Genomic DNA, 57,671 nt, shown 5'->3' on the forward strand with positions numbered 1-57,671 from the left:
AACTCATTTAACGCACTCAGTGACATTTTGTGGCCTCTTTGCCTGATAAAATGCAAAAAAAAAGAGAAAAGCAAGCTCCTCCGTTTATTCGGAGAAGTTACTTTTCTCTTGGTCTCGAGTAACTGGTAAAAACGCTAACATAGCCGGAACAAAACAAAAAGTGACTTACATCACAAAAAATAACTTATTTACGCTTATGGCGATCTGATTATTCCGGATAAAAAAGCACGTAAACTTCACCCGGTGAAAAATAAACCAAAATCAAAAAAAGATCCAAAAATCCAGAGAAATAAGCCTAAGAATAATCTCTTATTTTCACCACCTGCAATTTGTGACTTTATTCACAGAAGCTGATGGGCTGCTCATGTTATTTGTGTAATCCGTTACTGATTGAGACGAAGAGAAAAGTAACTTTCCGCACTGCGGAGAGCTTGCTTTTCTCTTTTTTTATTGTTTGTAAATCAAAAAATGCGTGTATCTTATGATAAAAAAACCGTGGCACCGTTGGATAACCCTCGCCGTCATCAGTATTAGCGGCGGCATTAGCTTCGATCTGGCTTATCTACGCTATATCTACCAGATTCCAATGGCGAAATTTATGGGGTTTAGTAACACCGAAATTGGTCTCATCATGAGCACTTTTGGTATTGCGGCCATCGTTTTATATGCTCCCAGCGGTATTATTGCCGACAAGTTTTCACATCGTAAAACCATGACGTTTGCCATGATAGCGACCGGTTTGCTGGGGTTAGTAATGACCACCTATCCTCCGTTATGGGTCATGTTAACTATCCAAATCGCCTTTGCAGTCACTACCATTTTGCTGCTGTGGTCCGTGTCGATCAAAGCCGCCTCATTACTCGGCGATCATGATGAACAGGGTAAAATAATGGGATGGATGGAAGGGCTACGCGGCGTGGGCGTTATGCTGCTAGCGGTATTTACGATGTGGGTATTTTCACTTTTCGCGCCAGACAACGCCAACAGTCTAAAAGCGGTGATCCTGATTTATAGCGGGGTCTATATCTTGCTCGGCATCTTATGCTGGTTCCTCATCAGCGACCAGGTAGCCACAACCGAATCCGGTCAGCAATCCCCGACCAAACGCTTCTCGCTTAACGATATTCTGTCAGTATTGAAACTTAGCACCACTTGGTATTGCAGTATGATTATCTGCGGCGTCTACACCATCTACGCCATCCTGAGTTATTCAACTAACTATCTGGCAGAAATCTATGGCATGACATTGGTCGCCGCCAGTTATATGGGCATTGTTATCAATAAGATTTTCCGCGCCGCCTGCGGCCCACTCGGAGGGTTGTTCACCGTCTACAGCCGCTGGCGCTCCCCTACACGCGTGATTCAACTCCTCTCGGTCATTGCCATCGTCACGCTAGCGCTACTGCTGGTGGTTACTCATCGCCCTCTTTCCCTTGCGTTAGCCATGGGGTTGATTTTGCTGTTGGCTTTCACCTGCTATGCCTCGCGCGGGCTTTATTTCGCTTGCATTGGCGAGGCCCGCACACCAACACACATCATGGGTACCACCGTCGGCGTCTGCTCGGTAATCGGCTTTTTGCCAGATGTTTTTGTCTATCCACTGGTTGGTCATTGGCAAGACACGTTACCGGCGGCGGAAGCCTATCGCAATATGTGGATCATGGGCTTGATTGCCATCGGTGCCGTGATTCTGTTTACCGCTTTACTGTGCAACAACATGAAAAAGATGCGTTATCACAGTGCGACAGCGCATTAATTCAGGGAGAGAAGCCATGAAAGACAATTATTTAATCGGGCTGGATATCGGCACCCAAAGTGCCAAGGTGGTGATCTTCCACGTGGATGGTCATATCGTTTGTCAGGGCCACCAGCCGCTGCGCCCGCTTTCTATTCCGGCGCCTCAACTCGCAGAACATCCGGATGACGATCTGTGGGATGCGCTGCAACTGGCCTGCCGCCAGGCAATGGATCGTTTTCAAACCCTTGGACATGATCCACACCGCATTCAGGCGATGGGGATCTGTGTGATTCGCTGCTGTCGCGTGTTACTTAAGGAAGATGGTTCACTCGCCTGGCCGGTAATTAACTGGATGGACAAGCGCCTGAATCACCCGTGGAAACCAGAGCCAGCCTACGAGGATGTTCGTTATGTCACCACCACCTCCGGCTATATTACTCACCGCCTTACCGGCGAGTTTAAAGATACCTGCGCCAATTATATTGGCTGGTGGCCAATGGATAACGATCGAAGTGAATGGAGCAACGATCCGGCTCTTTGGCAACAGTGCAATCTGCGCCGCGAGCAAGTGTTAGACGTGGTTAAGCCCGGTGAAATTCTGGGGCAAGTCACGCCGGAAGCCGCACGGAAAACCGGCCTACCGGTCGGGCTGCCGGTAGTAGCAACCGCGCATGACAAGGCGGTTGAAGCGCTCGGCGCAGGTACTCTTGCGCCTGGCGTGGCGCTGATTTCGTTAGGCACCTATATCGGCGCAATGGTTCACGGCAGTGAAAATCGTCAGGATGCAAAACACTTCTGGCCCTTCCTCGCCTCGGTTCCCGATAGCTATCTGTATGAATGCATGGGAGTACGCCGCGGTATGTGGACCATTAGCTGGTTCCGCGACCAGTTTGGCGCGGCGGCACAGGCCGATGCACACCAGCAAGGGTTGAGTATTGAAGAGTTACTCAACCAAGAAAGCGCAGCGGTTCCCGCCGGAAGCGACGGATTAATCACGGTACATGACTGGGCGGCGCCCGCTGAAGCCGAGTACCGTAAAGGCGCCATGATTGGCTTTGACGGGCGACATACGCGCGCGCACATGTACCGTTCATTGCTGGAAGGCATTGTGCTAACCATGAAAAATCATATGGATGCGATGGCGCAAGAGTTGGGCATACCGTTCACCCGGTTGGTCATTTCCGGCGGTGGCGCCAATAGTGACGTCTTTATGCAAATCTTTGCGGATGTTTTCGGCATCCCCACACAACGTAATCAGATGCGTGGCTCAGCGGCAATTGGTTGCGCGATTAATGCCGGTATCGCCGTTGGTTGCTACCGCCGTTACGATCAAGCGGTGGAGAAACTGGTTAAGCCGGCAGAAACTTTCCAGCCCAACCCCGATAACCATGCACTCTATCAACAGCTTAATCAGCAGGTTTATCAGCGGGTGCATCAGTATCTCGACCCGCTATTACAACCGTTAAGCGCACTGGTGGATTAACGTAGCAGCGGCGCTGATCTTTACTCAGTTCCGCTGCCTAATTTTAAATGCCAAACGGCATGATTAGTGGTTGAAACGGCAATGGCTCCGGCAGCCAACGCCAGGCGGGCGTCTTCCTCATCGCATACCAGCCCGCCGGCGATAATGGGTTGTTCGATTTTATCTGCTACCCATCCCAATACTTTCGGCATACACCCCGGCAAAATCTCCACCAAATCCGGCATCGACTGTGCTACCTGCTTACCGATGTTATTGAATGAAATGGAGTCGAGCACAAACAGGCGGTGAATAGCGTAGAAGCCATGCTGGCGTGCAGCCTTCACCATCGCGGTTTTGGTGCTGATGATGCCATCGGCCTGGGTCACGATTTTTAGAAAGTTAACCACAATTTCCTGGTTGGAGCTGCCTTCCAGCAGATCGACATGAACAAAGGCGAATTTTCCCGCCTGCTTTATCTGCTGCACGATGCGGCCAATGTTACAAATATTGCCATACAACACGGAAATAACCTGACAGTCAGATTGCACCGCAAGCGCCAGGCTTTGCGGATCTTTCACTGCGGCCACCACCGGATTCCTCTTTAACAATTCGCTCAATATCACACTAGCCTCGGCGCTTTGCAGGTTCTTATTTCTATGCTGCCTGACATCCCGGCTAAACGCCAGCCTCGCTCACAGGAATCGCCTCTTCGCCGGTAAAACCACGCATCTCTTCAATTAACCAGTCGCGAAAGTGGCTCACACGCGGTAAGCCGCGTTTACCCGGCGGAATTTCTAACCAATAACCGTTGGCGCTTTGTAGCAATAGCGGAGAGAGTTGAATTAACAGCCCGCTACGTAACTCATTGCGAATCATACTACGATCAAGTACCGCATAACCGGCACCGGTAATACAGGCGTTAATCACTTGATCTTGGGTACTGAACTCCAAACCGCTCTCCTCGGGAAAAACCACTTCGCCCGCAGCTTCGCACCAACGTAACCAGTTATCCAAACGTAGATCGCCATTTAAAACGTGCAGCGGCGTGCGGCTATTCAAAGGCGGAAATTGCCCATCGATCAGTAACAACGGGCTGCCCACCAGTACCAGCGTTTCATGGCACAACCACTCGCCGTTCTCACCAATCTGCGCCGGATTGCCAAAGCGGATCGCGCAATCAAAATCACTGTATTTCTGCCGCGCCTCGCTAATTAACGCCACCTGCAACTGACTATTGCGCGCGCGTAATGTCACCAGACGCGGTGCCAGCCAGCGGGTAGCAAAAGTCGGCGCGACCTGCAGACGTAAATGCTGGAGCGGGTTGCGTAATTGCACATGACGCACGCCCTCTTCGAGAATATCGAGCGACTGTCGCACCACCGGCAGCAGCAATATCGCTTCTTGCGTCAACGTCAAACCACTGTGATTACGAATAAACAGATCTTTCCCAAGGAACATCTCCAGTTGGCGAAGCTGGCGGCTGGCGGCGCTCTGCGTGATAAACAACGCTTCTGCCGCCTTGCTGAGGCTCAGTGTGCGGCAGGTTTCCTCAAACAGACGCAGCATGCTTAGTGAAGGGAGTTTTCGCACGATATTTCCATCCTGACGCGGCTTGGTAATGTTACTGAATTGTTATCATTTTGCGCTTTTCTGGTCGCGCCGGATAGCAAGGAGGTCATGAAAAGTCGAGGCAAATCACATGGTTTTTACGCATAGGGGTATGACTAAATTGCACTGGTCTCCCCCACTCGCAAATGCCAGGTTAATAAGGCATTTGACCACACAACAACCCTACAACGACCACTCCCCAAAGGAGGAAGGGACAATGCAAAAAGTAGTTCAACTGGATGATGTTTCATTCAATCGCTTTCATTTCAAAATCGCCGGGTTAACCTTTGGCGCACATCTTACCGATGGTTATGTGCTGGGTGTCATCGGTTTCGCGTTGGCACAAATTAAACCACAAATGGGCCTCACGCCTTTTTGGGAAGGGATGCTGGGGAGTTCTGCGCTGATCGGTTTGTTTATCGGTAGCCTGGCGCTCGGCTGGGTTGCCGATTATCTGGGGCGACAGAAAATCTTTTGCTTTAGTTTTTTGGTGATCTCCGTAGCATCGGCACTGCAATTTTTCGCCCATACGCCGGAACAACTCTTCCTGTTACGGGTGGTTATTGGTATCGGCCTGGGCGGTGATTTTTCCGTTGGGCATACCATGCTGGCCGAGTTCTCTCCGCGCAAACATCGCGGTGTTATTCTGGGCTCGTTTAGCGTGCTGTGGACGATAGGCTATGTCGCCGCCAGTTTCGCCGGCCACTTTATGACCGCGCTTGGGCCGGAAGGCTGGCGTTGGCTACTGGCCTCTTCGGCACTGCCAGCCGTCATTATTCTACTACTGCGCATTGGCACGCCGGAGTCTCCACGTTGGCTAATGCGTAAAGGCCGTAGCGTGCAGGCACTGGCGATTGTGCATCGCTATTTTGGTCCGCATGTCACCTTGCAGGCGGAAATGCCCTCCGCACGCCAACACTCGCTATTAACCCTTTTCACCCCGCGTTACCGCAAGCGTACCGCGTTTAATAGCCTGTTTTTTGTCTGCCTGGTCATCCCCTGGTTCGCCATTTACACCTTTCTTCCTTCGATTTTGCAGAGCATGGGGCTGGATAAAAATTTCGCCACTGACCTACTGCTCAGCGCGCTACTGATTGTCGGCGCCTTACTTGGCATCGTCCTGACGGTTTTTTGCTCACGGCGCGGTTTCCTGATCGGATCTTTTTTGTTTCTCGCCGCTTGCCTGGTGGCTTTGAGCCTGCTGCCCACCAGCATGGCACTCTGGCAAATCGTCTGTTTTGCCGCCTTTACGCTAATCATGTCAGCGGTTAGCAATCTGGTTGGCGTCTTCCCGGCCGAGAGCTTTCCCACCGAGGTTCGCTCAATGGGCGTTGGCTTTGCCACCTCCATGAGTCGGCTCGGTTCAGCGATTGGCACGCTGTTATTACCGCTCGCCATCATGCATTACGGTACCGCCACCACGATGGGTTTACTGGCGGTCATTCTGATTATCGGTGCGCTGGTCTCCCTTGCCTGGGCGCCGGAAACCAAGGGCCTGACGTTGGTTGACGCTAGCGATACGGCCACTAATCCACGCAAAAAGCCTGTCCATCAGGCGACATCATCTTTTTAACTGCAGGAGGAAAGCATGGAAATGTATATCGGTGAAGGGTTTGCAGGCGATGGCGTTAACGCCTCCCACATTAATATCATGCTCGGGCCGCGAAATGGCGTGGTCGGTCAGGCGTTCGCCAACAGCCTGGCTTCTCCCTCACAGGGGCACAGCCCCTTTATGGTGGTCATCAAACCCAATGTGCCGGCGAAACCCATGACCTTGTATGTCAACAAGGCTGAAATCAAGGGCGAGCTACACGGTAACGCGACATGGGGCGCCTCTCAGGCCGCCATTGCCAGTGCCGTTACCGCAGCGCAACTGGCAGGCATCTTGCCGGAAGAAGCGGAAGATGAATGGTGCATTATCACCGCTAACTGGGTAAACCCTGCCTGTACCGATTTGGATGAGGTTTATCGCAATAACTATCGCGCTTGTCACGACGCCATTCAGGCTGCGATGGAAAAACAACCCGGTCGATCACAACTGCAACAGGCGCTGAAACAGCCTGGCAACCCTTTCTATACGCCAAAGGTTTGAGGAGTCATGCATGGAATACATCAATCTGGGCCATAGCGGACTGAAAGTTTCCCGGCTCTGCCTCGGTACTATGAATATGGGCAGTAAAGCCTGGAAGCCATGGATTTTTGACGAAGCCCAAAGTGAACCGCTGATTCGTCATGCGCTGGATAAAGGGATTAATTTCATCGATCTGGCTGACTTTTACTCCAGCGGCGTAGGCGAAGAAGTGGTTGGGCGGATTGTCAAACGTGTGCTGCCGCGCGAAGAGTTGGTACTCACCACCAAAGTAGGCTACCCGCTGGGTAACGGACAAAACAATCAAGGGCATTCGCGTAAGCATATTATGCAGAGCATTGATAACAGCCTGAAGCGCCTCGGCACCGACTACGTTGATATCTATATGCTGCATTTTTTTGATATCCACACCCCGGTAGAAGAGACATGGGCGGCAATGAATGACATTGTGCGCGCCGGAAAAGCACGCTATGTCGGCGTCTCTACCATGTATAGCTGGCAACTGGCGAAGATTTTATGGTGCTGTGAGCGCAACGGTTTCGCAAAACCGATCAACATGCAGCTCCAGCTCAATTGTGCCTACCGTGAAGAAGAGCGGGAAATGCTGCCATTCTGCCGTGATCAGGGGCTGGGCGTCTCGGTCTTTAGCCCGCTGGCGCGTGGTTTGCTGACCGGCGATCTAAATTCAGTACGCAATAAGACCGACTTTTTCACCCAAGAGATGTACGCCGACGCCACTTCACTCAACGTCGCCGAATCTGTCTGTCGGGTCGCGCAGTGGCGCGGTGTCCCGGCGGCGCAGATCGCCCAAGCTTGGGTGCTGAACCATCCGGCGGTGGAGTGTATGTTGGTGGGCGCCGATTCGCCGCGGCAAATTGATACCGCACTTCAAGCGCTTAACACGCAGCTTGATGATGAAGAACGTTATGAACTCGAACGCAATTACACCCCGTGTGATGTGATTAATGACTATACCGCTGGTCGACGCATTACGCGTGAAAGCCGTATGGCGCGCAGCGTAATGACCGCAAGCAACCTTGAAACAAGGAGTATCGCATGAGCTCCTGGTCCTCCCTACTCCGCACCGGTTGGTACTGTGCCGGGCAGTGGCTAACCGGCGATAAACACTACCCGGTCACTAACCCGGCGGATGGCTCGCTGGTGGCGAACGTCGCCGAGGTGGGCGCAAGAGAAACCGAAGCCGCGATTGAGGCCGCCGCCCATGCTTTACCGGCCTGGCAAGCGCTACCCGCCAAAGCGCGCGCGCAAATCCTCCAGAAATGGTTTGGTTTAATTATGCAAAACCAAACGGTATTAGCCGAGTTGATGGTTGCCGAACAGGGAAAAGTGCTGGCCGAAGCCACCGGCGAGGTCGCCTACGCCGCCAGTTTTATTGAGTGGTTTGCCGAAGAAGCGAAACGCGCCTACGGGAAAACCATTCCTGCCGCCAGCGCTAATAATCAGATTCTGACCTATAAGCAACCGGTCGGGGTGGTTGCCGCCATTACACCGTGGAACTTTCCGTTGGCCATGCTGACACGCAAATTGGGCCCGGCGCTGGCGGCAGGCTGTACGGTGGTTATTAAACCAGCCAATGAAACCCCGCTATCGGCTTTCGCCTTAATTGCATTAGCTGAGCAAGCCGGCGTGCCTGCTGGTGTGATTAATGCTGTCAGCGGCGATACGGTAGCCATTGGCGCAGCGCTTACCCGCAGCCCGCACGTACGCAAAATCTCTTTTACCGGTTCGACGCCGGTCGGCAAACTGTTAATGCGTCAGGCTGCGGATACGGTAAAAAAAGTGTCGCTAGAGTTAGGCGGCAATGCGCCGTTTATTGTGTTTGACGATGCCGACCTTGAGCAAGCAATAAAGGGCGCCCTTGCCGCCAAGTTCCGCAATAGTGGGCAGACCTGTGTCTGTGTTAATCGCTTTTATATCCAAAGCGGCATTTACCCGCGCTTTGTTGCACGGTTGAGTGAAGCAACGCGTGCGCTAAAAGTTGCGCCGGGCATGACGCCGGGGGCGCAACAAGGCCCATTAATTCATCAACGCGCGGTCGAAAAAGTGGAAGCGCATATTGCCGATGCCGTGCAGTTAGGCGCCCAATTGGAGTGTGGCGGCGAACGTCATGCGCTGGGGCAGAGTTTCTTTCAACCAACGGTACTCAGCGAAGTCACCGAAACCATGCGCATCGCTCATGAAGAAACCTTCGGCCCGGTCGCGGCCTGCTTTCGTTTTACAGATGAGCAAGAGGTTATTCAGCGCGCAAATGCCACACCGTTTGGTTTGGCTGCTTACCTATTTACGCAGGATCTGTCGCGTGCATTACGTGTTTCCCGGCAGTTGGAAAGCGGCATGGTGGGCATTAATGAGGGGATTATTTCTACCGAAGTTGCGCCTTTCGGCGGTATCAAAGAGTCGGGCCTTGGCCGAGAGGGCTCTGACTTAGGGCTTGATGAGTATCTGGAAGTGAAATATATCAATATCGGCGCGCTGAACTAACCATCTGCCGGGTGAGATCTTCGCCCGGCGTTAAATGATAACAACATGGTTAAACTGCGTGTTTTAACAAAAGAGAGGTTAATTAACTATCCAATAAAAAACCAGATACCTAACAGCTTTTAAAATAATTACACCTTGGTCGGCGCACACAGAAATGCTGGCTGAGTATTCATATAGATCAAAAGGTTATTCTTTTTGGCTCGCTCGATCCTAATCACTGTTTCGGCCTGCTCTTGAAGGATAAAGGGGGGATAATGAGCCCGCATCCTCTCCTCGGTGACATTTTCACTTGGCGCTCGATGAATTTTTTTAGTGGTAATGTGATAATAGCGTTCATCACTACTTTTATAAGAAAATGTGACTTCCCGGTTTATCATCTGCTTAATACCGTTATCATTGAAAGTTCCATTTATTTTTAAGCTCCCGCCGTGTTGACTAATCAACCAATGATAACGCGCAGTAATGATGTGATTATCATGATAGAGATGATGTTCACTAATGCAATCAGCCTTCGTTGCTTGTTGAGCCTTCCACTCTTTTAAAAACACCCCACCTAAAACCAAAAAAAACACTGCTATAGTAATGATTTTTTTCATTACATCACTTCCATATATTTAGAGGAGATAACAGACTGGTTTTTATTATTATATTCAAATAATGAAACCCCTTTAATATTTATTGAGTGGGATAGGTAGATCTCTTTATCTCGCTCACATGCAATATGGTGTTTATCCATGAAGGCAGAAATATGTTCAGTGGTCAGATAAGGTGAATTAGCATAAACGCGACATGGCCCGTTAGTTACTACCCGCTCAAACCCTGGCAATAGCGGTTGAGCTTGCTGCCACCCAACTATAATCGCACCAATACCTATCATCATTAACAGCCCGGCGCCTAAAGTATAATATTTTCTCTTATAACAGAGACTGAATAGCGCAGCGGTAAAACCAGAGATGGGCTGGTTATTTTTTTCCGGCATTACTGACAGTGGCGCAACGTCATTTTGACTCCCCTCCTCATTATGTTTATCAACCGCCAGGACGGCCTTTTCGTCATCCACTGGCTCAGAGTCCGGTTGGTTTCTCTTCTCCAGGAGAGTGTTATTTTCATTCAGCATGGTCGTTATTGCGCATTCGCTGAGCAACACAATCCCTTTACGTGGGATAGTACGAATGACATCAACGGTTCCTAACTCTTTTAGACTTTTGCGCAAGTTAACCATACATTGATAATAGGCAGGTGAAGAGACGCCTTTTGCCCTGTTTTCCCACCCATACTCGATAATCTCTTGCTGCGGGACGATATTGCCATGCTCTTTAATCAGAAGTTCTAAGCAACGAGATGATGTGTAATGAAGTTTAATTTTTCGTTTAGTGCTACAGGAGGTGATCTCCTGTAAGTCCGGGTTGAATATTATATTATTATCAATAATATAATTCATTATGCCTTATACTCCTGTTGCTTCTTCTTGGTTGGCGGTCAAACTTAATAACACACACCTAATCAAAACAAAATAAAAAAAACCAAAATCAATGGTTAAATTTTATTTAAGTTAATTTATTTTTGATTAAAGTTTAATCATTGTTATCTTTGTTTTTATTATTAATTGATTACTTAGCTGTTATTTAACATTATCATCCACCCTGCGTTACAGAATCTAAACCGGAATATAATTTATCTTCATCAAGTTAGAAGATAACTAACACTTACTGTTTCATCGCAAAAACCGCCTCAAATAAAATACATTCGGTAAGAGGATTGGGCAACAATCGGGCAGGATTAGGCTGACCGATTAAATTCTTATGCGATAGAGTCTAATTGCGCATGTTACTTAGACGGAGAATATGATGAAAACGATTGGTTATGCGGCATTACAGTCTGATACGCCTCTGGTGCCTTTTTCTTTTGAGCGCCGACCACTACGCGATAATGATGTTTCTATCGAAATACTTTACTCAGGTGTTTGTCACAGCGACTTGCATCAAACCAGAAATGACTGGCAAGAATGGGGAGCGACAGTTTATCCGTGTATTCCCGGCCACGAAATTATTGGACGCGTAACAGAAATCGGCCCCAATGTACGTCACATAAATATCGGTCAAATGGTGGCGGTCGGGACTATTATTGATAGCTGCCAAGAATGTGATCAATGTCGTCGGCACGAAGAGCAAATGTGCCGAGAGTTTCCAACCGTAACTTATAATGGTCGCGACCGTATTTCCGGTGAAATTACCTATGGCGGCTACTCAAAACATATTGTGGTACGTGAAGAGTTTGTATTAAACCTTCCTGCCGGATTGGATCCTGCGCGTGCTGCCCCATTATTATGTGCTGGTATCACAGTCTATTCTCCACTACGCACCTGGAATGTCGGGCCGGGTTCACGGGTTGGCGTAATCGGAATTGGTGGCCTTGGTCACTTGGCAGTGCGTCTGGCGGCGGGTTTAGGTGCCGAGGTGACGGTCATTACCCGTAGTGAGGATAAAGCAGCAGAGGCGCATAAATTAGGGGCGGAGCACGTCTTATTATCCAGTTCTTCGCAGGCGATGAAGGCGGCCGCCTCATCATTTGATGTGATTATTGACACGATTCCTTCGCCGCATGATGCTTCTCCCTACGTTGAATTACTGGACGTTGAGGGGGCGCTGGTCATTGTCGGTAACCTCGGGAAAATGGCGGAATTTAGCACGTTGCCGCTTATCCTTGGGCGACGACGCATTACCGGCTCGCCTTCCGGCGGTATTGCGGAAACGCAGGAGATGCTCGATTTTTGCGGCAGAAAAGGCATTCTTCCCGAGTGTGAAATTATTCCTATGCAGCAAATAAACCACGCCTTCGAACGGATGGAGCGTGGCGATGTGAAATACCGTTTCGTGATTGATATGTCTTCCCTCGCGCTGAGTGAAACACCGTCGTAAAAGCCGTTCAACGGGCGGCATTATCCTCGCCGCCCGTATGGTATTCATTCACCGTGCCCGAATAAGGGTAGATCGTAACTGCTCGCGATCCCGAATCGGCGGTACGCCAAACATCCGGCGATACTCCCGGTTAAATTGTGTCGCACTTTCATAACCCACCCGCATTGCCACCGTTGCCGCATCCAGATCCTCGCTCAACAGTAAACGCCGGGCCTCATGCAACCTAAGCTGTTTTTGGTACTGCAATGGGCTCATGGCGGTCATACGACGAAAATGATGATGGAGCGTGGAAACGCCCATCCCGGCCATTTTTGCCAGTTCATCCATTTTTAACGGCGCGACAAAATTTTCGCGTATCCAGTTAATTGCAATCGCGGTGCGCTGACTGCGCGTTCCTGATAGTACCGTTTCACAAAACAGAGCGCCGGTTGGCCCCGTCAAAATACGGTACAAGATCTCTTGCTGAATCAACTTCCCCAAATGAGGAATATCAGCGGGCTTATCCAATAAGTCGACCAGGCGCGCCATGGCACCGAGTAAATCTTGAGTGGCTGGGCCCGTTGCCAGCCCGGGTCCCTGCTCGTGAGCCACCGTTCCCTGAAGCTTGAGTTCCGCAATCAATTGGCGCGCTAACGATAAATCAAAGCGTAATAGCAGCGAAGTAAAAGGCTGCTGCCGACTAGCCTGAAGTACCTCGGTCATCATCGGCAAATTAACTGCGGTGAGCAAAAAGCGAGATTCGTTGTAGATATAGGTAGATTCGCCCAGCGCCACTCGCTTCGCCCCCTGAACAATCAGTGAAATGCTGGGTTCATACAGCCAACTCATTGGCGGAAGCGGTTCATATAAGTGCGCCAGACTTAGCCCGGCGATGGAGGTGACAACCTGCTGATTATCACCAACAAGGGTACCGATACGCTGTGCCAGTTGCGCACGCAGGTCCGCCGTTTCCAGGCGCCGTGTCTCGTCATGATGGTCAGAGGTATAAATCATCAAGGTTTCATCGCCCGTAACGAAAATGAAAATTCGGTGATTATTTTACCCGCTAATCAACACAGGATACATGCTGTTCAGGCGAACTGACCGGCAAATCGACGCAAATAGCACTACCCGCGAAGTCGCTTTAGTGCCACCAATGCCCCACAAGGCGCCATTAGGTAGCGTTGCCGCCGGATTAACCTGTCAGGACATAATTAATCCGCCATCTACATTGATGGTTTGGCCGGTAATATAGCGAGCGTCGTCCGACGCAAGAAACGCGACCAGGCCTGCGACATCCTCGGGTTGACCGGCCCGTTTCAACGGAATATTTTCTACCCACTCCGCCATCAACTCGCCTTTACCGTAACGTTTTTCCTCGCTACTGAGGATTTCCCCCCAGACACGATCGTTGTAATCCCACATCTCGCTTTCAATGATTCCCGGGCAAAACGCATTCACCGTAATGTGCCAAGGCGCCAATTCTTGCGCCAGACTCTGCGTAATCCCAATTACGCCCATTTTACTGGCGGCATAGTGCGGGGTATAAATAAAACCCTGTCGTCCCTGCCCGGAAGAGGTATTAATTAAGCTTCCACGCTGCTGTTTCACCATATATTTCGCCGCCTCGCGGCAACATAGCCACACGCCGGTGGTATTTACCGCGAGAATTTTCTCGAAATCCTGCTTCGGCATTTTGTCAAAGTAATCAATAGTAATCACGCCTGCGTTTTGAATAGAAACATCAATACGCCCAAAACGCTCAAACGCCTGCTGATATAGCGCTTGTACCTGCTCCTCATCGGTCACATCTACCTGACGCGCCAGAATCTCTACGCCATAGCGCGCGCGGAGTTGCTCTGCCGTGGTGAAAACTCGCTCGGCGTTAGAGACCATCACCAGGTTAGCGCCATCGCGCGCAAAACGCTCGGCAATCCCGGCGCCAATGCCGCGACAAGCCCCGGTGATCACCACGGTTTGCTGTTGAAAATCACGTTTCATTCACTCTCTCCCATTCTGTCGAGGACGCCGGTCAGCGTCAGAAATTTTTATACGCCGTGCGGTTGCCATAACGTGCGTTGCACCGCGTCGCGCCACCCCGCCAGGCTTTGTTGATACAGCACATGCCGCCGCTCATCCGGCTGCCATAAATCGTGCTCGGGTAGCAACGGCAACAGTTGTGAATCGTTAAGCTGCCCCAGCGCCCGGCGCGCCAGTAGCCCCGCGCCCAACGCCGACAACTCCGGCGTGTCGCTACGCGCCACCGGGCAACCGAGCAAATCCGCCTGAAACTGCATCAGCCAGGCATTTTGCGTCGGACCGCCGTCAACCATGAGGGTATGAAGATGAAAATCGGGATGTTGGCGCATGGCGTCAATCACGTCTGCAATTTGGTACGCTATCGCCTCAATCGCGGCGCGAATCAGGTGCGCCCGGCTGGTTCCCCGGCTCAGGCCGCTCACCGTGCCTCGCGCGCGGTCATCCCACCAGGGCGCGCCATAACCGGTCAACGCCGGAACAAAATAGACCCCGCCGGTGGAGGCGACGCTGGCGGGCAGATCGTGCAATGCCTGGCTTAGCACTTGCCCTTTGCCGTCCGTCAGTCCGGTCATTTGCGCCATCCATGCCACGCCATCGCCGGTATGGGGAATATTCCCCTCCAGCCCATACACGTATCGCTCGCCATCGTGCCAGGCGATAGTGGTCGCCAATTGGGTTATGGCGGTATCCGCCACCGGCAACGGCGCCATCACCGACGACCCGGTTCCATAAGTGGCCTTAACCCCTCCGGCTTTACCGAGACCGTGTCCATACAGCGCCGCGTGTGAATCGCCAATCATGGCGAGGATCGGTAAACCTGCCGGTATTCCGTCCACGCCTGCGGTAACGCCAAACGCACCGCTGGAAGGGCGCACTTCAGGCAATGCCGCGACGGGAATACCAAACAATGCCAGCATCTCAGCATCCCATTCGCCGCGTTGCAGATTAAATAATTGCGTGCGCGCGGCATTTGAAACATCGCAACGAAACTGTGCGCCGCCGGTTAAACGCCAGAGTAGCCAGGCATCAATAGTTCCCAGACAGATCTCGCCGCTGGCGGCGCGCATATCGCCCTCGTCTAAGCTGTCCAGCAACCAGCGCATTTTCGAGGCGGAGAATAACGGCGCAATCGGCAAACCGGTCACCGACCTGATGCGGGCTTCCTGTTTATCACGCCGTAGCTGTTCACAAAATGCCGCCGACCGGGAACACTGCCAGGTCAACGCCGGTGCCAGCGGCAACGATGTCGCGCGCTCCCAGCCAATCACCGTTTCACGTTGGTTGCTAATGGCCAACGCCGCAATCCGCGTTTCGCCTACCCGCGCGATCGCCTCACGTAATACGGTTAATGAACCGGCGACCAGTTCCTCGCCATCCTGCTCGACCCAGCCTGGTTGCGGCGTCAGAACGCTGAGCGGACGCGCAACTTTCGCCACCACCCGGCCTGCCGGATCAATGGCTACCGCCTTAACATTACTGGTCCCTTCATCCAGCGCAATAATGATGTCTCTAGCCATGGCTGACCTCAGAGAGCGGTGCGGCGGCCTGCTTTTTTTCATGGCGGCGTAGCAATGTCACCTTGCTCTGTAGGCGTTGCTGGAACTGGTCGATAACCACGGCGGTAACAATGACCACGCCCTTGATGACCATTTGCCAGAAGTCGCTCACCCCCATCATCACCATGCCATCAGCGAGGAACACAATCACAAACGCGCCGATAATCGAACCTGAAACGCGCCCGCGTCCGCCCGCCAACGCGGTTCCGCCCAGTACCGTGGCGCCTATCGCGTCCATCTCAAACATGTTGCCGGTCATCGGGTGTGCGGTTTGTAATTGTGATGCGACAATCAGCCCCACTAATGCGGCGCACAAGCCGGAAAAAGCATACACAAAGACTTTTACTTTCACGATCGGCACCCCGGCTAGCCGGGCGGCGGACTCATTACCGCCAGCGGCGTAGATATAACGCCCTAACGGGGTTTTGCGCGTCAGCCACAACCCCAGCAGCAGAAACCCAATCATCAGCCAGATAGGAATGTACACCCCAAGAACCGTCCCCGAACCCAGCAGCGCAAAGCCGGTATTACCCAACTCCGGCATACCCACCAGGTTGGCGTAAGTACCGCCGTCGTTGTACAGCAGAGCCGCGCCGCGCGCGACATACATCATGCCGAGCGTACAAATAAATGGCGCAACGCCGAGCCGGGTGATCACCGCGCCATTCACCAAGCCGATTAACACCCCAAAAACCGCCACCGTTAGAATCACTTCCGGCACATTAAGAAACAGGATTTGATGGTCCCATAGCGGAATACCGTTAGTCAGCAACGCCCCGGCGACCATGCCGCAAATACCGGCCACCGCGCCCACCGAAAGGTCAATACCGCCGGTCAGAATGACTAGCGTCATACCAATCGCCAGCAGGCCGGTGATCGCCACATGTTGCGTCATAATTAACAGATTCGAGGTGGTCAAAAAGTTCGGCACCATTACGCTAAAAAAGCCAATCACAATTAACAACGCAATAAAGGTGCGCGCCTTTAACAGATACATATACAGCAAGTATTTCTGGTTCATTTTGTTCTCCAAACCGACTGCAGGCGGGCTATGGCTCGCGCATTCAGGGCGACTATTGCCTGGCGTTATTCATGTGGCGTTGAGGCGCGAATCAGTTTTTCTCGCGTTACCTCGGCCCGCGGTAAATCCGCAGTGATACCGCCGTCAGCCATCACCAACACGCGATCGGCTAACGCCATCACTTCATCCAACTCCGAAGAGGAGAACATCACCGCTAACCCCTGTTGCGCCATGCGACCAATCAAGTGATAAACATCGGTTTTCGCGCCAACATCAATCCCACGCGTTGGCTCATCCAACAGCACCACCTCCGGCTCAGTGAGTAGCGCTTTGCCTAACACCACTTTTTGCTGGTTACCGCCGCTCAGCGAGGTGATGGGTAAGTCACTGTCGCTCACTTTAATGGCCAGTTGCTGGATCATGCGCTCAACATCGCTCTGCTCTTTAGCCGGACTAAGCCGGTTAAACGCCCAACGAAACCCGCGCAGGCTAAGGGCACTGAGCGTCATATTGGTTTTGATCGACATTAACTGCACCATGCCTTCCGCCTGCCGATCTTCCGGTACCAGCGCAATGCCTTTTTTCAGACGCTGTTGAAAGTTGTGCCGATCGAGACATTCACCGTTCAGCGTTACCGATCCCTGCTGGCAACCCATTAAACCGATCAACCCTTTAAACAACTCGGTTCGCCCGGCGCCTAACAGACCATAAATACCCACCACCTCGCCTTTGCGTAGGTTGAAGGTCACATCCTTCAAGCGATAACCGCCGTTTTGGCGCAGCGCGGTGAGGCCGCTAACTTCCAGCACGGTTTCGCCCTGCGGCGCCGGTTGATAATCAAAATGTTTTTTCTTATCGCCCACCATCTGTTCAATAATCCACGGCACGCTGGCTTCACTGACTTCGCGTGCGCTAATAAAGCGCCCATCGCGAAAAATGGTGATGTGATCGCCAATCTCCATTAACTCTTCTAGCCGATGCGAAATGTAGATGATGGTGACGCCACGGCGCTTGAGCTGCTCAATCACGTTAAACAGGACTTTGACTTCCGACTGGCTTAACGCCGAGGTCGGTTCATCCATAATCAGCACCCGGGTATCTTTTGATAACGCGCGAGCAATCTCGACCAGTTGCTGATGGCCAATACCCAATTCGTTCAATTGGGTATACGGGTCCACATCCAGCTCCAGCCGCTCCAGTAGCGCTTTCGCCAACTGATATTGATACTTTTCGTTGATCCGCCCGCGCTGGAAAAATTCGTTGGCGATAAAGATGTTGTCCATCACGTTCATATTGGGAAAGAGGTTCAACTCTTGAAAAATAATGCTGATCCCATGTTTTTCTGCCTGATGCGTGGAGGTAAGACTGACTGGCTTACCGTCCAGTAATATCTCTCCGCCGGAGGGTGTTTCTACTCCGGCTAACATTTTCATCATGGTTGACTTACCGGCGCCATTTTCCCCAATCAGAACATTCACCTTGTTACGCCAGACCCGGTAATTAACCTGATCTAACGCGGTAACACCGGGATAGACCCGCGACAGGTTGCGCGTTTCAATAATGACATCGGATGGAGCCGTCACCGCTTCGCGTTCAGTCTGCATTTCCGCCATGCCGCCTACTCCTCTACTGACGTGTCACGCGCGCCGGGGTAATCTCCGGTGCCGTTTCAGGAATGTCCCAGCTACTGAAGACGCCAATCACCGCCAGCCGGTCGCCGGTTTTCGGTTTCACCGCTTGCATCATGGCCGTGGCCTGGTTGTTAATGGCGCGCCCATAATCGCCAAACAACACCTGATCGTTAAAGTCCTGATAACTCGTCCCTTTATAGGCATCGCGTAGCGCAGTGCCGCGAATAATCGGCCCCAGTTGCACCACGGCAGCCTGCCCATCCGCCTGCGTTAACGTCATTTTGCCGCTGCGCGAGGTGGTATTTAGCGCTGTCACACTGCCGCTCAGGCTCACCGCGAATACGCAGGGGTTTTCCTCCTGGCTGCGATAGCCCAACGTCTTACAGGCGGTATCAAAATCTTTTGCGGCGTGCAGCGCTTTCAACAGTTCATCCAGCGGTTTGGCATCCGCCGCAATTTGCGGCACGATTTTCTGCTGCCAGGTTTGCGTGATATTCGCCATATGCGGATTCGGCGGATTTTTAAGGTCTGCCAGCTCCTGCTGCGAGACGATGCGGCATCCACCCAACATCAGCGCGGCAATAGCCAGCCAGGTTCCTCTCGACATCTTTACTCTCCTCTGCGCCCGCTGAACGGGCGCGACCACAGCTTAACTACGACTTAAAGTTGAAATCATGGACTTTATCGGCGTTGCCTTGGTTGATCAGAATGCCGCGGAACATCACCCGTTGTTTGGCGGGCTTAGTGCCATGTTGAATAAAGTTATCGAGGTCGCTGACGCCCTGAGCGGCAATCGCCTGCGCCTGCAACATTACCGTAGCTTTCAGCGTGCCGGCTTTAACCGCATCACGTTCGTCGTTACTGCCATCAATCCCCACCACCGTGACATCACTACGACCGGCCGCTTTTAATGCCGCAATCACGCCCAGCGCAACCGGTCCATTGCCGCAGATGACGCCTTTTACATCGGGGTGCGCCTGCAAGATGCTATCCATAATGCGTTTGCCATCAATCAAGGTGCCTTTCGCATCTTGTTTGGCGACGCTTTGCATATCAGGATATTGGTCAATAACCTGATGGAAAGATTTGGAGCGGGTCACACAGTTATTATCCGCAAGGTTGCACGTCAGTTCGGCGTACTTTCCTTTCTCTCCCATCTTCTCGACAAATACGTTAGCCACGTCGGAACCGGCCTGGAAGTTATTGTGGGTAATTTGTTCCAGCGCCACGTCATCAACCGGGATTTCGCGGTTGATGAGCACCACCGGGATCCCGGCATCTTTGGCTTTTTTAATCGCCGCCACGCTGGCGGTGGAGTCTGCATTATCGAGGATGATGCCCTGCACTTTTTTCCCAATTGCCGCATCGATCAACTCGCTCTGCTTTTTCACATCTTCGCCGTGCGACAAGACCGAGGTCTTATAACCCAGCGCCTGCGCTTTTAGGTTGGCGCCTTTCGCTTCCGACGCGTAGTAAGGGTTATCCAGTGAGTTAACCAGGATCATAATGGTGCCTTTCTCTGCGGCGAAAGCGGTATGGGAGAAAGCACAGGCGGTTGCGAGGCTTAATAACATTAAACGCGTTTTCATGGTGATGTTCTCTCAGTTGTATTGTTATGTGTAGGTACAACGAAACAGCGTATAACGGGTCTTGCTATGGCCCTGGTGCAGGCCTACCAAATGGTGAAACCACCGTCGATCAGCAGATCGGCGCCGGTTATCATGTCGCTGCCGTTACCGGCAAAAAACAGTACCGCAGCGGCAATTTCATCCGTATAGGCAAAACGCCCGAGCGGAATCAATTTTTTCATTGCCTCGCCCTTCTCACCGCGCCAGGCTTTTTCGCCCATTGGGGTGAGCACCACAGTGGGTGAGAGGGTGTTAACCGTAATCTTGTAAGGCGCTAACTCTTTCGCCATCACTTTGGTCATGCCAATTAACCCGGCTTTCGCCGAGGTGTAAGCCACATGGCAATCAATAGCGATGGTGGCGGCCTGTGAGGCGATATTGATAATTTTCCCGCCGTTGCCGGCCTTAACCATGCGCCGCGCCGCCGCCTGCGAGCACAGGAAAGGCCCAGTCAGGTTAACCGCCAGTTGTTTTTCCCATTCGCCGAATTCCGTCTCCAGCACCGGTTGCAACATCACATAACCGGCGCAATTCAACAAAATATCGAGTTGCCCATAGTGCTGGTCGACAGTGCTAAACGCCTGTTCCACCGAGTCGGCATTCGTGACATCACATTCGATAAAACAGACCTGTTGCGCATCCAATCCTGCGGCAATATCAGCCACTTTATCCGCCTCAAACGCCGGATAGAGCAGTGCGAGACGCGCGCCCTTGTCCAACAGCATTCGATTGCTGGCCATCGCGATACCGCCTAATCCACCGGTCACCACCGCGACTTTTCCTGCCAGGCTCCCGCTGGTATCCACGCCGTAGCGTAGGTTGACATCATATTCACTGGTCATGGATTCGCTCCTTAGGAAACCGCATGTAATTCGGCGCGTTGTAGTGTCTGCCTCAACCCTTCGGCATCAATACTGAACTGGCGGCGTAACGCGGCGCGGCTGCTGCTATGGGTAAATTCATACGGCGGGAGACCTAAGGTGATCAAACGTTGCCGCATGCCATGCTGGTGCAGTAGCTCGCCAATAATGCTGCCAAGGCCGCCGCTTAATACATGCTCTTCCATGGTGATCACACGTTGATGGGCCGCAATCAGTTTTCGTACCGCCTGCGTATCCAGCGGGTGCAGCGAAGGCAGAGACACAATCGTGATGTTCTGTTGGTTCGCCGCCAATGCTTCATGCGCCAGGGTACCGAGACAAAACACCACCGTCTCTTGCCCGTGCTGCAACACCTCGGGTTTACCGGGCACGAACTGATAATGCTCATCATGCAGGAGCGGTACTTTGTCACTGTCCATACGGATATACACCGGGCCGGGGTGTGCAATCGCATAGCGCGTAATCGCACTGGCCTGAATGGCATCCGCCGGGGCGAAAATTTGCAAATTCCCCAGCGAGCGGGCAATGGCAATATCATTCATGCAGTGGTGCGTCGCACCGAGCGGCCCATAAGCGAATCCGGCATTCAGACCCAGCATTTTCACATTGGTGTTGGAGTAACAAATGTCATTTTTCATTTGCTCATTGGAGCGTGCGAATAAGAAAGGCGCCGCATTGGCGGTGAACACCGTTCGGCCACTGAGCGCAACGCCAGCCGCCATGCCGACCATATTCTGTTCGGCAATCCCTACGTTAATTACCCGCTCAGGAAACGCGCTTTCAAAAGGCGCAATTTTCGAGGTGGAGGTTGAATCCGCCACCATCACACTTAAATCCGCCCCTTGCTGCTGCGCGGTTACCAGAGTGGCGATCACCGCATCACGTAAATCTTGCATCATCTACTCCTCCAGCTCCGCCAGCCCTTGCGCCAGTTGCTCATCATTAGGTACTGCATGATGCCAGGCAGGGACATTGGCCATAAATGAAATACCGTGTCCCTTTTCAGTATTTGCCAGCACCACGCGCGGCTTACCGAGCGAAGGGCGATTGACCGCCTCAATAATCGCGTGCGGATCGTGTCCATCACACTCCAGCACTTCAAAACCAAAAGCGCGCCATTTATCGGCTAAGGGTTCCAGCGGCATAATGTCTTCCGTCTTACCGGCCAGTTGTAAGCGGTTGCGATCGACAATCGCTATCAGGTTATCGAGCCGGAATTTGCTGGCAGACATTGCCGCTTCCCAGTTGGAGCCTTCCGCTAACTCGCCATCGCCCAGCAAGACAAATGCGCGACGATGCCCACGTCCGGCCAGTTTATTGCCCAACGCCAGCCCCACGCCTATCGATAAGCCATGCCCCAGTCCGCCGGAATTAATCTCGACCAAGTCGGGTAACTTATAGTTAATCGGGTGTCCGGCCAGCAGGGTGTCATCGCCCATAAACTGATCAAGGATCGCCGGGTCGATCAGCCCCATCGCGGCGGCGCTACAGTACAAACCGCCCGCGCCATGCCCTTTAGAAAGGATGAAACGATCTTGGTCGGGGCGCTCGCCACGGCGATCCATCACCGCCATATATAAAGTACAGATAATATCCACCTCAGAGAGGTCGGCGCCGGTATGCCCTTTCCCTGCCCGATGATTCATCTGCAACACGTAGCGCCGGGCCTGGCGCGCGGTCTGTTTAATTGTCTGAACGTCCACCCTTACCTCCTCATAGCTGTTGTTATAGATGATTCGAATGCCAACCACCTACAATCAACTTTCGAATGAAAGTATACGGTAGCACTTTATCGAATATTGTGCAGATGATCAAATTTCAAACAAAAGCGGAAATATTTTATAACTCGTTGATAATCATAATTAACTGGAGATTTAATCGATAAATCGGATTATAGTGTGGTTAAAAAAGGGCTATCAGTCAGGAAAATTAAGGCTATTTATTTTCGAACGAAAATTCAAATCGTCGCGGCGAAATTCGCATTCGGCGTAGCGGCGCAGTAAACTTGTCGCCATTAGCGGCGTTTCGCCTACGGTATCGGCCCATCAGGAAAACGGAGCATTTCGATTGAAAAACAAAAATGAGCAACTGGCGGATATGCAACAACGTCGGGAAAAGATCCTTGAAATGATCCGCGAAGATGGCACGGTGACGGTAAAGCAATTAACCAGCGCCTTTGGTTTAACCGAAGCCACGATTCGCACCGACCTACGTATGCTGCAAAAAGAGGGTTATGTTCAACGCTATCACGGCGGCGCAACCTTAATGACCGGCAAGCAAAACACCGGCGCGTTATTGCTGGAGCGCCAAACGCAGATGGATGAGAAGAGCGCCATTGGGCGACTTGCCGCACAACATATTGAAAATGGCGATACCATCATTCTTGACTCGGGCAGCACCACTACCGCGATTGCCGATCACCTGCACCATATTCGGCGGCTGTCAGTGATTACTACCGCCGTTAACATCGCGCTCAAACTGGGCGGTGAGCCGGGAATTAATATTTTACTCACCGGCGGCACGTTCAAATTTCCCACCCTCTCCACTTCAGGCGAGAAAGCGGCCGGTTTCTTCGAAAATGTTCTCGCCGAGAAGCTGTTTCTGGCAACCGCCGGTATTTCACCACGCCTGGGTCTGAGCTTCCCCAGCGAGACCGATATTAAAGTGAAAAGCGCCATGATGAAGTCAGCCAGCACCATCTATGTGGTCGCCGACTCCAGTAAAATAGGGAAAGTGTCGATGTTTGCTCTGCCGTGCCAATGGAGTGATATTCACTATTTGATTACCGACAGCGGTATTTCGGCGGAAAATATTGTGGCTTTTGAGGCGCTGGGCGTAAAAGTGCTGGTGGCAGAATAAAAGTGGCCGGTTATTTCCGGCCATTGGCGGCTTAATCCCCAGCCAACTGAACAGCACGCCATTATTGAGATAAGCAAAGTTAAAAAACGCATTTCATTTCTTACGGTTTCAATGCTGTGATGATAGCCATCAACGCCCCACCGTAGCCGGTTATTAGCACGGGTTGGCGCTGATGAGATTTATTAATGATTAAAAAATAATAAATGACGCTTCGCACCATTAAACCAGGAAACCCCCATGCCAGCTAAATCTACGCGGTTTGCTGCGCTTATCAGCGCCGCACTATTTTCATCATTAACCTTCTCGTTTTCCGCCACGGCGGCCAGTTTGTTAGATAAAGGCGCACAGCATCAAACGGTGATTGCCGGTATCGCTAACGAGCAACCTTATGGCTATATTGGGGAAGACGGAAAAGCCACTGGCGCGAATGTCGAAGTGCTACGCGCCATTCTCAAACCGTTAGGCATTACGCGCATTGATACACCGGTAGTCGATTTTGGCGCACTGGTACCCGGCCTTGCTGCAGGGCGCTTTGATATTATCGGTGCCGGTTTATTTATTAATCCGGCGCGCTGCCAGGCGATCGGTTTCTCTAATCCGGTCACCCGTTCCGGCGGGGCTTTTATTGTCAAAAAAGGCAACCCACTTAAGTTGCACAGTCTAAAAGACGTGGCGGCAAACCCGTCTGCACGGCTCGGCACGCAAAATGGCACTAACCAAATTCAGGAAGCCAAATCCAGCGGTGTCGCTAACCAGAATATTGTGCTGTTTGATAAAGATACCGAAGCGCTGGCAGCCTTAGACGCCAACCGGGTAGATGCGATCTATTTTCCCGACGCCGAGATTATTAGTTTGCTAAAACGGTCGGATGATAAAAGCGTCGAGCGCGCGCTACCGTTTAACCAAATTCCCGATGCGCAGGGTAAACCAGGTTATAACTATCACGCCTTTGGATTACCGAAAAACGACCCAGCCTTTATTAACGCCTTTAATGCGCAGTTAGCCAAACTCAGGAAATCGGGTGAGCTGTTAAAAATCCTCGAAAAATATGGCTATACCGCAAATGAACTGCCGCCCGAGAATGTCCAGGCCAGCCAACTGTGCGCAAGTAAATAACACGTTGAGGACGTCTACGGGAGACAGAACCATGATTGCTAAACATCAGATCGGTGAAAGCGGCTTATTGCGTTGGGGAAACTTAACCTTTCCCCATCCCGCCTTACGTGATTTAACGCTGCCGTGGTTTACCATTGAGGCGGACCAACCGGGGCCGAAACTGGCGATTGTCGCCGGTATGCATCCCAACGAAGTTTCCTCAATGGAAGCGGCGCTGCGCCTGAAAGACTATTTTGCCGGGCAATTAGTGCGCGGTTCGGTAACGATTCTGCCGATTTTAAATATGCCGGGGCTTTACTCACATGCCGAGTTCGTCTGCCCGCCGGATAATAAAAACCTAAACTTTCTTTCTCCGGGTTCGCTGGAGGGCAGTTTTAGTGAGGTGTTAATCCACCAGGTGCTGCACCTATGGGCGCAAGACGCCGATGTGTTTATTGATTTACACGGCGGTGACTTACGGGAAGAGGTGGCGAAGTTTGTGATGTGCCAGCTAACCGGTAATGCGGAGTTTGATCGAACGACGCGTCAGTTAGCGCATCAGTTCGATGCCGATGCCATTGTGGAGTTCGCCGCCGAACAAACCAATAATCGCGGGCGCGCCACCAATGAATTGCCGTGGCTTGGTCGCCATGCGGTGATGTCGGAAGGCGGAGCAAACGGGATTCTTGATGAAGAGAGCGTACTGTTTCACGTTAATGGCGTCGCCAATCTCACCCGTCACCTCGGCTTAACCGTCGATGCTGCCGTGGCGCGTAAACGGGAAAATGTGGTGGTACACAATTTTGATAAGATTGAAGCGCCGCATAGCGGACGGCTCTACCTTGAAGTGAAAACCGGCGAGCGGGTCGTCGCCGGTCAGCGGCTGGGGTGGATGACAAACCTCTTTGGCGAATGGCAAGCCGATTTAATCGCGCCGTTTACCGGGCTGGTACTGATGGTGGTGAACCACAATATTACCAGCCAGGGCGAGTGGTTGATAAGCCTCGCGCCGCTGGAGGATGAAGCCGCCTGAAAAGCGGGTTCATAAACGCGTTATGGATTCACATCGTCTGTTATTTATTGTGCGCGAATTGTTGCACGGCATTGGCGTGACGCTGGAAGTCACGCTGTTCGCCGCCTTACTGGCGCTGATTTTATCCTTTGTACTGGCCTTCCTCCGCCTGGCGCGTTGGCGTGCGGTGCGTTTCATCGCTTCGGCGTGGATTGAGTTTTTTCGCGGCACTTCGGCGCTGGTACAGCTATTTTACCTGTTTTTTATTTTGCCCCTGTTGGGAGTTAATATCAGCCCGCTGCTCACGGCAGTCATCGGATTAGGGGTAAACTTTTCCGCGTTTGGCGCTGAGATCGTACGCAGTGCGCTGGTCAACGTAAGTCGCGATCAATACGATGCCGCACGGGCGCTGGATTTTTCTACCGTCGCCGCTTTTCGGCGGATTATTTTCCCGCAGTCACTGCCCTTAATGCTCCCGCCGCTCGGCAACCTGCTGATTGAGCTATTGAAATCCACGTCATTGGTGTCGTTAATTACCCTGAGCGATTTAACCTTCGCCGGTTCGACGTTAATTACCAGTATCGGCCAGCAAACGCTTATCTGGAGCATGGTGCTGTTGTGCTATTTCCTGCTGACCTGGCCGTTGAGCCGTCTGGTTCGGCATTATGAAAATCGGCACGCTCACTATCTCTCCGCCGGGAGTCCCCAATGAACTTTGACTATGCTTTCGCCTGGTCGATTTTACCCGATCTGCTACCTGGTCTTTGGGTCACCTTCAAGGTGGTTCTGTGCGGCTTTCTCTGCGCGTTAGCACTCGGCATTGCCCTCGCCCTGTTACAACGGATTCCCTTTACGCCGCTGACTAAGCTTTGCCATGCCTGGCTGGCGTTTTTTCGTAACACGCCGCTGCTGGTACAGCTCTATTTTCTCTTTTTCGCCCTGCCGCTTACCGGCATCACTTTTCCGGCGATTTTTACCGGCGTCCTCGGTTTAGGGCTCTATTACAGTGCCTATATTGCCGATGCGTTACGCGGCGCCATCAATAAAGTCGATCGCGGTCAGTGGGAAGCGGCACAAGCGCTGGATCTCTCCCACTACCACATCTGGCGGGATATTATTTTGCCGCAAGCGTTGAAGCCCTTGCTACCGGTGCTGGGCAATTACCTTATCGGCATGTTCAAAGAAACGCCCTTGTTGGCGATCATTACTATCCCGGAACTGTTTCAGGCAGCGCGCCAGGTGGCCGGGCTGACCTATCGTTACACCGAGCCTTATACGCTGATGGCACTGTTATTCTTGGGGATCAGCCTACCGGTGTCCCTGTTGTTTAAATTCCTGGAAAGACGCGGTTCGCATGACAACGCCCAATAATCTCTCTGATCCGGCCCTGATTACGCTCTCCGGCATTGTGAAACAGTATGGCAACACGCGGATACTGGATGGTTTGGATCTGACCATTCCTGCCGGCCAAAAAGTCGCGCTGATTGGCCCAAGCGGCTCCGGTAAATCCACCGTGTTGCGCTTAATTAAAGGCCTGGAGTCTTTTTCTGCCGGCACACTCACCATTGATGGCGTTTCGCTCGATCCTGGCGCTAAGCGGCGGACATTTTTTCCGCCGCGCCAAGCGATCAAACCAGTAACCGGAATGGTGTTTCAACACTTCAATCTGTTCCCGCATCTGACCGTGGAGCAGAACATTACCGAAGCGCCGCAACGTGTGCTGAAAATCCCGGCGGCAGAGGCGAAAGCGCGCGCCAGACATTACCTTGAGTTGGTTGGCATGGCGCATAAAGCGCAGGCGTGGCCCGCCACGCTTTCCGGTGGACAAAAACAACGGGTCGCTATTGCTCGCGCGCTGGCAATGCAACCACGCATTATGTTGTTCGATGAGGTCACCTCGGCACTCGATCCTGAATTGGTCGGCGAGGTGCTTAACGTGATTCGTGAACTCGCCCACCAGCAGAAAATGACCCTGCTACTGGTAACTCATGAGATGAATTTTGCCCGTGACGTTGCGGACCGGGTCATTTTTATGGAGCAGGGAAAAATTATCGACGATGGCACACCGCACGCGTTATTGATCGCGCCACGGCATCCGCGCACACAACAATTCCTCAATCTGGTACGCAATCATTAAGTGTCGGGCAGTGGAAACCACAGCGCCGCGCCCAATTTGATACCGTTGTGAATGGTCAGTTTCATTACCAATACCTCGTTCAGTCTGGTGAGTATGAATTGCTGTGACTCAGCTTAACGAGGCAGCTCTGACGAGGTGGTGAGGAAGTTATGACAAAAAAATGACAACCGGCAGGAGTTACATCCCAATAAATTATCGATAACCAACAGCTTATTAACCTGAATAAAAAATATTTATCTCGTTACCATTTAAACTGTACATAATTATTTTCCCAGTAAAAGTTTCATCCCTACAAAATAAAAAAATAACTTAAGATTATTCTTATAAAATAGCTTAAACGATGAACCTGCTATCAAACTTACCCTTTGAAAATAAGCCATAAATTACCCTTCTCTTTTTACCTCTCATCACAAATAAATTATTATTTATGATATTAAACAATAACATGTGAAATAATCCCCTACTAAAAACTAAGCCTCGTTATCATTTTCACGCCTTGCTAAATAATCAAAAGCTTCTACCATTACTTATTCACGGTGTAGCAAGGCACGGGTTTATTTTGGCCTTGCCGCATAGGTTAATAACACGACATGAAAGAGGAATATTTTATGACTCAGCATCGTGGTGGTTCAGGTAACTTTGCAGAAAATCGTGAAAAAGCTTCTGACGCCGGTAAAAAAGGCGGACAACATAGCGGCGGGAATTTTAAAAATGACCGCGAACGCGCTTCTGAAGCGGGGAAAAAAGGTGGTCAGCATAGCCACGGTGGAGGACGCTCTTCATCATGATGGATAATTAACGATTATGGTTAACGGATTAACGTCGCTCCGGTATCCGCGCCCCAAACGATGCCGGAGCGTAACCTTATGATGAATAAACCTATTTTATTGCATATCATACTTAATCCGCTGCTTCTGTTCTTCCCGATGAAATAAATATAACTACCGATACAGTCATTTTTGAGGTCAGTATGGCAACGGCGATTTTTATGATTTTGATGGTATGTGGATACTGGTATACCAACCGTGACTTAACCACACGCTATAAATTTAATCGCTCTTCCGGCTGGGACGTTTACTTCCTGATTGCACTGTATGGTTGCATCTTTATTTTACAGGGAATGGTGATGACCTTTTTGCTTTGGCTATGCCTGTTCGGCATCTCTCTGGCGATGAACTACAGCGGCATCGCTGATGCTGGCCACCAGCAATTACAGTGGGATTTTCTGTCATGGCAACTATTAGGTCTACAAGCGCCGGTAATGTGTATGCTGGCCTTCGCGGTGCTGTTTTGCCTTTACCGATCAAACTGGGCGCACAGCGCGAACCTGAATACCGACGACCGGCGAAAATTGTACAAACATCTCACGCAATCCAATGGCGTGGAAGGCCTCCTGTTTCAATGTATGGAAGAGGGAGAACTGGCATGGATAACGTTAAAATCGCGCCGTATATACATCGGTATGATCCATACCGCCTCGTTTGAAAACGCGTCAATGGCGAATATTGTGTTGATTCCGATGCTGAGCGGATACCGGGATGGCAAAACATTGAGTTTATGCGTAGAGCACAACTACAGCGCCTGGTACGCAAAACACAGTATTGGTCTAAAATCCGGCGACAAATCCGCGTTAAATTTTCGCAAAGTGATCATGCTGGATCAGGTAGAGAGCTTATCACTGTTCGACGCCTCAAGCGCCAGCGCACTGGCCTTATAAAGGAGCGCAACCGCCGCGTTTAGCGCGCTCCGCTTTCCTCTTGGTCGTTTTTCTGCGTGTCACGTAACGCCGCTACATGCCGTGCAAAATCTTCCTGCGCCTCTTGCGAATCGGTATTGACCGAGACGTTGCCATCCTCATCAATCAGGATCCGCTGCCCTTCCTGACGCGCCTCCATCCGCTCATGACGTGAACAGACGGCAAGCAGTTGTTCCGGACTGGCAAATAAATTCCGTAGAAATTGCCGCATGGTTACCTCTTGGCGGTGAAAGGGTTGCTCCAATAAGTAAACAATGCAATCCACGAAACCGCCATAAGAACTCTCCTGACAGTGCTTGCCCGCGTGCCGCCATCCCTATTTTTTATGTGACGGTTTTAGCCCACGATAGAGATCCTGAATACGCTTCATGGTTTTCACCGTACGCGCGGAAGTCGCCGAGGCAACCGAGAGGATCAGCATTTCCAGACAGACCAGCACCGTGCCATGTAGCGGCATACGGCCATTCTCCCCGCCGCGCGGCACGTTGATAACCACCTCCGCTTCTTTCGCAAAAAAGGAGTCAGTCGCGTGGGTCAGTAAAATAACCGGGATACCAAGACGTTTCGCTTCACGTAGCGTGGTGGTCCCTTCACGGTGCGCCGATTTTTGCGCCATCATAATCAGCACATCGCCACGCTGTAGCGCAAGCAGTTGCTCGGCGAGCGCTACGCCAGAGCGATTAAGCGAACAGGCCGGAATACCGATGCGGGTAAACAAGCGGGCGCTGTAATCGGCCAAAATACCGGATGCATTAATGCCAAATAACGCAACCTGGCGGGCGGCAATCAACAACACCACCGCTTCGGCAATAGCCTGACGATTATGAGGTTCGGAGAGCGCATCGCAGGCCAGTTTATGCCCGCCTAAGACAAAATCGATCCCGGAATGGATATCGCAGGACAATTCGTTGACGGTTGCGACCATTTTTTCCTCCGAGTTCATGCCCGGACCAAACCAAGCCTCCAGCGTTTTTTTCAAATCGCGTAAACCGGCAAACCCCAATGCCTGCACGCTACGCACCACGGTAGCGTCTGACGTTTCGGTCGCCGCCGCAATCTCCATCGCGGTCGACTCCAGTACCCTTTCTCGATGCTCGTGGATATAGCGCGCCACAGACTGTAAACGCGGCGACAACGATGAAGCGCGAGCCCGGTAACGCTCCCCCAAAACATCTACACGATTTTTTATCTTATTACCTGCCATTGTACTTACCCGCTCCGCAGACCTGAGACACGCTGATTGACAGGTTATCCATTCCTGACACCGACCATCATTCTGTAGTAACCAATAACCATACAAACCACTCTCATTACATAACAGCAGAAAAAACCGCGCCGTAAATAAGGTAAACAATATAAATAATAGTCAATAAATACAATTAATTAACCAAAAAATAATAACTAAACATCTCAAAATTCTGTCTCTATATCACTGTAATAAATGGCGAAATTTTTACATTTACTACTACATTAGTTCATGTTTGAATGATTCTCAATTACATTTTAGTTAAGGCGATAGTTCCTTAACATTAAAGAAAAAATTCTCGCCAGCTAATTAGCACCAGGTTAAATAAGATGAATAATAATCAGTCAGTTGCTTGTAAAGGGAGGCGCCAGTCAACCCTGTTTGCCGCAATCTACGGCGTGGCATTTTTTACGCCGATTGCCGGTTTTTCCACGGAGGATACCCCTACTCTCATCGTTTCTGCGCCAGAGGATAATCAGCAGGGCTACAGCGCCGCCAATAGTTCGATTGCCAGTAAAACCGCCACCTCAAGGCTGGATGAATCACAATCGGTCAGCGTGGTGACCCAACAACAATTGGATGATTACCAAGCCGCCAGCCTGGCCGATGCCATGCATTTTGTTAGCGGCGTCACCGAAGGCAATACGCTCGCCGGTACCGAAGATGGCTTTGTACGCCGAGGTTTCGGCACCAACTCAGATGGCTCGGTCTACCGCGACGGCGTACGCAGCAGCCAGGGGTTAAATTTCGATGCTACCACCGAGCGGGTTGACGTTCTGAAGGGATCGGCTTCGCTGCTGTACGGCATCCAAAATCCCGGCGGCGTCATCAATGTGGTAAGCAAAAAACCCCAGTACCAGTGGCAGACCAAGGTTAGCGGGCGCTATGCCAGCGAAGGTGGCGGCGCAGGCACGGTTGATGTGACCGGGCCGCTGGGTAACGGTTTTGCTTTCCGTTTAATTGCCGAGAAACAGGACCAGGATTACTGGCGGAATTTCGGCAGTGACAAACACACGCTGCTCGCCCCTTCTCTGCAATGGTATGGCGAAAAAGCCAGTTTCCTGATCGGCTATGAAGATTATCGCTACGATATTCCCTACGATCGCGGCACTGCTTTTATCAACGGTAAACCGGTGGACATTGGCTATAAGAAACGCCTGGACGATAGAGCAAATACCGCTCGCGGCCACAACCAGACTCTCAATGCTCACTACGATTGGCAATTCAATGATGACTGGAGCACCCGCCTAACGCTGGGCTGGAACCAGCGTCGCTATGATAATGATGAGGTGCGCGTCACCGCCATTAATCCCAGCACCGGCGTAGTCACGCGGCGAGCGGATGCTAACCGTGGCTTTAACCATAAAACCAAATATCTCTCCTGGGATCTGCTCGGTTCACAAGAAATCTTCGGGATGACGCACGCGCTGGTGGTGGGCACCGATTACGAGATGAACCAGACCTATCGCCAGCACCAATATCAGGGTAAGGCGGATAAGCAGTTCAATCTGTACGACCCGCAATATGGCATGTTATCGCCAGTGATTGATGACAGTACCGAAAACACCGCCAACGCCAATAACCTGAATCGTATTCATAGCCGCTCGGTGTATGCCAAAGACAGTATTTCACTGACTCCAAGTTGGATTGCCGTACTGGGCGGCCGCTATCAGCATTATGAGCAGCGCGCCTCCAAAGGATTTGATCCAGTGGTAACCACACTGAATGATCAAGGCAATAAATTCCTGCCGCAAGCCGGGTTGATTTATAAACTCACGCCCGATTTTTCGCTGTATGGTAGCGTCAGTAAATCGTTTACCCCCTCCACGGATGTTGACGATGACGGTAATGTGGGTAAGCCGGAACAGGGCACGTCCTGGGAAGTGGGCAGTAAGTGGCAGCTCTCCCCGCGTCTCTTCACCAGCGTGGCGCTGTATCGTATTGATGAGCGCGATATGTCACTCAGTATTAATGGCGACACGCACCCGATTAATAAAGCCCGCTCCAGCGGTGCCGAATTTGAGCTTAACGGTGAAGTGTTACCGGGCTGGAACCTCAGCGCCAATTACAGTTATGACCAAGCCGAAATCGTTGATGATGGCGAGAACGCAGCCAATAACGGCAACCGGCTGCAAAATGCGCCACGTCACTCCGGCGCGCTGTATGTCAGCCATAACCTGGCCCTCGGCGCGCTGCCGGGCGATTTTCGTATTGGCGGCGGCGCACGCTATGTTGGCGCACGGGCAGGCGACCCGGAAAACAGCTTCACTCTACCGGATTATGTGGTCGCCGACAGCTTCATTGCCTGGAGTAACCGCCTGTTCGGTGAAAAAACCCAATTGCGGCTCAATCTGAATAATCTGTTTAATAAGCACTATTACACTTCCAGCGGCGGCAACCTGCGTGTACGCGAAGGCGAAACCCGTAATCTAATGGTACAGGCCAGTGTTGAATTTTAATCCGCGTATCCTAACCGGCGCCCGGCGCACCATCGCTCGCTTCCATTTAATCGTGGTCGCGCTTGCGCTCCTCTCCGCCTTTAGCCCCACCGCGTTCGCGCGCACAGTGACCGATATTGATGGCAATCAGGTGGCGATACCCGACCATCCGCAACGAATTGTGCTGGGCGAGAGCCGTATGCTCTATACCCTGGCGATGTTGGAACCTAATGATCCGTTTCAACATATCGTCGCGTGGCCGCTGGATTTAAAGAAATATGACCGGCAAACATGGGACATTTTTGCGCAACGCTTCCCGAAAATGCTGAACATTCCGGCGTTAGGCCAGAACAGCGCCACCGGTCTGTCACCGGAAAAAATCCTGGCGCTAAAGCCGGATGTGGTGATTTTGCCGAGCCTGGCCCGCTATGACGATGCCACATTACAGTTGAACCACATACTGAAAGCCGCGCACATTCCAGTGGTAAAGATTGACCTACGTGTGCACCTGTTAAAAAACACCACCCGGAGTGTACAAATCCTGGGCGAAGTGCTGAACCAAAACGCCCGCGCGCAGGCTTTTACGCGTTTTTATGATGCGCATATGCAACGGATTCAGCAGCGGTTGGCCTCCTCGAAACGGCCCAAACCCACGGTGTTGCTACAATTGCACCTTGGGCGGCGCAACGAGTGCTGTGTCACCGCGGTGCAAGGCAGTCTCGGCGAGTTGCTGGCCTTCGCTGGCGGCGAGAATATTGGCGGCAAAACGATTAACGGCGTGTTTGGCCGCCTCAGCGAGGAAACCGTTATTGCTTCACAGCCAGAGTTCTATATCGCGACCGGTGCGGGCGGCTTGCAGGATCAAGATGATTTAAAACTGGGCCCCACCATTCCACCGGAGATGGTTCAAAATAGTCTGACGGCGTTAACCGCGAAGCAAAACGGCTTACGCGAGCTGAAAGCTTTACATAACGGCCACACAGCGGCGGTTTGGCAAAATTTCTATCTTAGCCCCTGGCATGTCGCGGCCACCGAGTTTATCGCCAAGACGTTGTATCCGGACCTGTTTGCCGATGTCGACCCGCAACAAACGCTGCAGCAGATCTTTCACGATTATTTGCCCATTCCCTACAGCGGCACCTTTTTCGCCCAACTGGCGACCAGATAAACCGAGGCTATCCTTTACTTAGGCTAGCGGTTTGCGGGCGATAATTCGGCAATAGCTGTACACGCTAATCCCACCGGCAATCGCCACCACGCCCAGCACCGTGAAACCCGGCACGTAGGAACCGCTATAACTGTGTAGATATTCCACGACAAAACCCGCCGTAGTACCGCCGAGCCCGGCGCCAATGCCATTGATCACGCCCGCCGCCGGGCCAACCGCCTGTTTACTGACGCTGGCGGTAATAATCGACCAGATATTGGTGGTGTAACAACTGGTGAACCAGGCGATAGCCAGGGTGATCAAACACAGTTTTCCTGGCGCGCTATCGATAAACGGCAGAATAATCAGAAAAATACCGGCAGAGCCAAGGCCAAAAGCGGCGATTGGCCCACGCTGCTGCGTTTTATCGCTGAAACGGGAGATCGGAATCGCCAACAGAATCGCCAGAAAGTAAGGCAGGCCACTGGCGAAGCCTTGGGCAATACCGTGAAACCCCAACGAGGTCACCACCAGCGGGATAAACAGCGTAATGCCCCAGAACAGCATGCCATTGGCGAAATAGCTGAAAATGAGTAACAGAAATGGCGCGCCGCCCAGATCGCTGAAACGAATTTTTGCGGTTTGCACCGCTGGCTCCGGCGAGACGGTTTGCTGGCGGTTATCCGGTGCATTTTTTAGAAACACCCACAGCATCGGCACCACGATAAAAACGCCCATGCCGCCGGTAATATAGAACACCCACTGCCAACCCATTAGGTTAAAAATCGGCGTTAGGATCAGAAATCCGAGCGCTAAGGCGAGAAATTGACCGTAAAACTGAATCAGGTTGGTGCCACGGGTAATTTCATCCTTATTAAACCAGGCACGGGCAAGACGGAATTGCTGCGGCCAATAAATGCCTTCCGCTACGCCTAAAATAATGCGGAACACAATCAATACCGCTGCTGAATTCACCCAGCCGGTCATAATCTGTACCAACGACCAGAGCAGTACCATACCGATCATGGTTAGCCGGGGATCGAGTTTATTAGTCAGGAAACCGCCAAAAAAGTTAGCCAGCGCGTAGCCAATCAAAAAGCCGGTTAGCGCCAGACTTTTGGTTGCCGCGCCATCAATCCCTAACGCTTTTTCCATGCCTGGCAACGCAATGGAGAGATTAGAACGATCGAGATAGGCGACGAACAGCGACACCATTAACGTAAAACCGATCCTGAACCATTTTGATTGCAACATAATATTCCTGCTCGGGTGGCGAGCCGTATTACACGGCGTAATGGCGAATCATCTCCCGATCAACCTCAATGCCCAGCCCGGGTCGGTTCGGGACGTGCATCAAGGGGCTAATCGAGAGATCGGTTAATTGTTCACGGAAAATATTCGGCGCGCGGTCAAGCTCCAGCAGCGCGGGCTGTTTTGCCATACGCGGCACCGCCACCGGAATCGCCGACATCAGGTGTAACGTCGCCGCCAGCGAAATGCCCGATCCCCACTGATGGGGATAGCATTCCACGCCCCAGGCACTTGCCAGCGCGGCAATATTCAGCGCTTCACTGATTCCGCCGCAGGCGGCCACATCGGGCTGCACAATATCCACGCAATCGGCATTCAGAAAGGCGCGGAAACCAAAACGCGTATATTCAGATTCACCGCCCGCAATCTTCATAGGGATCCGGCTTCTTAACGCGGCATAGGCGGCATAGTCATCCGGTAAAACCGGCTCTTCAAACCACGCGATCTGCTCATCGGCAATTGACTGGGCAAAGGCGGTGGCTTCCTGCAGGGTATAGGCCCGGTTGGCATCGACCGCCAGCGCAGCCTGTGGGCCAATCCATTCCCGTACCCGCGCAACACGCTGCCGATCGGCGGCAAGGCTTAAGCCGCCCACTTTCATTTTGAACGCCTCAAACCCTTCCGCTAATGCGCTTTCCGCATCCCGCTCTATCTGCGCCATATCATCGTGCGGCGAGTAGTAAAAACTCGACGCGTAAGCGCCGATAGGCTGTGCCAAGTCGCCGCCCAGCAGTTCAGCGATCGGTTTATTCGCCTCTTTACCAAAAATATCCCACAGCGCGATATCAATGCCGGACAGCGCCGAAATCGCAATGCCCTTACGACCAAATTCGCGGCTACGGTTATACATCATCTCCCACAAGGCGCGACGCTGTAGCGGGTTCTGACCAGTTAACAACGGCGCATACAGTTCTTTAATCAATGCCGCGTTGGCCTGCGCCGGGCCGAAGCACTCACCCCACCCGCTGATGCCTTGGTCGGTAAGCACTTCCACAATGCAATTAGCGCGCTTATCCCAGAACCATTGCGACATGCCAAATTTCTCCGACAGCGTATCGGTTACTACCCAGGTTTTTATCTCGGTAATTTTCATCTTAATCTCGCCGGTAATTAGGTGGTTTCTCGGGCAATCAGGGAGAGCGGTAACAGCGTGGTCGCCGTTTCCTTACGCGTTTTCTGACCATCCAGCATTAAAATCAGCTTACGCGCGGCGGTCAGCCCGATCTCATAGGTGGGTTGTGCAATCACCGTCAACGGCTGGCGAATCAGCGGCGCCCAGTCGGTATCATCAAACCCAACCAGCAAGACATCGTGCGGTGGCGTGAGATGTAAAGCATTCAAGGCGGCAATGACGTGGAGCGTTAATTTGCCATTGGCGGTGATCAGCGCCTGTCTTTCCTGCGGGCGGGTATCAAGCTGCCGCCGTAGCCTATCCTGTAGCGCATTACTTTCCAGCGCAGCCATTTCAAGGCAGTGACAGGTAATCTCTCTAAACGCCTCGCTGGCCGCTATCTGATTAAAGGTGGCGATGCGCTCAATACGGGGTGAAATATTCCCCGGTGCAGGTGTTAAAAAAGTAATCGCGCGGCATCCTTTTTGTTGCAGATGCTTCATTGCCAGGTCTATACCCTGCTGATTATCCACCGCCACGGTATTAATCGCGGCGCCGTTTATTTTTCTGCCAATCAACACCACCGGATAATCCAGCGATAATCCTTTGATAAAATTGTTGTTCTCTCCGGTGGTGTTAATGATGAAACCATCCACGCCTTTGGCAGTCATCTCCTCAATCAGATTGCGCTCGCGCTGTGCCGAATCTTTCGCATCGCAAATAAAAATAGTGTAGCCATGCTCGGAACACTGCTGCTCAATGCCGCGCAGAACATCCATCGAATAAGGATTAAAAATATCGGCCATTAATACCGCAATGGTTTTGCTTTTAGTACTGCGTAACGAACGCGCAATATTACTGGGTTGATAGCCCATCCGCTCAATCGCTGCGGCAATTCGCTGGCGAGTTTCCTCGCTCATAGATTGATATTTCCCATTCAGGTAGCGAGAAATAGTCGCAGTAGATACGCCCACCATATTGGCAATATCTTTTATCGATGGCTTACTTTTCATTATTTATCATATTTAGGTAATCGATTACCTAAATACTAACCTAAAGGCTAAAGGACGATCCGTGATCGCGCACACATTACTGCTCAGCCTCGTAGGCTAACGCTGAGATCATCAGGAGGGGAAAAAGGAAGTTACTGGTAGCGAATCTCGCCGAAATACTCGGACAGCACGCAGTAGCGGCAATATTCAAACGGTTCGTTGGTATTGCTCAAGAAGGTTTGCCGGGCGACCGATAACAACGGCGTTTGCGACGGCAGGTGCAACAGGTCACACAGCTCTGGCGAAGGCAGAATCGCCTCGATTTTCTCAACGGCTGAACCAATCGCGATCGCGTAATCGGCCTTCAACCGCTCATACAACGATTGGTTTTCCAGATCCTGCGGTTTGAGTTTCAAACCGGGGAAAAACGACAGGTTAAGATAAATTTTTTCGTGGTTGAACGGTTTCCCTTCGGCAAAGCGCACGCGTGAGATAAACAAGTACTTATTTTTAGCAGGCAGGTTTAATCCATCCAACAACGCATCACGCGCGCCGCGCGTCTCCATCTCCAGAATATGGTTTTCAATCCGTATGTGCGAAAAGCTCAGGTCGGAAGTGATACCACGAAAGGTGTGACCATAATTCACCCCTTCGGGTAAAGCGTTTACCACCGATCCGGTGCCGCGTTGTGAAGCGATAATCCCACTGTCAACCAACTCATTCCACGCCTGCTTTACCACAATTAGCGAGACATCAAACTGGCGCGCAATCTCTTTTTGCGTCGGTAAACGGTCGCCAATGCGCCAGGTGCCAGACAAAATCTGGTGACAAATAATCGAATAGAGTTGTTTGTATAACGGCGTATAGCTCGCTTTATCAACGACCAACCTGATACCTCGTTTATCCATCCCTGCGGGGAGGAAGCCCCTCCCCTACACGCTCGACTACGCCGTAATGGAACGCGCCAGCGTCTCAAGAGAGAAATGATTCATCCGATCTAAGGTTGCCAGATAGTCGGCGGGGAAAGCCGCCGCGCCGTGGTATGCCCCGGCAATAGCGCCCACCATGGTGGCAACCGTATCGGTATCATTACCAATGTTTACCGCGGAAATAATAGCATCAACCGGTTGGCTCGGACAGCAGGCAAACAGGCCAAATGCAACCGGAACGGCTTCACTCACATGCAGCCCGGTGCCGATAATATCGTTCAACTCAACAATCGCGGTTTCCCAATGACGGTGGCGGCGACCAATGGCGACCGCCAGTTCAATACGGCGTCCAACCGACGGGCCGGCTATCTCCGCGGCTCCCTGCTGCTCCGCCAGCATCAGCCCTTTATCCGCGCCATAGATCCCGGCGGCAATAATGGACTCCGCGCTAGCCGATGCCGAAAGCGCTTCGCTAACCGCTGCCGCCATCGCGGCCGCACCAGACATCGCCAGCCAATTCGGATGGGTAAAACGCGCAATATCCAGCGCACACTGAATGGCTGCCTCAATATTGTCCGGATGGAGCACCGCAGCCGGCCAGATTTTCATCGCCGAGCCATTGGTGGCCGCCGCATTGCCGCCATTGATAATCTGTACTGATTGTTTCTCTCCTTCCAGCTCGCCCTGTAATGACGCGCGATTATCATTGAAGATAGCCTTCATCGCCGCCCGGGTGGTCGGGCCGGTAAAGTTGGCGTAAAAGGGGTAGTCGATCCAACGCTGAAAGGCCGCTTTCATCGCTTCAGCGCTGGCTTTTTTGTCGTGCGCCAGCATCGCTTCCAGAATGTAACGCGCCTGGATAAAATCGTCGGTACACATCCCCGCCTCATTACAGCGCCCAAAGGTATCCGCTGGCGGCTTTTGGAAAGTGGTTACCCAACCGCCGAATAACTGTTTAATTTGCCGCTGAGTACGCACCTCGGTTGCGGCGCCCATTGCATCTCCGGCGGCGGCGCCGATCAAGCAGCCCAACGTTTTTTCATAGTTCGCGTTCATTAATGATCTCCCTGGTGTGGTATGACGGCAGACGCCAACGTCTGCGTAGAGTAAAAAGCGGCCAGCTCCGCCGCATTAGGCAAGGCGGTCATCGCGCCCTTACGCGTGACCGCTGCCGAGCCACAGAAATTCGCGGTGTGTATCGCCCGCTCAAGTGAGTGATGGCGCCAGTCTGTGAGATGTGAGAGTTCGCTGAGCAAACCGCCAACAAAGGCATCTCCCGCTCCGGTGGTATCAATCACCGCTGCCGGTACTGCCGGAAAATGGTGTTCTTCACCGCGATGGATAAGCCACGCGCCTGCTTCACCCAGTGAAATAATGGTGGTTTCACAGCCGAGGTCGCGGGCAAAGTAACGTGCCTCACGCCACGTTTTGTGGCCGGTGAGCCGACAGAGTTCGTCATCGGATACTTTGCAAATATCCGCCCGCGCCAGCGCAGACTCAATTTGTGGCAGAATATCTTGCGTCTCCTCCCACATCGCCTCGCGCAGGTTGACATCAAACAGCACATATCCTCCGGCGCGCCGAATACGCTCCGCCCCGTGCAGACAAGCGTCGCGCGACGGCTGGCGCGCCAGGCCGATGGAGTTGAAGTAGAACCACTCCTCTGCCTGGAAAACCGGGAGATCGGCGTCACAGACAAAGCTATCGGCACTGGGCGTGACCAAATAGCTAAACGAGCGTTCACCATTCTCCGCGAGGTCAACAATCAGGACGGCGGTTTTTAACTGTGGGTCCAGATATAACTGCTCAATTGCTACGCCTTCGCGACGCAGGGTTTGCGCCAGAAAGTGACCGACCGGATCCAGCCCCAAACGCCCGATAAACCCGCAGCGCGCGCCGAGACGCGCCACGCACACCGCCACATTGGCCGCCGCGCCGCCAGGACATTTCAAATAATGTTGCTCATCATCAGGCACCAAATCGACCGACGCGTCGCCGATAACCCAAATTTTGCTGCCGTTATGCATCTTAACCTCGCTTCGCCAATGCGATTTTTAAGTCCGCATAATAGTGATTATTAATCAAATAGCGTTTCATGATTAAACCAATAATGAGATGAAAGACGGCCGGAATAAGCGTCATCATTAGTGCAATACCGGTTAATGAACTGGCGGTTTGCTGCGCATCAGGCTGATAACCAAAATGGTTTAATAAGAAACCTAACACGCCGCCAGCGATACCCATGCCAAATTTCTGGAAAAACAAAATCCCGCCGAAAGCCAGACCAGAAACACGTTTACCGGTTTTATTCTCACCATAATCGACGGCCTCGGCGATCGATGACCAAAATATTGGCATTTGCATATCGCAGAAGTAATTAATCAGGAAGTAAAAAATAAATGCCAGCCAGAGATTGTTTTGCCCAACGACGAAATACATGCCAAGGCTTAATGCAAAGGTAATTAATTGCGTATAACGGAATAGTTTAATTTTGTCGTAGTGGCGGGTAATCCAGGTAGTTGATATCATCGCCAAAATCGAGGCCACCACGCCCGCCGTCAGGAACGGCGAAATCAGTGCGTCGCCGCCGTGGAGGTAATATTTGGCATAGTAGGCCGCCACCGAACCACGGATCACATATCCGCACATTAGCAGCATAATCACCACACCGAGGAGTAACCACTGGTCGTTGCGTAGCAGCAGCTTAAACTGCTCGGCAGGCCGCATCGTTGGGATCTCCGGGCGGCTGCGCTCCCGGGTAGTCAGGAAGCAGAAAATAAATAACAGCGCGCCCAGCAGCCCCATGATCCCCATAGAGATTTGATAACCGTGCGCTTTACTGCCTTGCCCTAACCAGACCGCCATCATCGGGACGACAATCGTGACCAAAAACGCGGCGATTTTAGTCATCACAAACCGATAACCATTGGCGCTAAGACGCTCCTGCGGATCGTCGGTAATCACCCCAATTAACGAAATATAAGGAATGGTGATCGCAGTATAAATCACCGTCATCAGGATATAAGTAAAATACGCCCACGCCAGTTTGAGCGTGTAATCGACATCCGGTGTAATGAACATTAAGTAAATAGCAAAACCAAACGGAATCGCGAACCATAATAAATAAGGGCGATAACGTCCCCAGCGCGTATTCACTTTGTCAGTATAGATCCCCATTAGCGGGTCGATAATTGCGTCAATAGAGCGAACTACAACAAATAAAATCCCGACATCGGATGCATGTAAACCATAAATATCCGTGTAGAACCAGGCAAGAATGAGTTGCATGGCGACAATAATAATATTGACCGCCATATCACCCGCGCCAAACCCCACCTTTTCAATGACCGATAATTTCATGTGCATACCTTTATAAGATAAATCGTTAACGGCAGCGCCGATCTAAGCAGAAGGCATTTTTGTTTGCAGCGAAAGCATTCCCTGTAATGTTGGTACGCTTCTACTATAGGACTCCGTTAAAAAATATAAAGGTATACTATTATACTTTTTGATCGCCATCACATAAATGCCTACCCTGTCCTGACGCGCGCAGCAGAGGTTGAGGAGGTTACGTTCCGATGGTGGCGACGGATTGATTGGAGAGAATGACGCACAGATAACCTCGCGCCCATTCGGTGCGGAACGAGCGCGAGGTGAGTAAGGTTAGCCTGATGAACGCCTGGGACGCAGGTTTAGTCACGCCGCAGGTTTTTTATCGCTGAATAATCCATATTTTTGAGATCTTCAAGCAACCCTGGCCCGCCTGGCGTCCAGCCCAATTGCTGACGCGTCCATGTCGCAGAGGCCGGTAAATCTTTATCGGCAAATAATGCCAGCCAACCAAAATGCTGTGACGCCTGTTGCGCTGACAATGAAACCAGCGGCAAATCAAGGCCCGCGCCAATCACCTGCGCGATGTCCTTCACCGCCACGCCCTCCTCGGCAACCGCGTTGTAGCGCGCGCCCGTGCGCCCATGATCCAGCGCCAGACGATACAGCGCCGCCACATCCAGGACATGGGCAGCCGGCCAGCGATTACGCCCTTCATTGACCCACGCAACCTGCCCTTTCTGCCATGAAATTTCGATAAACGGCGAGACAAGCCCCTGCTTCACGGTGTTGTGTACCTGCGGGAGCCGTATGACACGCACATCGATCCCCTGCTGTAAGGCAATGTTCCCTTCCAGCTCAGACGCAATACGCGGGTTCGGGTGATTAACGTCAAAGAGATCCTCGCGCGCCGGTTGCCCATTACCGGCATCGCCAATACCGGTTCCTGAAGTAATCAGCAAAGGCCGCGCGGAACCTTTAAGCTCAGCCGCTAGCGCTTTAATTACTCGTCTGTCTTTTTCGCAGTTGGCGACAAAATTCGAAAAGTCGTGATCAAAAGCGGTGTGAATGACTGCGTCAGCCTTTGCGGCGCCAGCGCTCAACCCAGACGGATCTTCAAGCGTACCGCGATGTACTTCAACACCCACGCGTTTCAGCGCCTCGGCGCTCGCCTCCGATCTTGCCAGCCCGATGACCTGATGCCCGGCAGCAATCAGTTCGGGTACGATGTGAGAACCAATAAATCCACTGGCACCTGTCAAAAATACTCGCATTCAAGACCTCCTACGTTGGATTAGTGATGCGCTCGAATGCAGTATAACCACCTGATATAATTATATAAGTAGTGTAATTATCCTGGTATAAGCTTTAACAGGCAACGCGCGTTTCTGCTGCATAAACGACAAAATACAAATGATAATTAATATCATTAATGTTTACATCCTGACATATTTTTGTACAATCCTTTCCGTTTCATCTTCCATCAAGGTGCTTGTTTTGCAGGACAGCAGGATGGACTCACCGACCGATCAAATGGAATGGATTGACTATGACGTCGAAAAAAACCCACTCAGCACTACTCATTGCAGCCATAACGCCTCTGGTAATCCACGCGGCCGATGGCGACTCGATGGTCGTCACCGCGACCGGTTTTGAACAAAAAATTCAGGATGCGCCCGCCTCTATTTCCGTCATCACCCAACAACAAATCGCCGATAAAGCCTGGCGTGATGTTACCGATGCGCTAAAAGACGTGCCGGGCGTGGTGGTTACCGGCGGCGCCAGCAGCAGCGACATCAGTATTCGCGGGATGGCATCGCAATATACCTTGTTCCTGGTTGACGGTAAGCGTATCAGCACGCGTGAAACGCGCCCGAATAGCGATAATGCCGGAATCGAACAGGGTTGGTTGCCGCCGTTGAACTCAATTGAGCGTATTGAAGTGATACGCGGCCCGATGTCATCGCTGTATGGTTCTGACGCAATGGGCGGCGTGATTAACATCATCACCAAAAAAATCTCTAATACCAAAGGCTGGAGTGGTTCGCTTCAGGGCGATGCCACCTTGCAGGAAAACCGTGACTCCGGCGATTTATATCAAACCAACCTTTATGCCTCCGGCCCCTTGATCCCCGGCTTGTTAGGCGCCAAAGTTTCCGGGCTGTTATCGCATCGCCAACAAGACCGGATTGTGAACGGGTATAACGAACAGCGCATGCGTAACGGCGCGGTCACCTTTAACCTGACGCCCGATGAAAACAATGATTTTGACCTCGAAATTGCACGTGAGTTACAGGATCGTAATAGCACTCCTGGCATGTCGCGCGAGCGTGAAATCTGTCGCGGAAATATCTGTACTCCGAATACCAAAAGCAATACGCGTTACGAGCACACCACCTACTCTCTGACGCATAATGGCTATTACGAGGCGTTTAATACCACCAGCTATATCCTGCATGAAGAGACTCATAATCCGTCACGCGATATGCGTTCGTGGAACACCCTGTTCAATAATCAGAACCAACTTTTTCTTGGCGATCATACTCTGACCGTTGGCGGAGAGTATCGTTATGAAAAATTACGCGATGCGGGGAATCAGCTTGAGGCTGCGGCAGGCCTGAATACCTTAACCCGTTGGAACTGGGCGCTGTTCGGCGAAGATGCGTGGGCAATGACCGAGCGCTTCACCTTTACCAGCGGCTTACGCATGGAGAAGAATGAAAACTACGGCACCAACTGGACGCCGCGCGGTTATGGCGTCTGGCACCTTAGCCCACACTGGACGCTGAAAGGCGGTGTGTCAGCCGGCTATCGTGCGCCTAACTTACGGCAATCATCCGCACGTTGGGGGCAAGTAACCGGCGGCGGTCGCCTCGATGGCATTATTGTCGGGAACCCGGATCTGAAGCCGGAAAAAAGCCTGAGCGAAGAGATCGCCTTGCTGTGGGATAATAACGCTGACCTTAACGCTGGCGTGACGCTATTTAATACCGATTTCAAACATAAAATTACCGAAGTTCGGCGCTGTAATAGCAGCGCGGATCCTGCCTGCCAGATCGGTAATCACCGCTATGATTTTGTCAGCGACCGTGAAAATGTCGATAAAGCCAGTATGCGAGGCGTGGAATCCAGCTTTGGTTGGAAAATTACCGAACAGCTAAACTGGACCGCTAACTATACGTTTACCGAATCCGAACAGAAAAGCGGGCTATTCTCCGGCCAACCGCTGAATAAAATGCCGAAGCATATGTTTAACACCACGCTGGATTGGGAAGCGACGCAAGATATAAAACTCTGGAGCCGGGTCAACTTGCGCGGCAAAAGCAGCGAGTATTTAAGCCGAACGTCCATGGCGCAAGGCACTCCTTCTTACACGCTGGTGGATGCAGGGTTACGCTATTATGCCTGGAAAAATATGATGTTGACGGCGGGTGTTTATAACCTGTTTGATAAACAAATCGATTATGACACCTATGATACGGTGCTCGACGGACGCCGTTACACCTTTGGTTTAACCTACACGTTTTAATCCGCTCTCTCCTCCCCCGGCGCTCAGTTCGTTCGGGGGACACTGCTTGCGTCCTCACTATCTTCAACTACGCTGAATGTTTACCGTAAAACTTTAACGAGGGAAAATATAATGTTGAAAACTACCGCCTCAGTTTTATTAATTGCCATTGTCGGCATGCTTGCCGGTTGCCAAAGTGACAGCAGTGGCGTCGGTAATGATGGACGACCGCACGCACCGAGCGCGCAACCTGCGCCTGGTGCAACGCCCGGTGCAAGCCCGACCGGCGCGCCTGAGTCTTAATAGCGCGGCGTGGCAACCGTAAAGAGTGTGTGGTTGGATAATGTTATGCAGCAATTTGGCCAGGCAGCGACGCTTGGCCAAACCAAGATTTAGCTCAGTAGGCGGCCATAACCGCTGTGCGAATGTTGCACGCCAGCAACGCGTAAGGCGTTCCACATCATCGCGGAGGCGGCGGAAATCACCGGTTTGCCGAGGTCGTTTTCCAGCACCTGTAACGCATCCAGCGTTGGCATACCGACCCCACTGAGAAACACGGCGTCGGCATCCGGGCGATCTACCGCCCGTGCGATGGCGTAGGCACGTTCATCGTTTTCTTCATAAATATTACGCACATTAGCGAGCTGACCATAACTCACCACTTCAATCCCCTGCTCTTCCAGATGCCGCTTGCCCTGTAGCGTGGTCACCTCATTGTAGGGTGTGGCATAGGCGATGCGCCGCACGTTGAGATGTTCAAGTGCCGCCAATACGCTACCGAAGGCGGTAATGAACCGCGTGCCGCTAAGCTGTTCAATGCGCGCAACCAACGCGGCCTCTGCGGCGCTTCCCAATGTATAACTGGTGGCGGTGTGTGCCATCACGATGACCTGCGGCGATACCATTGCCAGCAATGCGCTGCACGACTCTATGCTGTCGATCTGGCTGCGGTTGCGCTCCTCTTGCCCTTCATGGGTACCGGCCGGGCCGCTGGCGGTCATACGGGTAAAGTGGAGCGAAACGCCCTGCGGCGCGAGCGCTTGCATTTCCGGCTCAACAGTCGGATTGCCGGGGGGAACCAAGAAGCCCAATCGTGCTCTCCAGCCTTTCATAATGCGTACTCCGTCGATGTGATGAAAAAATAGGTTCGGTATAGGGCTTAGCCACGCAGCAACGCGGTCAGTTCGCGCAGATCTCCCAGCGCGGGTAGATTAAGTACCCGTTGTTCAACCGCGGCGGCATTGGCACCCAGCACCGGCTCGACCAGACGACGATATTTAGCCACCACCTTATCGCGGTCGGGTTTAAGCGTCGCGCCTTCTGAGCCTTCAATCACCAGCCGTTCACTGCCATGCTCAATCTCGATCTTCACTGTGTCGTCACGCGCCGGATCTCGCACCAAGTCGATACGTTCACCCAGCGCCAGTACCTCGGCGTCGGCATAATTTTCGTAAAAACTGAATTCATTAATCGGACGACCCAGTAATGCTGCGGCAATGCAGAACCGCGCGCTAACCCGGGCCTTAAGCGAGCTTGCATAGGGCGGCAGGTTGGTGAATCCGGGGTTGGTGTAGGTTAGATCGCTGACCGTTACCGTGATGCGCCCTATCTTATGCGGCTCAATACGGTGCTCGCTGGCGAGCATCAGCGTCAGCGCGACTGGCGTCTGGATAAAGATGCAAATCGGGAACTCCTTGTAAATAGTCTCTTCAATCAGATAGTGCTCCCCCAGCCCCTCGGTCGCCGCGTCTACCTGTTCAGTGGAACCGGCAAAAGCATGATAAAAACCGGCCTCGCCTTCGAAAGCCAGCGGGCTTGCCGTTGCCCCTGCGCGAGCCAACAGCGCAGCGGTCACGCCATTGCGACAGGCCATACCGACGTTGAGCTTCACTTCCATGGTGCCGGTCAGAAACCCCGCGCCGAAACCTGAAGCAAACACGGCGGCGCAACCGAGCGCGTTAACGATCTGCGTCTCATCGAGCCGGAGCATTCTTGCTGCCGTGGCGGCGGCGGCGAGGGTTCCCGCCACGCCAGTGGCACGGAATTTGGGTAGCATGCCGGGGCCGCCGAGGTAGATGCGACCGACCACTTCATAGCCCACTGCAATGGCAGCGATCAGGTCTTTTCCCGAGCCGCCGAATTCATCGGCAATCGCAAGCGCAGCAGGCAGCGTCACCGCGCCAGGATGTGATTTGCAAAGAAAATCATCCTGCGTACGGCCATTGACCAGTAACGCGTTGATAAATGCCGCATCCACCGTGGGTACCGTCGTTCTGCGACCAATGATGGTTGCCGGGCCAGCCGTGTTCCCGATCAACTGGCTTGCCAGTGAAGGCACCGGTAAGCCGCTAGCCGCGATAGCCGTCGAGAGCGTATCAAGGATGCGTTCCTGGGCGAATGCCGCGACAGGTTCAGGCACACTCTCGGTTAGCGTTGCGCCGATAAAGCGGGCAAAACGCTGGCTAACCGTCGGCCTAGATACAGATTCAGACATTTGAATTTCTCCTGGAGCGTGAGACAAAAAATCATCAGTGCTGAGTTTGCGGCTGCGCGGCGGCACGCCGTTGCGACTGGCGATAAGCGAAGATCAAACTGGCGGCCAGACCGCAGACCGCGCCTACACTCATCCACAAACCGGGCGCCGCGCGATTGTCCAACACACTAACCAGCCAGGTCGCGATAGCCGGTGTAAAGCCACCGAAAATCGTCGCGCTGACGCCAAATGCCAGCGAAAAGGCTGCCGTGCGGATCTCCGGCGGCATAACTTCAGCAAGAGCGATATACATTGCGCCGTTATACCCGGCATACAGAAACGACAGCCACAGCGATACCAGCAACAGATGGGTTAAATCCGGCGAGTGAACCACCCACAGCATGGCGGGATAAGCGGTCACGATTGCCAGCATTGAGAAGCCGATCAATACCGGCCAGCGCCCAACACGGTCAGACAATGCCCCCATGATCGGCAACCAGAATGCATTCGAGATCCCCACCCCCAGCGCGGCCAGTAGGCTATCTGTGGTGGTCAGGTGCAGCACCTTATCGCCGAAGGTCGGCGTGTAGACCGCCAGTAAATAGAAGGAGACGTTGGTCATCGACACCAGCAGAATGCCGGTTAAGACCGTGCCGAAGTGCGTCCCTAACTGCGTGAAAATTTCGCGCGTCGCGGGGCGTTTCTTACGCGCCAGAAACTCGCCGGACTCCTCCAGTGAGCGCCGGATGATGAACAGGAAAGGCACCATCAAACAACCAATGATAAACGGAATGCGCCAGCCCCAGGCCGAGAGCACATCCGGCGCCATCCAAACGTTGAGCGCATAACCGAGCAGCGCGGCGAGGATCACACCAACTTGCTGCGCGACAGATTGCCAGGCGACATAGAACCCACGGTGTCCCGGCGTGGACATCTCCGTCAGATAAACCGCCACCCCGCCCAATTCGGCGCCAGCCGAGAACCCTTGTAATAGTCGTGCAACCAGGACCAACAGCGGAGCCAGTAAACCGATGGTGGCATAATCGGGCGTTAAGCCGGTGATAAGCGTCGCGACCGCCATCATTGCCAACGTCACGATCAGCCCTTTGCGCCGTCCGACACGGTCAATATAGGCGCCGAGGATAATCCCTCCTAATGGTCGCATTAAGAAACCGGCGCCAAAAGTGGCGAAGGTCAACATCAGCGACGCGAAGTCATCGCTGGCCGGGAAAAAGGCTCTGGCGATGTGCGGCGCATAAAAGCCGAACAGGATGAAGTCGAACATTTCAAGAAAATGGCCGCTGGTGACGCGCAGTACCATTTTGATCTGCCGTAGCCGGGTGGTGTGGCGTTGTGGGTTCATACTCATGTCTTCTCCTGATGGTTGTTGTGCGCTGATCCGGTTCGGCGGGCAGCCCCCGTAATACGCTCAATAAAAGCAGCGGTTACTTGCGCGCAGGCATCGGGATGGGTGGCGGTGATGTGAAAGCTGTTGGCGGCAATAAGCTCGAGTGAAGCATTTGGAACGCGTTGTTGCAGGCGTTCAAGATCTGCTGGCGCCGGTCGCTGGCTATAACGGCTGTCTGGTTGGGCGGAGGCCGCGTCATCGCCCGCCACGATAAACAATGTTGGGCAGCATACGGATTCAGGTGCGCGAGGGCCGTGTAATTGTGACAATAGACGTAAGCAAGCCGTTACCGTGCCTGCAGGCGCGGCGCTCATTAAATCAATCCACCAGGCAAGCGCGGCGGGCGAGAGCGCATCAGCCATCCGGCCTGGCATCGTCGCGCGTACCCAGGCTTCAACGCCATGCAGCTCAACCAGCGCGATCCACTCATCTAACCACGGCCCCAGCGCCGCACTTGGCACCGGCAGCATACCCGCCAGAGTCATTGATGCGATGCGTGGATTGCCTCGTTGAGCCAGTTCGAACGCGATCTGCGCGCCGAGCTTGGTCGCCACCAGATGCACATGCTGGCTGTTCACCGAATCGAGCAACGTCTCCAGATCGTCTGCCCACTCTTCGATCGAAAAGTCGGTTGTCTGCGCCAGCGCTGATGATTGACCATAGCCGCGTAAGTCCGGGCGCAGTACGCGGAACCGGCGGGCAAAGTACGGCACCCACGGTGCCCAAATGCGACCATCCTCGGCAATGCCGTGAATCATCAGCACATCATCCGTTGTGCTCCACGGATCGGTGTAAGCATCGTCGATGTAGCAATATAACGATGACTGGTCGCGGGAGACGCAGCGACAGGCGCAAGCTGAGGTGAGCATCTGGCTTCTCCATTATTCTGGTTAGTCGCGGCGGCAAGGTTAAAGACACTGCAGGCTGCCGCCGGTGTCCTACGCGCGATGACGTGAACCATACACAGCGTCTTCAACGATACTTGCTCTGTTGGGCGCTGCACCATCGACATTTTGTTAACTCAAGTTATACAATTTGTTTACATGCGCGGATTTAGCCGCTTCACGACCCGATAAAGAGAGAAACATCGTGCGCCGACTGTTACCGCTCAATGCGTTGCGTGCCTTCGAAACCGTGGCGCGCACCGGTACGCTAACCCAAGCCGGGGAGGAGCTGTTGGTGACCCCAACTGCGGTGGGGCGCCACATCAAGAATCTGGAGGACATCCTCGGCATTACGCTATTCGAGCGCGAGGGTGGGTTGTTGATCCTGACCGCGCAAGGTCGCCAATACGCGCGTTCGCTGGGGCGAGCCTTTGAGTTGATTGCCGATGCGACCGATCTCCTGGTGGGTAGCAAAACGCGGACACCGATTACATTGCGCGCCTATACCACCTTCCTGGTGCGCTGGTTGATCCCCAAATTACCCGATTTTCAGCGCGTTCATCCGGAGGTCGAATTACGCCTTACCGCCGCCTTTGATGTGGTTGATTTCGCCCGTGACGCGGTCGATTTGGGCATGCGGTATGGCGATGGGCAATGGCCGGGCTTGCATGCCACGCCGCTGTTTAGCGATGAGCTGGTGGTGGTGGGCAATGCCGGGTTGCGTGACCGTTTTGCCAGCCTATCGGCTGAAGAGGCATTCGCCACCTCAACGCTGCTGGTTCATACCTTGCGGCTGGACGATTGGCCCGATTGGTTTGAGGTGGCCGGGCTGGATGACATCATTCCTACGCATCAGATGCCGCTGGATGATATGTCGCTAATTTACCAGGGTATGCTTGACGGTATTGGCGTTGGGTTAACCCAGCGTTGCTATGTCGAACAAGATCTCAGGGAGGGCCGGTTGCACTTGCTGTCGCCAAACGTGTTACGACGGCAACGTGGTTTCCATCTGGTTTGCCTGCCCGAGACGGCCCGCATCCCTGCGGTACAGGCGTTCCTGAGCTGGCTGGCGAATAGGGACTGATAAGGCCATCATGCCTGGATTGCCTATTCGATGAACCACTAAGTGGAAGTAAAGCCCGTCGTGACCCGGACGCTTTTCTTACTGCCTTTGTAGGACATCTTCTGTTTTTACCTGTGACAGCACACAGCACAGCCGCTAGTATAGCGGTAGCAAAATTTAACAGGCATGACGCGCAGGCGTCAGTACCGTTTTACTGAAATTACGTGGTACTTGATGACAATTAAAAAATCCACAATGACGTTTAAATTCAATGGACTGGAGCCGGTAACATGAGCGGTGGCACAGAAAATTTATCGGCGCATACGCCGATGATGCAGCAGTACCTCCGCCTGAAGGCTGAGCACCCCGAAATTCTGCTGTTTTATCGGATGGGGGATTTTTACGAACTGTTTTATGACGATGCCAAACGCGCATCGCAGTTGCTGGAAATCTCCTTAACCAAACGCGGCGCTTCGGCTGGCGAACCCATTCCGATGGCTGGCGTGCCGTATCACGCGGTGGAAAACTATCTGGCGAAGCTGGTGCAACTGGGCGAATCGGTCGCAATTTGCGAGCAAATTGGCGATCCGGCATTAAGCAAAGGGCCGGTAGAACGCAAAGTGGTGCGTATCGTCACGCCAGGCACCATCAGCGATGAGGCCTTACTGCAGGAGCGGCAGGACAATTTGCTCGCCGCGATTTGGCAAGGTCCGCGCGGTTTTGGCTACGCCACGCTGGATATCAGTTCCGGGCGTTTTCGCCTTTCTGAGCCCGCCGACCGGGAAACCATGGCGGCGGAGCTACAACGCACCAACCCTGCCGAATTGCTTTATCCGGAAGATTTCGCCGCGATGGAGTTAGTGGAAAACCGGCGCGGTATGCGGCGGCGGCCGCTGTGGGAATTTGAGCCGGACACTGCCCGCCAGCAGCTCAACCTCCAGTTTGGCACCCGCGACCTTAGTGGTTTTGGTGTAGAGAATGCGCATCAGGCACTGCGAGCCGCAGGCTGCTTATTGCAGTATGCCAAAGATACGCAGCGTACCTCTTTGCCGCACATTCGCTCGGTTACCATGGAGCGTCAGCAAGACGGCATTATTATGGATGCCGCAACGCGGCGTAACCTGGAGATTACGCAAAATCTCGCCGGCGGCATAGAAAACACCCTCGCCTCGGTGCTGGATAAAACCGTAACGCCGATGGGCAGCCGCATGCTAAAGCGCTGGCTGCATATGCCGATACGTGACGGGAAAATGATTCAACACCGTCAGCAAAGCATCACCGCATTGCAAGAGATGAGTGACACGTTACAGCCGGTGTTACGCCAGGTTGGCGATCTGGAGCGTATTCTGGCGCGCCTCGCCTTACGCACCGCACGTCCACGCGATCTGGCGCGTATGCGTCACGCTTTCCAACAGTTACCGGAAATCAATCAACAACTTGCGTCGGTTGCAGTGCCGCACCTTCAAACGTTGCGCCAGCAGATCGGGCAGTTTGACGAATTACGCGCCCTGCTGGAGCGCGCAATTATCGAGTCGCCGCCGGTTCTGGTGCGCGATGGCGGCGTCATCGCCGCTGGTTATAATGCCGAACTGGATGAGTGGCGCGCATTGGCTGACGGCGCTAGCGATTACCTTGACCGTCTGGAAGTACGCGAACGTGAAAAACTGGGGCTGGATACGCTCAAAGTCGGCTTCAATGGCGTACACGGCTACTATATTCAGGTTAGCCGTGGGCAAAGTCATCTGGTGCCGATCCATTACGTGCGCCGTCAGACGCTGAAAAATGCCGAACGCTACATTATTCCGGAACTAAAGGAGTATGAGGATAAGGTCTTAACCTCAAAAGGTAAGGCATTAGCGCTGGAAAAAGGCCTCTACGAAGAGCTGTTCGATCTCCTGTTGCCGCACCTGGAGGCTTTACAACTTAGCGCCTCGGCGTTGGCAGAGTTAGATGTGCTGAGCAATCTGGCGGAACGTGCCTGGGCGCTCAACTATACGTGCCCGACGTTGACGGATAAGCCCGGAATCAAACTGGTTGGCGCACGGCACCCGGTAGTTGAACAGGTGCTGAAAGACCCCTTTATCGCCAATCCGCTTACGCTGTCGCCCCAACGTCGTATGTTGGTGATTACCGGCCCGAACATGGGCGGTAAAAGCACCTATATGCGGCAAACCGCGCTGATCGCCCTGCTGGCCTATATCGGCAGTTTTGTACCGGCTGAGCAGGCCATCATTGGCCCTATCGACCGTATTTTCACGCGCGTCGGCGCAGCGGATGATCTGGCTTCAGGCCGTTCCACTTTTATGGTGGAAATGACCGAAACCGCCAACATTCTCCATAATGCCACCGAGTACAGTTTGGTATTAATGGATGAAATCGGGCGCGGCACCTCCACCTATGACGGTTTGTCGCTGGCTTGGGCCTGCGCCGAAAGCCTGGCAAACCGTATTAAAGCGCTAACGCTGTTCGCAACCCATTATTTCGAGCTCACTACCCTGCCGGAGAAAATGGAAGGCGTGGCGAATGTGCATCTTGATGCGGTTGAACACGGCGATACCATCGCCTTTATGCATAGCGTTCAGGAGGGCGCGGCCAGTAAAAGCTACGGTTTAGCGGTCGCGGCATTGGCGGGCGTGCCAAAAGAGGTGATTAAGCGCGCGCGGCAAAAACTGAAAGAGCTGGAAACGTTGTCCGGCAGCGCGGCCTCCTCAACGGTCGATGGCCCACAGTTACCGCTGTTAGTTGAAGAGACATCGCCCGCGGTAGAAGCGCTGGAAGCACTTGATCCGGATTCGCTTTCTCCTCGCCAGGCGCTAGAGTGGATTTATCGCCTGAAAGCACTGGTGTAACGGCAATAAAAAAGCGGTGGTTTAAAACCACCGCTTTCGCATTAACTTCTCAAATTTAACGCTATGTTACTCGCGAAATAGCGCTTCAATATTTAGCCCTTGTGTCTGCAAGATTTCACGCAGACGACGCAGACCTTCAACCTGAATCTGACGAACACGTTCACGAGTCAGGCCAATTTCACGACCCACATCTTCCAGTGTTGCCGCTTCATAGCCTAACAGACCGAAACGACGCGCCAGAACTTCACGCTGCTTGGCGTTCAGTTCGAACAACCATTTGACGATGCTTTGTTTCATATCATCATCTTGCGTGGTGTCTTCCGGACCGTTGTCTTTTTCATCGGCCAGAATATCCAGCAGCGCTTTTTCAGAGTCTCCACCTAACGGTGTGTCGACTGAAGTAATGCGTTCGTTGAGACGCAGCATACGGCTAACATCATCAACAGGTTTATCCAGTTGCTCCGCAATCTCTTCCGCACTCGGCTCATGATCAAGCTTGTGCGAGAGTTCACGCGCGGTACGCAGATAAACATTCAACTCTTTAACAATATGGATTGGCAGACGAATAGTACGGGTTTGGTTCATGATTGCCCGTTCAATAGTCTGACGAATCCACCAAGTGGCATACGTTGAAAAACGGAACCCTCTTTCCGGGTCAAATTTTTCAACCGCACGAATCAAGCCAAGGTTGCCCTCTTCAATCAGGTCCAGCAACGCTAAACCTCGATTGCTATAACGACGAGCAATCTTCACCACCAGTCGTAAGTTACTTTCGATCATGCGGCGACGTGAAGGAACGTCACCTCGCAATGCACGGCGAGCAAAGAACACTTCTTCCTCAGCCGTTAACAATGGAGAATAACCAATCTCTCCGAGGTAGAGCTGCGTCGCATCCAAAACGCGCTGCGTCGCACCCTGTGACAACAACTCTTCTTCTGCTAACTCGTTATCACTAGGTTCATTCTCAACGAGAGCCTTCTCGTCAAAAATCTCAGCTCCGTTCTCGTCGAATTCCGCATCTTCATGTAACTCGTTAACTTTCAGCGTATTCTGGCTCATAAGCGGCTCCTACCCGTGATCCCAGGGCAGAACACCAGGGTTCTGCCGGTTTATCGCTGCGGTAAATAACGCAGCGGGTTTACGGATTTCCCCTTGTAACGAATTTCAAAATGCAATCTAACTGAACTGGTTCCGGTGCTACCCATAGTAGCGATTTTCTGCCCCGCCTTAACTTCTTGTTGTTCCCGGACCAGCATCGTATCGTTATGGGCGTAGGCACTCAGGTAATCATCATTATGTTTGATGATAATTAAATTACCGTATCCGCGTAGCGCGTTCCCTGCGTACACCACTCGCCCTGAGGCAGTGGCAACCACAGACTGACCGCGCGAACCAGCGATATCGATCCCTTTATTTCCCCCCTCAGCGGCGGAGAAGTTATCGATAATCTTACCGTCGGTAGGCCAGCGCCAACTTCCAACCGGAGTGGTACTGTTAGTGGTGCTGCTAACCGTCGGCGGTGCGGTAACCGGGGCTGTTGTCGTTGCAACAGTTGTACCCGACGAAGGCAACATCTTGCCTTCATTTGATTTACCTGAATCTTCAGAATACGTAATAACAGGTTGCTGTGCAACCGCCGTTGGTTTAATTTGCGCCGCATTCGGTGGCGTGGGTACGCCTCCTTGCGTTGCATCCGCCACTGTAATGGCATTACCGCCGGTTATGGGTGCGCCAGCGCCATTACCTACCTGCAAAGTCTGGCCAACGTTGAGGCCATATGGCGCCGGGATGTTATTGCGTTGAGCCAGATCGCGGAAATCGTTACCGGTAATCCACGCAATATAGAACAGCGTATCACCGCGTTTTACCGTGTAGGTGTCACCGCCGCCATAGCTACCTTTCGGAATATTCTGATAACTGCGATTATAAACAATATGACCATCCGGCGAGGTTGCTACCGGGCTGGATGTGGAAGCATTGTTAGAAGAAATAACCGGTTGCGCGGGCGCGGTGCCGCTCAGCATTCCACCGCCGCTTTGGCTACCCATACCTGAATTATCGCCAACGGAGCTGATCGGCGCGCGTGTATTATTGTCCGAAGAACAGCCAGCCAACCAAAAACCAATCAGTGAAACCGCAGCAATGCGGCTGAATTTAAAAACCAGGCTTCCCGTGCTCATTTATCCCCCGTGATGGCAACGCTATGACGTGCTGTGTTTTTTACAACCGGGCATCGCTCTCGCAACGCGCGCTGTCTGCCCGCTATCTACCACTGGTAGATGAGAATAGCTGATACTAACAACAACCTAACATCGGTGCCATTAGTCAGTTGTATATATCCGTGATACGCCAGGCACGAGATACATGGACTCCCCTGCCTGCTTTATGCCAAATCGCCCCTGACTAAAGGCACGAAGCGCACCGGCTCCACGGTATCCACCACGAACTCACCGCCCTTACGTCGAATGCGTTTTAACACCTGATGATCTTCCCCTACCGGTAGCACCATAATGCCCCCTTCATCTAATTGCGACATCAGTTCGGTTGGGATTTCCGGCGGCGCGGCAGTAACGATAATCGCATCAAATGGCCCGCGTGAAGGCCAGCCTTGCCAGCCATCGCCATGGCGCGTTGAGACATTATGCAGGTCCAACTGTTTCAGCCGCCGCTTGGCTTGCCATTGCAGCCCTTTGATACGCTCAACCGAGCAAACATGTTCCACCAAATGCGCCAAAATGGCGGTTTGATAGCCCGAACCGGTGCCAATCTCCAGCACGCGTGAGGTAGGCGTCAACTCCAGCAGTGACGTCATTTTCGCCACCATATACGGCTGTGAAATGGTTTGCCCGGAGCCAATTGGCAGCGCCACATTCTCCCAGGCTTTATGTTCAAACGCCTCATCAACGAAACGCTCACGCGGCACCTCGCCGATGGCGTTAAGCAACCGCTCATCGTCAATACCCTGCTGACGCAGTTGAGTTAGCAACGTATCGATGCGTTTGCTGCTTACCATTCCTTATTCACCTCGGTTTTGGCTAACCAACTGGCGACCACGTCTTGCGCGCCATGC

At 52.6% G+C, this 57,671-nt stretch carries 54 protein-coding genes (2 of these 54 cut by a window edge); 21 read left to right on the forward strand and 33 right to left on the reverse strand.

Annotated features, from left to right (window positions below):
• Positions 1-26: the 5' portion of an SDR family oxidoreductase gene (locus PMPD1_RS17460; RefSeq protein WP_173635232.1), read on the reverse strand. 760 nt of this gene lie to the left of the window's left edge; the window shows 26 of its 786 coding nt (coding positions 1-26); it begins with the start codon at positions 24-26; its stop codon lies off the left edge, out of view.
• Between the two features lie 455 nt (positions 27-481).
• Here PMPD1_RS17460 and PMPD1_RS17465 point away from each other — a divergent pair, with 455 nt between their 5' ends.
• Together PMPD1_RS17465 and PMPD1_RS17470 are read left to right on the forward strand one after the other, a co-directional pair.
• A complete protein-coding gene (locus PMPD1_RS17465) occupies positions 482-1,756 on the forward strand; it encodes an MFS transporter (RefSeq protein WP_173635233.1) in 1,275 nt (424 codons plus the stop codon).
• Positions 1,757-1,772: 16 nt separating this feature from the next.
• The gene (locus tag PMPD1_RS17470) at positions 1,773-3,221 is read left to right on the forward strand and encodes an FGGY-family carbohydrate kinase (RefSeq protein ID WP_173635234.1); all 1,449 of its coding nucleotides are present in this window, start codon (positions 1,773-1,775) and stop codon (positions 3,219-3,221) included.
• 20 nt (positions 3,222-3,241) lie between these two features.
• On the opposite strand, the gene PMPD1_RS17475 is transcribed toward PMPD1_RS17470, so the two are convergent.
• Together PMPD1_RS17475 and PMPD1_RS17480 are read right to left on the reverse strand one after the other, a co-directional pair.
• Positions 3,242-3,823, reverse strand: a complete 582-nt coding sequence (locus PMPD1_RS17475) for a glycerol-3-phosphate responsive antiterminator (RefSeq protein ID WP_173635235.1) — start codon at positions 3,821-3,823, stop codon at positions 3,242-3,244.
• A 52-nt stretch (positions 3,824-3,875) separates the two neighbouring features.
• A complete protein-coding gene (locus PMPD1_RS17480) occupies positions 3,876-4,790 on the reverse strand; it encodes a LysR substrate-binding domain-containing protein (protein WP_173635236.1) in 915 nt (304 codons plus the stop codon).
• A 235-nt stretch (positions 4,791-5,025) separates the two neighbouring features.
• On the opposite strand from PMPD1_RS17480, the gene PMPD1_RS17485 reads away from it, so the two are divergent.
• The 4 genes from PMPD1_RS17485 to PMPD1_RS17500 are packed head-to-tail and all read left to right on the forward strand — an operon-like array spanning position 5,026 to position 9,399.
• Complete coding sequence (locus PMPD1_RS17485; protein ID WP_173635237.1) at positions 5,026-6,381, forward strand: MFS transporter; 1,356 nt, start codon at positions 5,026-5,028, stop codon at positions 6,379-6,381.
• A gap of 15 nt (positions 6,382-6,396) precedes the next feature.
• Positions 6,397-6,900, forward strand: coding sequence for a formaldehyde-activating enzyme (gene fae, locus PMPD1_RS17490; protein ID WP_173635238.1), 504 nt, complete (start codon positions 6,397-6,399; stop codon positions 6,898-6,900).
• A gap of 10 nt (positions 6,901-6,910) precedes the next feature.
• Entirely contained in the window at positions 6,911-7,957 is a 1,047-nt protein-coding gene (locus PMPD1_RS17495; RefSeq protein WP_173635239.1) for an aldo/keto reductase, read from the forward strand.
• Complete coding sequence (locus PMPD1_RS17500; RefSeq protein ID WP_173635240.1) at positions 7,954-9,399, forward strand: NAD-dependent succinate-semialdehyde dehydrogenase; 1,446 nt, start codon at positions 7,954-7,956, stop codon at positions 9,397-9,399. The genes PMPD1_RS17495 and PMPD1_RS17500 overlap by 4 nt, the downstream gene beginning before the upstream one ends.
• Positions 9,400-9,527: 128 nt before the next feature.
• Here PMPD1_RS17500 and PMPD1_RS17505 read toward each other — a convergent pair whose 3' ends face one another.
• On the reverse strand, positions 9,528-9,995 hold the full coding sequence (locus PMPD1_RS17505) for a YqeJ family protein (protein ID WP_173635241.1): 468 nt from the start codon (positions 9,993-9,995) through the stop codon (positions 9,528-9,530).
• Positions 9,995-10,840 carry a winged helix-turn-helix domain-containing protein gene (locus tag PMPD1_RS17510; protein WP_173635242.1) on the reverse strand — a complete coding sequence of 282 codons (846 nt, stop codon included), beginning with the start codon at positions 10,838-10,840 and terminating at the stop codon, positions 9,995-9,997. Before PMPD1_RS17510 ends, PMPD1_RS17505 begins: the two co-directional genes overlap by 1 nt.
• A 406-nt stretch (positions 10,841-11,246) precedes the next feature.
• On the opposite strand from PMPD1_RS17510, the gene PMPD1_RS17515 reads away from it, so the two are divergent.
• Positions 11,247-12,317 (forward strand): NAD(P)-dependent alcohol dehydrogenase, encoded by a 1,071-nt coding sequence (locus PMPD1_RS17515; RefSeq protein ID WP_173636269.1) that lies wholly within the window; start codon positions 11,247-11,249, stop codon positions 12,315-12,317.
• 48 nt (positions 12,318-12,365) lie between these two features.
• On the opposite strand, the gene PMPD1_RS17520 is transcribed toward PMPD1_RS17515, so the two are convergent.
• From PMPD1_RS17520 to PMPD1_RS17565, 10 genes are all read right to left on the reverse strand, one after another.
• Entirely contained in the window at positions 12,366-13,310 is a 945-nt protein-coding gene (locus tag PMPD1_RS17520) for an AraC family transcriptional regulator (protein WP_173635243.1), read from the reverse strand.
• Between the two features lie 189 nt (positions 13,311-13,499).
• Complete coding sequence (locus PMPD1_RS17525) at positions 13,500-14,297, reverse strand: glucose 1-dehydrogenase (RefSeq protein WP_173635244.1); 798 nt, start codon at positions 14,295-14,297, stop codon at positions 13,500-13,502.
• A 47-nt stretch (positions 14,298-14,344) separates the two neighbouring features.
• Positions 14,345-15,853, reverse strand: coding sequence for an FGGY family carbohydrate kinase (locus tag PMPD1_RS17530; RefSeq protein WP_173635245.1), 1,509 nt, complete (start codon positions 15,851-15,853; stop codon positions 14,345-14,347).
• A complete protein-coding gene (locus tag PMPD1_RS17535; RefSeq protein WP_173635246.1) occupies positions 15,846-16,913 on the reverse strand; it encodes an ABC transporter permease in 1,068 nt (355 codons plus the stop codon). The genes PMPD1_RS17530 and PMPD1_RS17535 overlap by 8 nt, the downstream gene beginning before the upstream one ends.
• A gap of 65 nt (positions 16,914-16,978) precedes the next feature.
• Positions 16,979-18,526 (reverse strand): sugar ABC transporter ATP-binding protein, encoded by a 1,548-nt coding sequence (locus PMPD1_RS17540; RefSeq protein ID WP_173635247.1) that lies wholly within the window; start codon positions 18,524-18,526, stop codon positions 16,979-16,981.
• Between the two features lie 13 nt (positions 18,527-18,539).
• The gene (locus tag PMPD1_RS17545) at positions 18,540-19,151 is read right to left on the reverse strand and encodes a DUF2291 family protein (protein WP_173635248.1); all 612 of its coding nucleotides are present in this window, start codon (positions 19,149-19,151) and stop codon (positions 18,540-18,542) included.
• A 46-nt stretch (positions 19,152-19,197) separates the two neighbouring features.
• The gene (locus PMPD1_RS17550; protein ID WP_173635249.1) at positions 19,198-20,133 is read right to left on the reverse strand and encodes a D-ribose ABC transporter substrate-binding protein; all 936 of its coding nucleotides are present in this window, start codon (positions 20,131-20,133) and stop codon (positions 19,198-19,200) included.
• A gap of 83 nt (positions 20,134-20,216) precedes the next feature.
• On the reverse strand, positions 20,217-21,014 hold the full coding sequence (locus PMPD1_RS17555) for a GolD/DthD family dehydrogenase (RefSeq protein ID WP_173635250.1): 798 nt from the start codon (positions 21,012-21,014) through the stop codon (positions 20,217-20,219).
• A gap of 11 nt (positions 21,015-21,025) precedes the next feature.
• Positions 21,026-21,949, reverse strand: coding sequence for a transketolase family protein (locus PMPD1_RS17560; protein WP_173636270.1), 924 nt, complete (start codon positions 21,947-21,949; stop codon positions 21,026-21,028).
• 3 nt (positions 21,950-21,952) lie between these two features.
• On the reverse strand, positions 21,953-22,756 hold the full coding sequence (locus tag PMPD1_RS17565; RefSeq protein WP_173635251.1) for a transketolase: 804 nt from the start codon (positions 22,754-22,756) through the stop codon (positions 21,953-21,955).
• 364 nt (positions 22,757-23,120) lie between these two features.
• Between PMPD1_RS17565 and PMPD1_RS17570 the strand changes: the two genes are divergently transcribed.
• The 8 genes from PMPD1_RS17570 to PMPD1_RS17605 all read left to right on the forward strand — a co-directional run bounded on the left by PMPD1_RS17570 (position 23,121) and on the right by PMPD1_RS17605 (position 29,873).
• A complete protein-coding gene (locus tag PMPD1_RS17570) occupies positions 23,121-23,912 on the forward strand; it encodes a DeoR/GlpR family DNA-binding transcription regulator (RefSeq protein WP_173635252.1) in 792 nt (263 codons plus the stop codon).
• A 237-nt stretch (positions 23,913-24,149) separates the two neighbouring features.
• Complete coding sequence (gene ehuB, locus PMPD1_RS17575) at positions 24,150-25,028, forward strand: ectoine/hydroxyectoine ABC transporter substrate-binding protein EhuB (protein ID WP_173635253.1); 879 nt, start codon at positions 24,150-24,152, stop codon at positions 25,026-25,028.
• Between the two features lie 31 nt (positions 25,029-25,059).
• Positions 25,060-26,040: a succinylglutamate desuccinylase/aspartoacylase family protein gene (locus PMPD1_RS17580; RefSeq protein ID WP_173635254.1), complete on the forward strand. Its 981-nt coding sequence runs from the start codon at positions 25,060-25,062 to the stop codon at positions 26,038-26,040.
• Positions 26,041-26,062: 22 nt separating this feature from the next.
• Positions 26,063-26,731, forward strand: coding sequence for an ectoine/hydroxyectoine ABC transporter permease subunit EhuC (ehuC, locus tag PMPD1_RS17585; RefSeq protein ID WP_173635255.1), 669 nt, complete (start codon positions 26,063-26,065; stop codon positions 26,729-26,731).
• Positions 26,728-27,390, forward strand: coding sequence for an ectoine/hydroxyectoine ABC transporter permease subunit EhuD (ehuD, locus tag PMPD1_RS17590; protein WP_173635256.1), 663 nt, complete (start codon positions 26,728-26,730; stop codon positions 27,388-27,390). The genes ehuC and ehuD overlap by 4 nt, the downstream gene beginning before the upstream one ends.
• Positions 27,374-28,156 (forward strand): amino acid ABC transporter ATP-binding protein, encoded by a 783-nt coding sequence (locus tag PMPD1_RS17595; protein WP_173635257.1) that lies wholly within the window; start codon positions 27,374-27,376, stop codon positions 28,154-28,156. The genes ehuD and PMPD1_RS17595 overlap by 17 nt, the downstream gene beginning before the upstream one ends.
• Before the next feature lie 608 nt (positions 28,157-28,764).
• A complete protein-coding gene (locus PMPD1_RS17600; protein ID WP_173636271.1) occupies positions 28,765-28,944 on the forward strand; it encodes a con-10 family general stress protein in 180 nt (59 codons plus the stop codon).
• Positions 28,945-29,126: 182 nt separating this feature from the next.
• Positions 29,127-29,873, forward strand: a complete 747-nt coding sequence (locus tag PMPD1_RS17605; RefSeq protein ID WP_173635258.1) for a hypothetical protein — start codon at positions 29,127-29,129, stop codon at positions 29,871-29,873.
• Positions 29,874-29,892: 19 nt separating this feature from the next.
• Here the strand turns inward: PMPD1_RS17605 and PMPD1_RS17610 are convergent, their stop codons facing one another.
• Both PMPD1_RS17610 and PMPD1_RS17615 read right to left on the reverse strand, forming a co-directional pair.
• On the reverse strand, positions 29,893-30,123 hold the full coding sequence (locus tag PMPD1_RS17610) for a hypothetical protein (protein WP_173635259.1): 231 nt from the start codon (positions 30,121-30,123) through the stop codon (positions 29,893-29,895).
• 105 nt (positions 30,124-30,228) lie between these two features.
• Complete coding sequence (locus PMPD1_RS17615) at positions 30,229-31,116, reverse strand: MurR/RpiR family transcriptional regulator (protein WP_173635260.1); 888 nt, start codon at positions 31,114-31,116, stop codon at positions 30,229-30,231.
• Positions 31,117-31,487: 371 nt separating this feature from the next.
• On the opposite strand from PMPD1_RS17615, the gene PMPD1_RS17620 reads away from it, so the two are divergent.
• Together PMPD1_RS17620 and PMPD1_RS17625 are read left to right on the forward strand one after the other, a co-directional pair.
• Positions 31,488-33,617, forward strand: a complete 2,130-nt coding sequence (locus PMPD1_RS17620; protein WP_173635261.1) for a TonB-dependent siderophore receptor — start codon at positions 31,488-31,490, stop codon at positions 33,615-33,617.
• 49 nt (positions 33,618-33,666) lie between these two features.
• Positions 33,667-34,764 (forward strand): ABC transporter substrate-binding protein, encoded by a 1,098-nt coding sequence (locus tag PMPD1_RS17625; RefSeq protein WP_435529743.1) that lies wholly within the window; start codon positions 33,667-33,669, stop codon positions 34,762-34,764.
• Between the two features lie 18 nt (positions 34,765-34,782).
• Here PMPD1_RS17625 and PMPD1_RS17630 read toward each other — a convergent pair whose 3' ends face one another.
• The 8 genes from PMPD1_RS17630 to PMPD1_RS17665 all read right to left on the reverse strand — a co-directional run bounded on the left by PMPD1_RS17630 (position 34,783) and on the right by PMPD1_RS17665 (position 43,690).
• The gene (locus PMPD1_RS17630) at positions 34,783-36,000 is read right to left on the reverse strand and encodes an MFS transporter (RefSeq protein WP_435529744.1); all 1,218 of its coding nucleotides are present in this window, start codon (positions 35,998-36,000) and stop codon (positions 34,783-34,785) included.
• 25 nt (positions 36,001-36,025) lie between these two features.
• The gene (locus tag PMPD1_RS17635; protein WP_173635263.1) at positions 36,026-37,147 is read right to left on the reverse strand and encodes a mandelate racemase/muconate lactonizing enzyme family protein; all 1,122 of its coding nucleotides are present in this window, start codon (positions 37,145-37,147) and stop codon (positions 36,026-36,028) included.
• A gap of 17 nt (positions 37,148-37,164) precedes the next feature.
• Positions 37,165-38,178, reverse strand: a complete 1,014-nt coding sequence (locus PMPD1_RS17640) for a LacI family DNA-binding transcriptional regulator (RefSeq protein WP_173635264.1) — start codon at positions 38,176-38,178, stop codon at positions 37,165-37,167.
• A 131-nt stretch (positions 38,179-38,309) separates the two neighbouring features.
• Positions 38,310-39,044 (reverse strand): GntR family transcriptional regulator, encoded by a 735-nt coding sequence (locus tag PMPD1_RS17645; protein WP_173635265.1) that lies wholly within the window; start codon positions 39,042-39,044, stop codon positions 38,310-38,312.
• A gap of 57 nt (positions 39,045-39,101) precedes the next feature.
• Positions 39,102-40,142, reverse strand: a complete 1,041-nt coding sequence (locus PMPD1_RS17650) for an ADP-ribosylglycohydrolase family protein (protein ID WP_173635266.1) — start codon at positions 40,140-40,142, stop codon at positions 39,102-39,104.
• Positions 40,142-41,113: a PfkB family carbohydrate kinase gene (locus PMPD1_RS17655; RefSeq protein WP_173635267.1), complete on the reverse strand. Its 972-nt coding sequence runs from the start codon at positions 41,111-41,113 to the stop codon at positions 40,142-40,144. The genes PMPD1_RS17650 and PMPD1_RS17655 overlap by 1 nt, the downstream gene beginning before the upstream one ends.
• A 1-nt stretch (position 41,114) precedes the next feature.
• The gene (locus PMPD1_RS17660) at positions 41,115-42,446 is read right to left on the reverse strand and encodes an MFS transporter (RefSeq protein WP_173635268.1); all 1,332 of its coding nucleotides are present in this window, start codon (positions 42,444-42,446) and stop codon (positions 41,115-41,117) included.
• Positions 42,447-42,778: 332 nt separating this feature from the next.
• The gene (locus tag PMPD1_RS17665) at positions 42,779-43,690 is read right to left on the reverse strand and encodes an SDR family oxidoreductase (protein ID WP_173635269.1); all 912 of its coding nucleotides are present in this window, start codon (positions 43,688-43,690) and stop codon (positions 42,779-42,781) included.
• A gap of 275 nt (positions 43,691-43,965) precedes the next feature.
• Here PMPD1_RS17665 and PMPD1_RS17670 point away from each other — a divergent pair, with 275 nt between their 5' ends.
• Positions 43,966-45,945, forward strand: coding sequence for a ligand-gated channel protein (locus PMPD1_RS17670; protein WP_173635270.1), 1,980 nt, complete (start codon positions 43,966-43,968; stop codon positions 45,943-45,945).
• 111 nt (positions 45,946-46,056) lie between these two features.
• Positions 46,057-46,227, forward strand: a complete 171-nt coding sequence (locus PMPD1_RS17675; protein ID WP_173635271.1) for a hypothetical protein — start codon at positions 46,057-46,059, stop codon at positions 46,225-46,227.
• A gap of 89 nt (positions 46,228-46,316) precedes the next feature.
• On the opposite strand, the gene PMPD1_RS17680 is transcribed toward PMPD1_RS17675, so the two are convergent.
• Genes PMPD1_RS17680 through PMPD1_RS17695 form a run of 4 tightly spaced genes read right to left on the reverse strand, consistent with a single transcriptional unit; the run spans position 46,317 to position 50,674 of the window.
• Positions 46,317-47,036 carry a maleate cis-trans isomerase family protein gene (locus PMPD1_RS17680; protein ID WP_173635272.1) on the reverse strand — a complete coding sequence of 240 codons (720 nt, stop codon included), beginning with the start codon at positions 47,034-47,036 and terminating at the stop codon, positions 46,317-46,319.
• 47 nt (positions 47,037-47,083) lie between these two features.
• Entirely contained in the window at positions 47,084-48,418 is a 1,335-nt protein-coding gene (locus PMPD1_RS17685; RefSeq protein WP_173635273.1) for an MmgE/PrpD family protein, read from the reverse strand.
• 34 nt (positions 48,419-48,452) lie between these two features.
• Positions 48,453-49,766 carry an MFS transporter gene (locus PMPD1_RS17690; RefSeq protein WP_435529698.1) on the reverse strand — a complete coding sequence of 438 codons (1,314 nt, stop codon included), beginning with the start codon at positions 49,764-49,766 and terminating at the stop codon, positions 48,453-48,455.
• Positions 49,763-50,674: an alpha/beta fold hydrolase gene (locus PMPD1_RS17695; RefSeq protein ID WP_173635274.1), complete on the reverse strand. Its 912-nt coding sequence runs from the start codon at positions 50,672-50,674 to the stop codon at positions 49,763-49,765. The genes PMPD1_RS17690 and PMPD1_RS17695 overlap by 4 nt, the downstream gene beginning before the upstream one ends.
• Positions 50,675-50,894: 220 nt before the next feature.
• Here PMPD1_RS17695 and PMPD1_RS17700 point away from each other — a divergent pair, with 220 nt between their 5' ends.
• Positions 50,895-51,773, forward strand: a complete 879-nt coding sequence (locus PMPD1_RS17700) for a LysR substrate-binding domain-containing protein (protein WP_173635275.1) — start codon at positions 50,895-50,897, stop codon at positions 51,771-51,773.
• Between the two features lie 269 nt (positions 51,774-52,042).
• Positions 52,043-54,601 (forward strand): DNA mismatch repair protein MutS, encoded by a 2,559-nt coding sequence (gene mutS, locus PMPD1_RS17705; protein ID WP_173635276.1) that lies wholly within the window; start codon positions 52,043-52,045, stop codon positions 54,599-54,601.
• A 66-nt stretch (positions 54,602-54,667) separates the two neighbouring features.
• Here the strand turns inward: mutS and rpoS are convergent, their stop codons facing one another.
• The 4 genes from rpoS to surE all read right to left on the reverse strand — a co-directional run.
• Positions 54,668-55,660, reverse strand: a complete 993-nt coding sequence (gene rpoS / locus PMPD1_RS17710; RefSeq protein ID WP_173635277.1) for an RNA polymerase sigma factor RpoS — start codon at positions 55,658-55,660, stop codon at positions 54,668-54,670.
• A gap of 50 nt (positions 55,661-55,710) precedes the next feature.
• Positions 55,711-56,781 (reverse strand): murein hydrolase activator NlpD, encoded by a 1,071-nt coding sequence (nlpD, locus tag PMPD1_RS17715; protein WP_173635278.1) that lies wholly within the window; start codon positions 56,779-56,781, stop codon positions 55,711-55,713.
• Between the two features lie 203 nt (positions 56,782-56,984).
• Positions 56,985-57,614: a protein-L-isoaspartate(D-aspartate) O-methyltransferase gene (locus PMPD1_RS17720; protein WP_173635279.1), complete on the reverse strand. Its 630-nt coding sequence runs from the start codon at positions 57,612-57,614 to the stop codon at positions 56,985-56,987.
• Positions 57,608-57,671, reverse strand: partial view of a 5'/3'-nucleotidase SurE gene (gene surE / locus PMPD1_RS17725; RefSeq protein WP_173635280.1) — the final stretch only. 698 nt of this gene lie beyond the right edge of the window; only the last 64 of its 762 coding nucleotides appear in the window; its start codon lies beyond the right edge, outside the window; it ends in the stop codon at positions 57,608-57,610. The genes PMPD1_RS17720 and surE overlap by 7 nt, the downstream gene beginning before the upstream one ends.

It is taken from the genome of Paramixta manurensis (assembly GCF_013285385.1).
Taxonomy (GTDB): domain Bacteria; phylum Pseudomonadota; class Gammaproteobacteria; order Enterobacterales; family Enterobacteriaceae; genus Paramixta; species Paramixta manurensis.

What these genes read in the sequence shown, in the direction of transcription:
- PMPD1_RS17615 (WP_173635260.1), bottom strand. Translation starts at nt 31,116, where the DNA reads ATGGCAGGTAATAAGATAAAAAATCGTGTAGATGTTTTGGGGGAGCGT.
- PMPD1_RS17535 (WP_173635246.1), bottom strand. Translation starts at nt 16,913, where the DNA reads ATGAACCAGAAATACTTGCTGTATATGTATCTGTTAAAGGCGCGCACC.
- PMPD1_RS17610 (WP_173635259.1), bottom strand. Translation starts at nt 30,123, where the DNA reads ATGCGGCAATTTCTACGGAATTTATTTGCCAGTCCGGAACAACTGCTT.
- PMPD1_RS17675 (WP_173635271.1), top strand. Translation starts at nt 46,057, where the DNA reads ATGTTGAAAACTACCGCCTCAGTTTTATTAATTGCCATTGTCGGCATG.
- PMPD1_RS17695 (WP_173635274.1), bottom strand. Translation starts at nt 50,674, where the DNA reads ATGCTCACCTCAGCTTGCGCCTGTCGCTGCGTCTCCCGCGACCAGTCA.
- PMPD1_RS17520 (WP_173635243.1), bottom strand. Translation starts at nt 13,310, where the DNA reads ATGATTTATACCTCTGACCATCATGACGAGACACGGCGCCTGGAAACG.
- PMPD1_RS17465 (WP_173635233.1), top strand. Translation starts at nt 482, where the DNA reads ATGATAAAAAAACCGTGGCACCGTTGGATAACCCTCGCCGTCATCAGT.
- PMPD1_RS17515 (WP_173636269.1), top strand. Translation starts at nt 11,247, where the DNA reads ATGAAAACGATTGGTTATGCGGCATTACAGTCTGATACGCCTCTGGTG.
- ehuC (WP_173635255.1), top strand. Translation starts at nt 26,063, where the DNA reads ATGGATTCACATCGTCTGTTATTTATTGTGCGCGAATTGTTGCACGGC.
- PMPD1_RS17525 (WP_173635244.1), bottom strand. Translation starts at nt 14,297, where the DNA reads ATGAAACGTGATTTTCAACAGCAAACCGTGGTGATCACCGGGGCTTGT.
- ehuB (WP_173635253.1), top strand. Translation starts at nt 24,150, where the DNA reads ATGCCAGCTAAATCTACGCGGTTTGCTGCGCTTATCAGCGCCGCACTA.
- PMPD1_RS17555 (WP_173635250.1), bottom strand. Translation starts at nt 21,014, where the DNA reads ATGACCAGTGAATATGATGTCAACCTACGCTACGGCGTGGATACCAGC.
- PMPD1_RS17655 (WP_173635267.1), bottom strand. Translation starts at nt 41,113, where the DNA reads ATGCATAACGGCAGCAAAATTTGGGTTATCGGCGACGCGTCGGTCGAT.
- PMPD1_RS17545 (WP_173635248.1), bottom strand. Translation starts at nt 19,151, where the DNA reads ATGTCGAGAGGAACCTGGCTGGCTATTGCCGCGCTGATGTTGGGTGGA.
- PMPD1_RS17685 (WP_173635273.1), bottom strand. Translation starts at nt 48,418, where the DNA reads ATGTCTGAATCTGTATCTAGGCCGACGGTTAGCCAGCGTTTTGCCCGC.
- PMPD1_RS17500 (WP_173635240.1), top strand. Translation starts at nt 7,954, where the DNA reads ATGAGCTCCTGGTCCTCCCTACTCCGCACCGGTTGGTACTGTGCCGGG.
- PMPD1_RS17670 (WP_173635270.1), top strand. Translation starts at nt 43,966, where the DNA reads ATGACGTCGAAAAAAACCCACTCAGCACTACTCATTGCAGCCATAACG.
- ehuD (WP_173635256.1), top strand. Translation starts at nt 26,728, where the DNA reads ATGAACTTTGACTATGCTTTCGCCTGGTCGATTTTACCCGATCTGCTA.
- PMPD1_RS17505 (WP_173635241.1), bottom strand. Translation starts at nt 9,995, where the DNA reads ATGAAAAAAATCATTACTATAGCAGTGTTTTTTTTGGTTTTAGGTGGG.
- PMPD1_RS17595 (WP_173635257.1), top strand. Translation starts at nt 27,374, where the DNA reads ATGACAACGCCCAATAATCTCTCTGATCCGGCCCTGATTACGCTCTCC.
- mutS (WP_173635276.1), top strand. Translation starts at nt 52,043, where the DNA reads ATGAGCGGTGGCACAGAAAATTTATCGGCGCATACGCCGATGATGCAG.
- fae (WP_173635238.1), top strand. Translation starts at nt 6,397, where the DNA reads ATGGAAATGTATATCGGTGAAGGGTTTGCAGGCGATGGCGTTAACGCC.
- PMPD1_RS17650 (WP_173635266.1), bottom strand. Translation starts at nt 40,142, where the DNA reads ATGAACGCGAACTATGAAAAAACGTTGGGCTGCTTGATCGGCGCCGCC.
- PMPD1_RS17635 (WP_173635263.1), bottom strand. Translation starts at nt 37,147, where the DNA reads ATGAAAATTACCGAGATAAAAACCTGGGTAGTAACCGATACGCTGTCG.
- PMPD1_RS17530 (WP_173635245.1), bottom strand. Translation starts at nt 15,853, where the DNA reads ATGGCTAGAGACATCATTATTGCGCTGGATGAAGGGACCAGTAATGTT.
- PMPD1_RS17605 (WP_173635258.1), top strand. Translation starts at nt 29,127, where the DNA reads ATGGCAACGGCGATTTTTATGATTTTGATGGTATGTGGATACTGGTAT.
- PMPD1_RS17600 (WP_173636271.1), top strand. Translation starts at nt 28,765, where the DNA reads ATGACTCAGCATCGTGGTGGTTCAGGTAACTTTGCAGAAAATCGTGAA.
- PMPD1_RS17510 (WP_173635242.1), bottom strand. Translation starts at nt 10,840, where the DNA reads ATGAATTATATTATTGATAATAATATAATATTCAACCCGGACTTACAG.
- rpoS (WP_173635277.1), bottom strand. Translation starts at nt 55,660, where the DNA reads ATGAGCCAGAATACGCTGAAAGTTAACGAGTTACATGAAGATGCGGAA.
- PMPD1_RS17580 (WP_173635254.1), top strand. Translation starts at nt 25,060, where the DNA reads ATGATTGCTAAACATCAGATCGGTGAAAGCGGCTTATTGCGTTGGGGA.
- PMPD1_RS17550 (WP_173635249.1), bottom strand. Translation starts at nt 20,133, where the DNA reads ATGAAAACGCGTTTAATGTTATTAAGCCTCGCAACCGCCTGTGCTTTC.
- PMPD1_RS17485 (WP_173635237.1), top strand. Translation starts at nt 5,026, where the DNA reads ATGCAAAAAGTAGTTCAACTGGATGATGTTTCATTCAATCGCTTTCAT.
- PMPD1_RS17470 (WP_173635234.1), top strand. Translation starts at nt 1,773, where the DNA reads ATGAAAGACAATTATTTAATCGGGCTGGATATCGGCACCCAAAGTGCC.
- PMPD1_RS17690 (WP_435529698.1), bottom strand. Translation starts at nt 49,766, where the DNA reads ATGAGTATGAACCCACAACGCCACACCACCCGGCTACGGCAGATCAAA.
- PMPD1_RS17640 (WP_173635264.1), bottom strand. Translation starts at nt 38,178, where the DNA reads ATGAAAAGTAAGCCATCGATAAAAGATATTGCCAATATGGTGGGCGTA.
- PMPD1_RS17560 (WP_173636270.1), bottom strand. Translation starts at nt 21,949, where the DNA reads ATGCAAGATTTACGTGATGCGGTGATCGCCACTCTGGTAACCGCGCAG.
- PMPD1_RS17660 (WP_173635268.1), bottom strand. Translation starts at nt 42,446, where the DNA reads ATGAAATTATCGGTCATTGAAAAGGTGGGGTTTGGCGCGGGTGATATG.
- PMPD1_RS17680 (WP_173635272.1), bottom strand. Translation starts at nt 47,036, where the DNA reads ATGAAAGGCTGGAGAGCACGATTGGGCTTCTTGGTTCCCCCCGGCAAT.
- PMPD1_RS17665 (WP_173635269.1), bottom strand. Translation starts at nt 43,690, where the DNA reads ATGCGAGTATTTTTGACAGGTGCCAGTGGATTTATTGGTTCTCACATC.
- PMPD1_RS17720 (WP_173635279.1), bottom strand. Translation starts at nt 57,614, where the DNA reads ATGGTAAGCAGCAAACGCATCGATACGTTGCTAACTCAACTGCGTCAG.
- PMPD1_RS17540 (WP_173635247.1), bottom strand. Translation starts at nt 18,526, where the DNA reads ATGGCGGAAATGCAGACTGAACGCGAAGCGGTGACGGCTCCATCCGAT.
- nlpD (WP_173635278.1), bottom strand. Translation starts at nt 56,781, where the DNA reads ATGAGCACGGGAAGCCTGGTTTTTAAATTCAGCCGCATTGCTGCGGTT.
- PMPD1_RS17495 (WP_173635239.1), top strand. Translation starts at nt 6,911, where the DNA reads ATGGAATACATCAATCTGGGCCATAGCGGACTGAAAGTTTCCCGGCTC.
- PMPD1_RS17620 (WP_173635261.1), top strand. Translation starts at nt 31,488, where the DNA reads ATGAATAATAATCAGTCAGTTGCTTGTAAAGGGAGGCGCCAGTCAACC.